This window comes from Bacillus sp. FSL W7-1354 (assembly GCF_038002405.1).
GTDB classification, from domain to species: Bacteria; Bacillota; Bacilli; order Bacillales; family Bacillaceae; genus Bacillus; species Bacillus paralicheniformis.
Genome location: NZ_JBBOCL010000001.1, coordinates 740,752 through 798,010 on the forward strand (window position 1 = coordinate 740,752; position 57,259 = coordinate 798,010).

Here is a 57,259-nt window from a genome sequence, read left to right on the forward strand (position 1 = left end):
TTTGTCCGCTCATTCATTGGACGTGGAAGGATATTTGGAGATATGTGACAAAGCACGATCTCCCGTATAATCCGCTTCATGATCAAGGCTACCCGAGCATCGGCTGCGCTCCGTGCACCTCTCCGGCCTTTACAATGGATGATCTTCGATCAGGCCGCTGGAACGGATCGGCTAAAACAGAATGCGGATTACACGAGTAAGGAGATGAGTCATGGAACTTGCCGCCATTTTATTTAGCATGTTTTTTGCGATGAATATCGGAGCGAGCGGTGCAGCTGCTTCAATGGGAATCGCCTATGGATCTGAAGCCGTCAAAAAGAAGTTTCACGCACTAATAATCTGTGCAGCAGGCGTTCTCTCGGGCGCCGTCATCGGCGGAGGAAACGTCGTGAAAACGATCAGCTCAGGCATCATTCCCGAACGGGTGATTTCGCTTGAAATCGTCTGCATTATTATCGGCTCGGCGGCACTGTCGCTCTTTATCGCAAATGTACTCGGCATCCCGCTTTCGACAAGTGAAGTGACGGTCGGATCTGTTGTCGGAGTAGGTGTTGCTTACCAAGTTTTATATGTGAAATCTTTGCTTGTCATCGTCTCATTTTGGGTCGTTGTACCAATCGTCGCTTTTACCTTTACATTTGCGATGGCAAACATCATGAAAAAAACGATCAAACGTCCAGCCTCGGGAAAGAAAGCAAAGGTTTTGGCGGTCATTCTGTTGATCACCGGGTTTTTTGAAGCCTTCTCAGCAGGCATGAACAATGTCGCAAATGCTGTCGGACCTCTGGTGGCGGCGCATGTTTTGACAGTCGGGGAAGGAACGCTCTACGGCGGACTGTTTGTCGCGCTGGGCGCCCTTTTACTGGGCAGGCGCGTTCTTGAAACAAACGGCAAAAAAATAACGAAATTTTCAAAAGGAGAGGGGATCATCCTTTCCGGAACAGGAGCCGGGCTTGTCATCATCAGTTCGATTTTCGGTTTGCCGGTTCCGCTTGCGCAAGTCACATCATCTTCTATTATAGGGATGGGAATGGCAAAAAACGGCGGCAATGTCTTTCATAAACAAGTGGTCAAAACGATGCTGAAAGTATGGGTCGTCTCGCCGTTCCTTTCATTAAGCTTGTCTTATATGCTGGTCAGCCTTTTATTAAAAGGAGACTATTATGCTCTCATCGTCGTCACAAGCGTCCTTCTGGCATCTGTCGGGACGATCAGCCTGATGAGAGCAGTCAAAAAAGAGCACAGCTCCGTCCATGAACAAGGCGGAGGAATTTAAACACAAAGTAGGGGGAAACAAGTTTATGAGTTTAGCACCACACGGCGGTGTATTGGTTAACCGCGTCAATGAAGCATACGATTTTCAACATATCGCACAGGAAATTGAACTGGATTTAATGGCTTTTTCAGATTTGGAGCTGATCGGAATCGGAGCGTACAGCCCGATCCAAGGCTTTATGACAGAGAAAGACTATCTGTCCGTTGTCGAAAATATGAGACTGTCAAGCGGCGAAGTATGGACGCTTCCGATCGCTCTGCCTGTTGACGAGCAAAAAGCTTCAAGCTTAAAAGCGGGGGACACCGTCCGCCTCACCTATAATGGGGAAACATACGGCGTCATCGAGATCGAAGACATCTATACGCCGGACAAGAAAACGGAAGCCGTCAATATCTATAAAACCGACGAACTCGAGCATCCGGGCGTCAAAAAATTGTTTGACCGCGGCAGCGTTTATGTGGGCGGGCCGATCACTCTCATTAAACGGAGTGTAAAGCAATTCCCGGCCCACACATTCGAACCTCTGGAAACAAGAAAAAAATTCGCAGAACTCGGCTGGAAAACGATCGTCGGATTCCAGACGAGAAATCCGGTTCACAGAGCGCACGAATACATTCAAAAAACGGCGCTCGAGACAGTAGACGGTCTTTTCCTCAATCCGCTCGTCGGGGAAACAAAATCAGACGATATTCCGGCTGATGTCCGCATGGAAAGCTATCAGGTGCTGCTTGACGGCTACTATCCGAAAGACCGCGTCTTTCTCGGCGTTTTTCCGGCGGCGATGCGCTATGCGGGGCCGAAGGAAGCAATCTTCCATGCGCTTGTCAGAAAGAACTACGGATGTACGCATTTTATCGTCGGAAGAGACCATGCCGGAGTCGGCGATTACTACGGCACATATGAAGCGCAGGAACTGTTCGATCAGTTCGCGCCGGAAGAGATCGGCATTACGCCGCTGAAATTCGAACACAGCTTCTACTGCAATGTCTGCGGTTCAATGGCTACGGCGAAAACGTGCCCTCACAGCAAAGAACATCATGTCATTTTGTCCGGTACAAAGGTGAGGGGCATGCTGAGAAACGGCGAGTTCCCGCCGAGCACATTCAGCCGTCCAGAAGTCATTCAAACATTAATCAAAGGCTTAACGGCCGGGGTTTCTTAAGGGGGAGCATCTCTTGGTAAATAAAGATATTGTCTGGCATGAAGCGTCCATTACAAAACGGGAATATCATGAGAAAAATAAACATAAAAGCTCGATCGTTTGGCTGACGGGCTTGAGCGGTTCAGGAAAATCAACAATTGCCAATGCCGCAGCGCGTGAGTTGTTTGAACAAGGCTACCAGGTCACGGTGCTCGACGGCGACAACGTCAGGCACGGACTGAACAAGGACCTCGGGTTTTCCGATGAAGACCGGAAGGAAAACATCCGCCGGATCGGCGAGGTCGCGAAGCTCTTTGTCGAACAGGGGACGATCGTCATTACGGCGTTCATTTCCCCTTTTAAAGAAGACCGCGGGCTTGTCAGACAGCTCGTCGAGGAAGATGAGTTTCATGAAGTCTATGTGAAATGCGATTTGGCGACGTGCGAGGAGCGCGACCCGAAAGGCTTGTATAAAAAAGCGAGAAACGGAGAAATTCCATTTTTCACGGGGATCGATTCGCCTTATGAAGAGCCTGAAACGCCTGAACTAGTCCTTGATACAGGCGCACATAACCGGGAAGAGTGCAAAAATCAGCTCGTCCAATACGTGAAAGATCAAACGAAATAAAATGCGGGTGAAATAGGAAAGTGCTGCACATGCACTTTCCTATTTCATAAAGAAAACGTTTGGTTTTTGTGATATTTTCAGGCACCAAACGCTTTCTTTATGATTTATAATGAATTGAAGAAGACGTTGATCAGATCGGGGGGAAATCTAAGATGGGGAAAGTATATATCGTTGGGGCAGGTCCTGGAGACCCCGATTTACTGACGATCAAAGCTTTAAAAGCCATCCAGACAGCCGATGTCATTTTGTATGACAGGCTTGTGAATAAACAGATTTTACAGCACGCCAAGGAGGGAGCGGATCTCATCTACTGCGGAAAGCTTCCGGACTACCACATGATGAAGCAGGAAACGATCAATCATTTTCTCGTCAAGTATGCGAAAAAAGGGAAAACCGTTGTCAGGCTGAAAGGCGGCGATCCTTTCGTATTCGGCAGAGGCGGCGAGGAAGCGCAAACCCTCGCTGAACACGGAGTTGCTTATGAAATCGTGCCGGGAATCACCTCGGGGATTGCCGCCGCTGCTTATGCGGGCATTCCGGTGACACACCGGGAAGCGAGTTCAAACGTCGCTTTCGTGACAGGACATTATCAAAAAGATGAACATTTTGAAGAGAAGTGGAAAGCGCTAGCCACAGGGATCGATACGCTTGTCATTTATATGGGGATTAAAAACGTGAAGCAAATTGAAAGGCTTCTGATCGAAAACGGCAGAGATCCGTCTACCCCTGCCGCTTTCATTCATTGGGGAACGACGGACAAACAAAAAACGGTGCTTTGCACGGTTGAAACGCTTGCAGGTACAGTCGAAAGCGAAAAAATTGAAAACCCGAGCCTGATTGTCATCGGGGATGTTGTTCAATTCAGCTCACAGTTAAGCTGGTTTGAACCCGAGCTGAAAGATCCGGCATTAAGCGAGGCGCTTTAATATGAAACAAGCGATTTTATATATCGGCCACGGGAGCCGTCTGAAAAGAGCTCAAACAGAGGCAGCCGCTTTTTTGGAGAGCTGCAAAGAAACCATGTCCGCCCCCATTCAGGAAATTTCTTTTTTGGAACTGGCGGCACCGGATATCGAAACCGGTTTTAAAGCGTGTGTGGAAAAGGGCGCGACGCATATCGCGGCTGTGCCGCTTCTCCTCTTGACAGCCGCGCATGCCAAAAGGGACATCCCTGAGGAGCTTGCCCGCGCTTCTTCGCAGTATCCTTCCGTCAGCGTCACTTACGGAAAGCCGATCGGCGTCGATCAGGAAGTCGTCAAAGCGGTTTTTACAAGGATCGAAGAAACGGGGACGCCATATGAACATGCAAGAGTCGTGGTGATCGGAAGGGGGAGCTCTGATCCGGATGTCAAACGGGATGTCAATGACATTTGCGAGCGGCTGAGAGACCTCGCGCCCGTTGACGAGGTCATTCCCTGCTTTATGACAGCCTGTGAACCGCACTATCTGGATGTGTTTAAACAGCTTAAAGAACGGGACGGAAAAACGACATTTATCGTACCGTATTTGCTGTTTACCGGTATGCTGATGAACGAGATTGAAAGGGAAACCGCCAAGCTGAAAGAAACCAATCCGGACGTCGTGCTGACGGATTACCTCGGCTTCCACCCTCATGTGAAAAATGCCTTTTTACACCGCGTTGAGGAAGCGGTTATCAACAAAGCCGGCCGCTTTGATTTTACAGGAGCATCAGATGCTGCCGCTTCACATTAACATCAAAGGCAAATCCGCAGTCATTGCAGGCGGAGGGGAGATCGCGGCGCGGCGTCTGAAAACGGTGCTGGCAGAAGGTGCGTCTGCAACCGTCATCAGCCCCGAAGCATCAGAAGAGATGCTCGGATTGATCAAAGAGCACGGCATCGAATGGAAGAAGAAAAAAGCGGAACCCGGCGATTTCAAGGATGCATTTCTGATCATTCTCGCGACCGATGATCACGAGGCGAACAAGCGGATCGCCGCATCAGCTGCTCCTGATCAGCTTGTCAATGTTGCGAGTGAAGCGGAGCTTGGAAATGTATATGTTCCGAAAATAATCAACAGAGGAAACATCACCATATCCGTCTCGACAAACGGAGCCAGCCCGCGTCACACGATCAAACTGGCCGGACAGATTGATGATTTGATCGATGATGAGCTTGTCCAAGAGATCGACGAGCTTCTCCGTAAAAGAAGAGGCCTGAACCAGTGAGGTTCAGGCCTTTTAGCATTATTTTTTCAGCTTGATGATCAGGTCTTCGTCAGGTGTTACAAAAACGGTTTGCTGGCTGTCGTAGGTGACAAAACCGGGCTTTGCGCCATTCGGCTTTTTGACATGGCGTATTTTTGTATAGTCGACAGGAACCGAAGCCGAGTTTTTCGCTTTGCTGTAATAGGCAGCGATCTGCGCTGCTTCAAGGATAGTTTGCTCGTCCGGATCGCTCGATTGGATGACGACGTGCGACCCCGGAATATCTTTCGTGTGAAGCCAGATGTGGTCGCGGGCGGCAAGTTTCATCGTCAAATATTCGTTCTGCTTGTTGTTTTTGCCGACGAGAATCGTTTCTCCTGCGCTGGATTCGTATGTTTCGAGCGTCGGCGCCTGTTTCTTCTGTTTTTTCTGGCCTCCTTGCTGTTTGGCCCGCAAATACTTTCCTTCGGCGAGCTCTTCGCGGATTTCGGTTATATCTTTCGGAGAAGCAGACGAAAGCTGCTGAATCAGCTGGTCGAAATAAGCGATTTCCTCTTCTGCTAATCTGATCTGCTCCTTCACGACTTCCACCGAATTTTTCGCTTTTTGATATTTTGTAAAATAGCTTTGCGCGTTTTCGGAAGGCGTTTTATTCGGATTGAGCGGAATCGTGATTTCTCCGCCGTTTTCATCATAGTAGTTGATGACTCTCGCCGCTTTGTCTCCTTTTTTCAGCTGGTACAGGTTCGCTGTCAACAGCTCCCCGTACAGCTGAAAATCCTTCGCGTGTTCGGACTGCTCAAGCGTTTTTTTCAGCTTTTTGATTTTGTTTTCGTTCTTTTTCTTTTCGTTTGCCGCGAAACGCTCTAAATCATGAGCCTGCTGTTTGACGCGGTCCCGCTCCGCTTTTCCGAAATAGTAGCGGTCAAGAAGTTCGCTCAGCGTATGAAAGGGTTTGTTATCGCCTTTTATATGGGTCAGCTCAAGAAGGTAAAAATATTCTTTTCCATCTTCTGTCGTGATAAGCTGGGGCTGAAAACGCCGGTTTTTGATTTCGCTGAACATCTTCGTCAAGACGTTTGGCAGTGTCGCCCTGTTGGCAAGGCCCGCGCGAAAGACGGCTTCTTTCGCAAACAGAGGCGAGACGCCGGAAAAGGTATCGACGATCTGCCTGTCCAGTTTGCCTTCCTGGAAATTCAAATGGCGGAGAATATCTTCAGTTTCCGCTTCTAGCGGTGACAATTTGTTCTGGGCGGGAGGAAGAATGTAATCGTATCCCGGAAGCACGGTGCGGTAGCTGTTCACCGAAGGTGACAGGTGCTTCAAACTGTCGATGATGACATCTTTTTCTCCGTCGGTTAACACGATGTTGCTGTGCCTTCCCATGATTTCAACCATCAGCTTTCTTGTCAGCGTGTCGCCGATTTCGTTCCGGCTCCTGATATGAAAGACCATCATTCTGTCCATGCCGACTTGCTCGACTCGGTCGATAAAGCCGCCTTCCAGATGCTTCCGGAGGAGCATGCAGAACATCGGAGGGGTGCTCGGGTTGTCATAGGTTTCGTTTGTCAGGTGAACCCGCGCATAACTCGGGTGGGCGGAGAGCAGCAATTTGCGGTTCTGCCCGTTCGCTCTGATATGAAACACCAGCTCGTGCTTAAACGGCTGGTGGATTTTTGCGATTCGTCCGCCTCGAATCGTTTCATTTAATTCTTCGATCATTCCGTATGTAAAAATGCCGTCAAAAGACATATGAAAAACTCCCTTTTCTCGTTAATCCTCTTCGTAAAGCGTCTATTCAATAATTATAGCATGATTTGGGACGAGTCTGAATAAATTGACTTATAGAGATGGATATATCAAGAGCAACCTTTAGGGCAGGAGGAGTGGACGATTCAATGAAATGGCACGAGATGGGACAAACCGAATTGTTAAACATAACAAAAACGTCCATCGGCAAAGGTTTAACAGAAAAAGAGGCCGAAAAGCGGCTGGAAAGACACGGAACAAACGAACTTCAGGAAGGGGAAAAAACATCGGCGATCGCACTGTTTTTTTCTCAATTCAAGGACTTCATGGTTCTTGTTTTGCTTGCGGCCACGTTGATCTCTGGTTTCCTCGGGGAGTATATTGACGCCATCGCGATCATTGCGATCATCTTTGTAAACGGCATTCTCGGCTTCTTTCAGGAGAGACGGGCGGAAAGATCGCTCGAGGCTTTGAAGGAACTGTCGGCTCCTCAAGTGGCTGTGCTCCGGGAGGGGGAATGGGTAAAGATCCCTTCCAAAGAGCTCGTTCCGGGAGATGTTGTCCGTTTTGCAAGCGGAGACAGAATCGGCGCCGATCTCAGGCTTGTCGAGACAAAGAGCCTTGAAATAGAAGAATCGGCTCTTACGGGTGAATCGCTTCCCGTGTCTAAACAGGCAGAAGCTTTTCAGGCGTCCGACGTATCGCTGGGCGATCTGAAGAATATGGCTTTCATGGGAACGTTGGTCACAAGGGGGAGCGGCACCGGCGTCGTTATCGGCACGGGAATGAACTCTGCGATGGGAAAAATCGCCGATATGCTCGAATCTGCCGGGAATACGGCGACCCCGCTGCAAAGAAGGCTTGAAGAGCTCGGCAAAATTTTGATTGTCGCCGCTTTGTTCCTGACGCTGCTTGTCGTTGCTGCCGGAGTCATCCAGGGGCATGACCTATACAGCATGTTTTTAGCGGGCGTTTCCCTTGCCGTCGCTGCCATACCTGAAGGGCTGCCGGCCATTGTCACGGTCGCTCTGTCTCTCGGCGTACAGCGGATGATCAGGCAAAAGTCGATCGTCAGAAAGCTCCCCGCGGTTGAGACGCTCGGCTGCGCGTCCATAATTTGCTCCGATAAAACCGGGACGATGACGCAGAACAAAATGACGGTCACCCATGTCTGGTCGGGCGGGAAAACGTGGAACGTGTCAGGGATCGGCTACGAACCCGAAGGCTCCTTCACCATGAACGGGCGCGACGTGCAAGCCAGGCATCATAAACCGCTCCAACAGGTCCTTCTGTTCGGCGCATTATGCAATTCATCTTCTATTATCGAAAAAGACGGGGAGTTTCGTCTTGACGGCGATCCCACCGAAGGCGCTTTGCTGACGGCAGCTCGAAAAGCGGGTTTTACGGACAGATATGTTGACGAACATTTTAAAATCATCGAGGAGTTTCCGTTTGATTCGACGCGGAAAATGATGTCTGTCATTGCGGAAGATAAGAGCGGCAAGCGCTTTGTCATCACAAAGGGCGCGCCTGATGTATTGATGAAGCGTTCGTCGCATACGCTGACAGACGAAAAGCGCGAAATCTTCACAAAGGCAAGGCTCGCCGAAACAAGCGCGGCGCTGGAAACACTTGCGTCCCAAGCGCTGAGGACGATTGCTGTCGCGTATAAACCAATCAAAGAAACAGAAAATCTCTCGCTCGAAAAAGCGGAGTCAGGCTTAACTTTCATCGGACTGTTAGGGATGATCGATCCGCCGCGGCCCGAAGTGAAAACAGCGATTAAAGAGTGCCGGGAAGCGGGGATCAAAACAGTGATGATCACCGGCGATCATGTAATAACGGCAACAGCCATCGCAAAAGATCTCGGGTTATTGCCGCCGCGCGGAAAGGTCATGGACGGCCAGATGCTGAACGAGCTCTCGCAGGAAGAATTGGCGGAAATTGTTGACGATGTTTACGTGTTTGCAAGGGTGTCGCCTGAACATAAGCTGAAGATCGTGACCGCCTACCAGGAAAACGGCCACATCGTCGCCATGACTGGAGACGGAGTCAACGATGCCCCTGCGATTAAACAGGCGGATATCGGCATTTCGATGGGAATTACGGGAACGGATGTCGCCAAGGAGGCATCATCGCTCATTCTTGTCGATGATAATTTTGCGACGATTAAATCGGCCATCAAGGAAGGACGCAATATCTATGAAAATATTAGAAAGTTCATCAGATATTTGCTCGCATCCAATGTCGGCGAAATTTTGGTCATGCTGTTTGCGATGCTGCTCGCTCTGCCGCTGCCGCTTGTTCCGATACAGATTCTATGGGTCAACCTTGTGACGGACGGCCTGCCTGCCATGGCGCTCGGCATGGATCAGCCTGAAGACGATGTGATGCAGAGGAAGCCGCGAAGTCCGAAAGAAGGCGTGTTTGCAAGGGGGCTCGGCTGGAAGGTCGTATCGCGCGGCTTTTTAATCGGAATTGCCACACTCGGGGCGTTTATGTTCATTTACAATCGCAACCCGGAAGCGCTTGAGTATGCTCAGACGGTCGCTTTTGCAACGCTCGTCCTTGCACAGCTGATCCATGTGTTCGACTGCCGGAGCGAGCGGTCTATCTTTGACCGCAATCCGTTTGAAAACATTTATTTGCTCGGCGCAGTATTGTCTTCGATTCTTTTAATGCTTGTCGTTATTTATTATCCGCCGCTGCAGCCGATTTTCCATACGGTTCCGATTTTAATGGCAGACTGGCTCCTGATTGTCGGAATGTCGGCGATTCCAACTTTTTTATTGGCCGGGTCACTTTTGACAAGAAAAAAATAGGCTTGTATGATATAATCTTAAAGGTAATAGAGGTTTCTATTGCCTTTTCATCTTGCGTAAATTTAAATCAAAGAAGTCTTTTTCACTTATACGGAATTGGGTGTGTTTTATGATACGGAGTATGACCGGTTTCGGCAGCGCGAGCAAAACGAAGGATGGGCTGACAGCAGCTGTTGAGCTGAAATCTGTCAACTATCGGTTTAAAGAAGTAAACGCACGCATGCCAAGACCTTTGCTCTATTTAGAAGACAAAATAAAGCAAACGATTTTTAAACATATACAAAGGGGGCGGCTGGAGCTGTTCGTGTCCGTTGACGACGAGGCTCTGGTCACCCGGAAAATCCAGGTTGACTGGCCGCTGCTTGAAGAGTACCAGAAAGCCGCGCGCGAAATGAAAGAGCGCTGCCGGCTTTCAGGAGAGATCACGCTTCAAGACGCCTTTCAGTTTGACCATGTCATCCAAGTTGAAGAAGAGACGATCCAAAACGACAAGCTTGAAGAAGTCCTTCTTGAAGCGGTCGAGGCTGCCGTTCTTGAATTATGCAGCATGCGCGAAGCAGAAGGGCTGAGGCTGAAGGATGACTGCCTTCAGCATATTGAAAGGCTTGAAAAGCTGACAGACGACATTGCAGAGCTTGCTCCCAAGGTCGTCGGCCACTATCGGGAACGCCTTGAGGCGCGCCTTGAAGAATGGTCAACAGACGGTCTCGATGAAAGCCGTCTGCTGACGGAAGTCGCACTGTTTGCAGACCGATCGGATATCACGGAAGAAGTGACGAGGCTGAAAAGCCATTTCAGCCAGTTCCGCGATATTTGCGAAGCGGGCGGGGCCGCGGGGAGAAAGCTCGACTTCCTCGTCCAGGAGCTGAACCGTGAAGCGAACACGATCGGTTCAAAAGCGAATGATCACCAGATCACAAAACATGTGGTCGAAATGAAAAGCTCTATTGAAAAAATAAAAGAACAAGTGCAAAATATAGAATAGCGATTGTGCGTATTGTTTACGGATGTTCTCTGCAGGTTAAACTAGAGACGTCCAAGTACAGGGGGAACGTATAGGATGACGATTAAACTGATTAATATCGGCTTTGGTAATATCATATCCGCGAATCGGCTGATCTCGATTGTGAGTCCGGAGTCCGCGCCTATTAAGCGGATGATCCAGGATGCCAGAGACCGCGGCATGCTTATAGATGCTACATATGGAAGAAGAACCCGTGCGGTTGTCATTATGGACAGTGACCATATCATCTTATCTGCCGTCCAGCCTGAGACAGTAGCACAAAGGCTTTCCGTTAAAGAAGAAATTATGGATGAAGGGCAGGGATAAGAGCTTTATGAAAGAAAGAGGTTTATTAATCGTTCTCTCCGGCCCTTCCGGCGTCGGAAAAGGAACAGTCAGGCAGGCGCTGTTTGCTCAGGAGGACACAAAATTTGAATATTCGATTTCGGTGACGACAAGAAAACCGCGGCAAGGCGAAAGAGACGGCGTCGACTACTTTTTTAAGACGCGCGAAGAGTTCGAAGAGATGATCAAGAACAACAAGCTGCTCGAATGGGCCGAATATGTCGGCAACTATTACGGAACACCCGTTGACTACGTCGAACAGACCCTTGAAAGCGGCAGGGACGTTTTTCTCGAAATTGAAGTCCAAGGTGCGCTGCAAGTCAGAAAGGCATTTCCTGAAGGCCTGTTTATCTTTTTGGCGCCTCCGAGTCTCGCCGAATTGAAAAACCGGATTGTCACAAGAGGGACAGAAACAGAAGCCCTGATCGAAAACCGGATGAAAGCGGCGAAGGAAGAAATCGAACTGATGGACGCCTACGATTATGTTGTCGAAAATGACAGCATTGAGCTTGCGTGCGAAAGAATCAAAGCAATCGTTCTCGCCGAACATTTACGGCGCGACCGCGTTGCTCCAAGATATAAGAAAATGCTGGAGGTTGAATAATTATGCTAGATCCGTCAATTGACTCTTTAATGAATAAACTGGATTCAAAATACACGCTCGTTACCGTATCGGCCCGACGCGCGCGCGAAATGCAGATCAACAAAGACGCGCAGATCGAAAATCCGAAGTCGCATAAATTTGTAGGCAAAGCGCTGGAAGAAATTGATGCCGGACTGCTTACATTCGAAAAGGAAAATCGCTAATAGCCTTAAAAATAGCAACCTATACACTAGGTTGTTATTTTTTTCAGGGCCGGCGAACAGAACATAAGGGGGAGAAAAAACGATGCTGAAAAATCGCAACATCCTGCTGGGAGTAAGCGGAGGAATCGCAGTATACAAAGCGGCCGCCTTGACGAGCAAGCTCGTACAGGCAGGAGCCAATGTGAAAGTCATCATGACAAAATCCGCCTGTGAATTTGTGTCTCCGCTCACCTTTCAAGCGCTTTCGCGCAATGAAGTATATACCAACACGTTTGAAGAACCGAATCCCCGTGTCATCGCCCATATCGATGCCGCGGATTGGGCTGATCTTGTGATCGTTGCTCCGGCAACGGCCAATGTGATCGGAAAACTCGCTTCAGGCATTGCCGATGACATGCTGACGACGACGCTTTTAGCGACGACTGCGCCGGTTTGGATCGCTCCGGCCATGAACGTCCATATGTACGACCACCCGGCCGTTCAGCGGAACATTAGCGTTCTTTACAAAGACGGCTGCCGGTTTATCGAGCCGAGTGAAGGCTACCTTGCGTGCGGCTATATCGGCAAAGGCAGACTTGAAGAGCCCGAACGGATCGTCCAGTTGGCCGAGTCGTATTTTTCAAACGAAAACAGCGGTTTGCTTGAAGGAAAGCGTGTCTTAATTACAGCGGGCCCGACAAGAGAACAAATCGATCCCGTCCGCTTTTTCTCCAACCGTTCGACAGGGAAAATGGGCTATGCTTTCGCTGAGGAAGCGGCGAAAATGGGAGCGCGCGTAACGCTGATTGCCGGCCCGACATCGCTTGATGATCCCGCAGGAGTTGACGTTATTCATGTTCAGTCTGCAGAAGATATGTATCAAGCGGCTTTATCTGTTTTCGATGAGAGCGACATCGTCATCAAAACGGCAGCTGTCGCTGATTACAGGCCAAAGCATATTTACGATCAAAAAATGAAGAAAAAGGACGGCGGTCTCGTCATTGAGCTTGAGCGGACGAAGGATATTTTAAAAGCGCTGGGAGAACGGAAAACAAAGCAAGTCTTGGTCGGCTTTGCAGCTGAAACGCAGCACGTCGAAGACTATGCCAAACAAAAGCTGGAGAAAAAAAATCTCGATCTGATTGTCGCCAACAATATCACGGCCGAAGGGGCCGGTTTTGGAACGGAAACCAACATCGTGACGGTGTTTCACCGAGACGGCAAAAAGACGGCGCACCCTCTGATGTCAAAACGGGAGGTTGCCGCCGAAGTCTTGAAGGAAGCCGCTGAGCTTGCCGGCCGGAGCGGAACGTCCTCATGAATTTCGCTGAAGTGATCGTCGATGTTACAACCAAAAATATCGACAGACCGTTTGACTACCGCATTCCCGACAAATTCAAAGGGATGATTAAAAAAGGGATGCGCGTGATTGTTCCGTTCGGCGCCCGCAAAATCCAGGGATTTGTCACCGGCGTGAAAGAATCGTCTGAGCTCGCCGGCCGTTCGGTTAAGGATATCGAGGATATCCTTGATCTGACGCCCGTTTTGACGGAGGAGCTGCTTGAGCTGTCAGATTGGCTGACAGAAAAAACACTTTCTTTTAAAATTACGGCTCTTCAGGCGATGCTCCCCGCGGCTATGAAAGCAAAATACGGCAAAGAAATCAAGGTGATCGGTGATAAGCCGCTTCCCGAACCGCTTAAAACCCTGTTCTTGCAAAAAGAAACACTTTCTTATTCCGATATAGATGACCATGGGACATTAAAGCTGATTCAGCGCCAGGTTCAAGAGGGCAACCTTGAAGTGGCCTATAAAGTAAAGCAGAAAACAAACAAAAAAACGCGGAGAATGATCGCTCCCCTTTGTGCGAAAGAACATTTAAAAGAAGCGCTTGACAGCCTCTCCCCGCAAGCTGTCAAACAAAAAGCGGTCCTTCAGTTTTTCATCGACCGCAAAGAATCCGGTGCTGTTCCGGCAAAAGAGCTGATCGGCAAAACGGGAGGCTCTTCCGCGTCCGTAAAAGCGCTGATCGACAAGGGGCTGTTAAAGGAAAGCGAAGAGGAGGTTTACAGGGATCCTTATCAGGACAGAATGTTCAAAAAAACCGAACCGCTTCCGCTGACTGAAGAGCAGGCGCAGGCCTATGAGGCGATAGCAGAGGCGATCGAAGACAAGCGGCACGATGTGTTTCTTCTTCACGGAGTGACTGGAAGCGGAAAAACGGAAGTCTATCTGCAATCGATCGAAAAGGTGCTGGAAGCCGGCAAAGAAGCGATCGTTCTCGTTCCGGAAATTTCGCTGACGCCGCAGATGGTCAACCGCTTTAAAGGCCGCTTTGGCTCACAGGTAGCCGTCCTGCACAGCGGGCTTTCAACAGGAGAAAAATATGATGAATGGCGGAAAATCCACCGCAAAGAAGTCCGGCTTGTCGTCGGGGCGCGCTCGGCGATTTTCGCGCCGTTTGAAAATCTCGGCATGATTATTATCGATGAAGAGCACGAAACATCGTACAAGCAGGAAGAGATGCCGAGATACCATGCGAAAGAAGCGGCGATTCAAAGGGCCGAATACCACCGCTGTCCTGTCGTCCTCGGCAGTGCGACGCCGACGCTCGAATCGTTCGCAAGGGCGAAAAAAGGCGTGTACAAGCTTCTTTCCCTCAAGCACCGCGTCAATCACCAAGTCATGCCTGACGTGTCTCTCGTCGATATGAGGGAGGAACTGCGCAGCGGAAACCGCTCGATGTTTTCCAAAGACTTAATGGCCGGACTTGAGGAAACCCTTGAAAAAGGAGAGCAGGCCGTTCTGTTTTTAAACAAAAGGGGATATTCCTCATTTGTCATGTGCAGGGACTGCGGATATGTCATCCAGTGCCCTCATTGCGAAATCTCGTTGACGTACCACAGGTATGGACAGCGTCTGAAGTGCCATTACTGCGGCTATGAAACCGGCATGCCGTCAAGCTGCCCCGAATGCGGAAGCGAGCATATCCGCTACTTTGGCACAGGCACACAGCGGGTCGAAGAAGAATTGACGAAGGTACTGCCGGCTGCAAGGGTGATCCGCATGGACGTCGATACAACCTCGAGAAAAGGAGCGCATGAAAAGCTGCTCACATCCTTTGGCAAAGGTGAAGCCGATATTCTGCTCGGAACACAGATGATCGCCAAAGGGCTCGATTTTGAAAACGTCACGCTCGTCGGTGTTTTGAGCGCGGATACGATGCTGCACATCCCCGATTTCAGAGCCGCTGAAAAAACGTTCCAGCTGATGACACAGGTGAGCGGAAGAGCGGGGCGCCACGAAAAGCCGGGCAAGGTGATCATTCAGACGTACACCCCGTCCCATTACAGCATTCAGCTCACGAAAACGCACGATTATGAAACGTTCTTCCGGCAGGAGATGCTGCACAGAAGGGAACAGGCCTATCCTCCCTATTATTATTTGGCGCTCGTCAGCGTATCGCACGAAGAAGTGACGAAGGCGGCGCTCGTGACTGAAAAAATCGCCAACTATTTAAAAAAGAACATTTCAAGCGAGGCGAAGATTCTCGGCCCAGTCGCATCGCCGATCGCCAGGATCAAAGATAGATATCGCTATCAATGCGTGATAAAATACAAACAGGAAAACCAGCTTACATCGTTGCTTAAAAACATTATGGATCATTACAAACGAGATATTGAACAAAAGCAATTGATGATTTCGATCGACATGAATCCATATATGATGATGTAAAAATAACAGTGTGATGGAGGGCTTCTAGATTGGCAGTAAAACCGATCGTAACGTATCCGGCGGAGGTTCTTGAAACCCCTGCCGAACCCGTTGCGTCTTTTGATAAATCATTAAAGAAACTGCTCGACAATATGTATGATACGATGCTTGAGCTGGACGGAGTCGGGCTTGCCGCCCCGCAAATCGGCGTTTTAAAAAGAGCGGCAGTCGTCGATATCGGCGATGACACGGGCAGAATTGAACTGGTCAACCCGGAGGTCATCGAAGAGAGCGGCGAACAGACGGGCCCTGAAGGCTGTTTGAGCTTTCCCGATCTATACGGTGAAGTGAAGCGTTCGGATTATGTAAAGGTCAAGGCGTTCGACCGCCGCGGAAAACCGTTCACGATTGAAGCTGAAGGCTTTTTGGCGCGGGCGCTGCTGCATGAAATCGACCATTTGGACGGTATTTTATTCACATCAAAAGTTACGCGCTATTATGATGCGGAAGAACTTGAGGAAATGGAAGGATGATTGGATGACAAGGATCGTTTTTATGGGAACGCCGGATTTTTCCGTCCCGGTGCTCAGCACATTGATTGATGACGGCTATGAGGTGGTGGGTGTCGTCACCCAGCCTGACCGCCCGAAAGGCAGAAAAAAAGTGATGACCCCTCCGCCTGTCAAGGAGGAAGCGCTGCGCCGCGGCATTCCCGTGCTCCAGCCTGAAAAAGTGAGGGAAGAAGCGGAGACGGACAGGATTTTGGCGCTTAAACCCGATCTAATTGTAACGGCGGCATTCGGGCAGATCCTGCCGAAAAAGCTCCTCGATTATCCGAAATACGGCTGTATCAATGTCCATGCCTCTCTTCTGCCCGAGCTGCGCGGAGGAGCCCCGATCCATTACGCCATTCTGGAAGGCAAAGAGAAAACGGGCGTGACGATCATGTACATGGTCGAAAAATTGGATGCAGGCGATATGCTTGCCAAAGTCGAAGTTGACATCGAAGAAACCGATAATGTCGGCACGCTCCACGACAAGCTGAGCAAGGCCGGGGCTGAGCTTCTTTCCGAAACGGTTCCGAAGGTCATTGACGGTTCGGCAACCCCTGAAAAACAGGATGAACGGGAAGCGACATATGCGCCGAACATTAAACGCGAACAGGAACTGATCGACTGGTCAAAGCCCGGCGAAGTCCTGTACAACCAAGTCAGGGGCTTGAATCCTTGGCCTGTCGCATACACGGTTTTAAGCGGCCAGACGCTGAAAGTATGGGCTGCGAAAAAATGCGAAGCCTTAAAACAGGCAGAGCCGGGAGAAATCGTCTCCGTTGAAAAAGACGGCATTGTCGTCGCTACCGGAAATGGCACCGCGTTAAAATTAACGGAAGTGCAGCCTGCGGGCAAAAAAAGAATGAAGGCCGAAGATTTTGTCAGGGGAGCGGGTCTTCAAGCCGGAATGAAATTGGGTCATAGCGATGAAAAATAATGTGAGGGAAGTCGCGCTTGATGCACTGATTAAGCTTGACCAGAATCAGGCATACAGCAATCTTTTGCTTCAGTCTGTCATGAAAGCGAACGATTTAAGCGACAAAGACAGAGGCCTTTTGACAGAACTCGTTTACGGCACCCTTCAAAACAAGCTGGCGCTCGATTATATGCTGAAGCCGTTTATTAAAAAGCCGGAAAAAGTGAAAGACTGGGTCATCCATCTGTTGAGAATGTCGCTGTACCAGATGGAATACCTGGAGAAAATCCCTGACCGGGCCGCCCTTTTTGAAGCTGTTGAAATCGCTAAAAAACGCGGGCATAAAGGAATTTCTTCATTTGTTAACGGCGTTCTGCGCTCTGTTCAGAGAGAAGGCGTGCCTTCTTTTGCTGATATTGCCGACCCGGTTGAACGCCTTGCGGTTGAGACAAGCCATCCGGAATGGCTTGTCAGGGAATGGACCGATGCCTACGGGTTCGAAGCGGCAGAACAAATCTGCCGGATTCACATGATCCCGCCGAAGCAGACGATCCGCGTCAACAGGCTGAAACACGACCGGGATACGCTTCTTTCCCGCCTGAATGAAGCGGGGATTGAGGCGGAAGAAGGCGACTTGTCCGAAGACGCTGTCAAACTGCAAAAAGGAACGATTGCGTCCACTCCTTTTTTCAAAGAAGGCGAAGTCACCATACAAGATGAAAGCTCAATGCTGGTAGCGCGAGCCCTCGGTCCTGAACGGGGAGAAACGGTGCTGGACGCCTGCGCAGCGCCGGGAGGAAAATCCACTCATATCGGCGAACTGCTCGAAGATACGGGAAAGATCATTTCCCTTGACCTTCATCAGCATAAAGTAAAGCTGATCAAAGAAGCGGCAGGCCGGATCGGGCTTTCCAACATTGAAGCAAGGGCGCTGGATGCCAGAAAAGCCGGCGAAGCCTTCGAACCGGAGCAGTTTGACCGGATTCTCGTCGACGCTCCGTGTTCGGGCTTCGGTGTCATCCGCAGAAAACCGGATCTCAAATACAGCAAAACGCCCGAAGACAGCGCGCGTCTCGCTGGGATTCAGCTGGCGATTTTAAACGAAATCGCACCTTTATTGAAAACAGGCGGGACATTGGTCTACAGCACATGCACAATGGACCCGACCGAAAATGAACAAGTCATGCATGCTTTTTTGAAAGAACACGACGAATTTGAAGCAGACCCCACCCTCGCCGAGCGGCTGCCCGAAAAAGCGGCGCCGTATGTCAAGGATGGAAGCATTCAAATCCTTCCCCACTTCTTCGGAACGGACGGCTTCTTTATTTGCAGCATGAGAAAGAAGGGATCACAATAATGGAATCGAAACAAAAAGTAAGAAAAGAATTGCGGGCAGAAAGACCGTCCATCTATTCTTTTGAAATAGAAGAACTGAAAAGCTGGCTTTCGGAAAACGGCGAAAAGCCTTTCCGCGCCGCGCAAATATTCGAATGGCTTTACGAAAAGAGAGTCACGTCATTTGAAAAGATGACAAACCTTTCAAAAGAGCTGCGGACAAAGCTGAACGAGCATTTCGTATTAACGACGCTGAAAACGGCCGTCAAGCAGACTTCACAAGATGGAACGATGAAGTTTTTATTTGAGCTTCATGACGGCTACACGATCGAAACCGTATTAATGCGGCACGAATATGGCAATTCTGTTTGTGTAACGACACAGGTGGGCTGCCGAATCGGCTGTACGTTTTGCGCGTCGACCCTCGGCGGCTTAAAGCGGAACCTGGAAGCCGGAGAGATCGTCGCCCAGGTTGTCAAAGTGCAGCAGGCGCTTGATGAAACAGATGAACGCGTCAGTTCCATCGTCATTATGGGAATCGGCGAGCCGTTCGATAATTTTCAGGAAATGCTTGCATTCCTGAAAATCGTCAACCATGATAAAGGGCTGAATATCGGGGCGCGCCATATCACCGTATCAACGAGCGGGATCATTCCGAAAATCTATGAGTTTGCAGACGAGAAGCTGCAGATCAACTTTGCGATTTCTCTGCACGCCCCGAACACTGAGATCAGAAGCCGGCTGATGCCGATCAACAGAGCCTACAAGCTGCCGGAGCTGATGAAAGCGGTCGATTACTACATTAAGAAAACCGGCAGAAGGGTTACGTTTGAATACGGGCTTTTCGGCGGTGTTAACGATCAGGTTGAACACGCGGAAGAGCTGGCTGAATTGCTAAAAGGAATCAAATGCCACGTCAACTTGATTCCGGTCAACTATGTACCTGAACGAGACTATGTCAGAACACCGAAAGAACAGATTTTCGCCTTTGAAAAAACATTAAAGTCTCATGGAGTAAATGTCACGATCAGAAGAGAGCAAGGCCATGATATTGACGCTGCCTGCGGACAGCTTCGTGCAAAGGAGCGCCAGGAAGAGACGAGGTGAATCAAGGTTGAAAACAGCCTTAAAAACGGACAGGGGAAAAATACGCCAGCACAATGAAGACGATGCCGGCATTTTCACAGAAAAAAACGGACTGGTTTTAGCTGTTGTCTGCGATGGAATGGGAGGTCATCTGGCCGGCGACGTCGCCAGCAGGATGGCCGTCTCAGCCCTTCGGGATATCTGGGAGGAAACCGAAGAAGTCCCGGCTTCGCCGGCTGAATGCGAAGCTTGGCTGAAAGAGCAGATTTCAGCCGTCAACCAAAAACTTTTCGACCATGCGAGGGCGCATGAAGAGTGCCAGGGAATGGGAACAACGGTCGTCTGCGCTTTATACACGGGAAAAACGCTGACAGTCGCCCATATCGGAGACAGCCGCTGCTATCTCCTGCAAGGCGGCCATTTCATACAGCTGACGGAAGATCACTCGCTTGTCAATGAACTCGTGCGGACAGGGGGGATTTCGAAGGAAGATGCCGAACACCATCCGCGGAAGAACGTGCTGACAAAAGCGCTTGGCACTGATCCGGAAGTGAAGGTTGAAGCCCATACTTTTGAAATCGAACCGGGCGATCAAGTTCTATTATGCTCTGACGGGCTGACGAATAAAGTAGACGATGAGTCACTGAAGGATATGCTTACAGCTCTTTCTTCTGCGGAGGAGAAAGCGGAACAGCTCGTTCAGCTGGCCAATGACAACGGCGGCGAGGACAATATCACCGTCGCGCTATTGGAACTTCCTTCTCAAATAGAAGAAGGTGAAGACAAGTGTTAATCGGCAGACGGATCAGCGGACGTTACGAAATCCTGCGCGCCATCGGCGGCGGGGGGATGGCGAACGTTTATTTAGCGCTGGACATCATCCTCGACCGTGAAGTCGCGATAAAAGTGCTGCGGTTTGACTTCGTTCACGATGCCGATTTTATCAGGCGGTTCAGAAGGGAAGCGCAGTCCGCTGCAAGCCTCGACCACCCGAATATCGTCAGCATTTATGATGTCGGAGAAGAAGATGACATCTATTATATCGTGATGGAGTATGTCGAGGGGATGACCCTGAAAGAATACATAAACCGAACAGGCCCGCTTCATCCAAAAGAAGCGGTCCAAATCATGGAGCAGATCGTATCCGCCATCGCACACGCCCATGATAACCAGATTGTTCACCGGGATATTAAGCCTCACAACATTTTGATCGACCATATGGGCCACATTAAAGTGACCGATTTCGGCATCGCCATGGCGCTCAGCTCGACGACCATTACGCACACCAACTCGGTTTTGGGCTCTGTCCATTATTTGTCGCCCGAACAGGCGAGAGGCGGATTGTCTACGAAAAAATCCGATATCTACTCGCTCGGCGTCGTGCTTTTCGAGCTGCTGACGGCGCGTATGCCGTTTGAAGGAGAATCGGCGGTCAGCATCGCGCTGAAGCATCTGCAATCAGAAACGCCGTCGGTGAAAAGGTGGAACCCGGCTGTGCCGCAAAGCATAGAAAACATCGTCCTGAAAGCGATGGCAAAAGATCCATTCCACCGCTATGAAGCGGCCGAAGAGATGGAATCCGATTTAAAAACGGCTTTCGACCCGAACAGGCTCAACGAAAAGCGATTCACGATTCCAGCTGATGATGAGATGACGAAAGCTGTTCCGATCATCAAAAACCTGCCGGAAGACGAGAGCGGCGACAAGTCCGGCGACGGAGAAGCGGAAGCGGCTCCGTTATCAAAGAAAGAAAAGAAGAAGCAGTCAAAAGCAAACAAGAAGAAAAAAAGAAAGAAATGGCCGCTTATATTGCTGACGGTGTTTTTCGTTCTCGTTGTGTCAGCCGTCTTGGCTTTGACGGTGTTTCCGTCGCTCTTTATTCCAAAAGATGTAGCCGTTCCCGATGTAGCAGGCCTTGAGTATGAAGAAGCCGTCATCAAGCTTGAAGACGAAGGGTTTGAAGTGGATCCGAATGCTGAAGACATTGCCGACGATAAAATTGAAGAAGGGCTGATCGTGAAAACGGACCCTGCAGCCGGCGATATCGTAAAGGAAGGCTCAACTGTCAAGCTTTATAAAAGCTCAGGGAAAGAGAAAACAGAAGTGGAAGATGTGGTCGGCCAGAAAGTCGATGCCGCCAAAAAGCTTCTCGAGCAAAAGGGCTTTAAAAACATCAAGACAGAAGAAGTGCACCATGAAGAAGAAGCGGGCACCATCATCGAACAGGACCCTGCAGCCGGCACCGAAATCGTTGCCGCCGACGACGAGATCAAATTAACGGTCAGCCTCGGTCCGGAAGCCATTACTTTAAGGGATTTAAAAACATACAGCAAACAGGCGGCTTCGGGCTATTTGGACGACCATCAGCTTGTCCTTGTCGAAAAGGAGGCGCATTCTGAAGATGTGCCGGAAGGTCAGGTCATCAAACAAAAGCCGGGGGCGGGGGCATCCGTCAAGCCGGGAGACAAAGTCGAGGTTACGTTTTCGCTCGGACCTGAGAAAAAACCCGTCAAAACGGTGACCGAGAAAATTGATATCCCTTATGAACCGGGAGCGGAGGGCGAGGAACAAAACGTCCAAATTTCGATCGATGATGAAGAACACAGCATTTCCGACGTCTATGAAAATTTTAAAATCACGGCGCCGGCAGAGCGGACGATCAAATTCAGGATTGCGCCCGGGCAAAAAGGGTATTATCAAGTAACGATCAACGATAAAGTAGTCAGGTCAAAAACGATTGAATATCCTGAGGATGAATAAGGGAGGTGCGATATGCCTGAGGGCAAAATCATTAAAGCATTAAGCGGATTTTACTATGTTTTGGATGGTGATCAGATCATTCAGTGCAGGGGAAGAGGGGTTTTCAGAAAAAATAAAATCACTCCTCTCGTCGGCGACGATGTCGTCTACCAGGCCGATAACGATAAAGAAGGCTACATTCTCGAGATTAAAGACAGATTCAATGAATTGGTCAGACCTCCGATCAGCAACGTGGATCAGGCGGTTCTCGTGTTTTCGGCAAAAGAGCCGACATTCAGCACGTCGCTATTGGATCGTTTTTTAGTGCTGGTTGAGGCAGGTGGCATCAGGCCGATCATATGCATTACGAAAATGGACCTCGTGGATGATGACGCGCTCAAAGAGCGGATTCACCAATATGCCGAAGACTACCGGAACATTGGGTACAGCGTCTATACGACATCGATGAAAAACGGAAGCGGCATCGAAGACATCGTCTCCCATTTTCAAGACAAAATCACCGTATTCGCCGGCCAGTCCGGCGTGGGCAAGTCTTCGCTTTTAAATGCGATCAGCCCCGAGCTTGAACTGAAAACCGCCGGGATTTCCGCCCACTTGGGAAGGGGAAAGCATACGACCCGCCATGTGGAGCTGATCGATATAAACGGCGGGCTCGTCGCCGACACCCCGGGCTTCAGCTCGCTTGAGTTTGCCGGTATTGAAGCTGAAGATTTAGGGTCTGCGTTTTTGGAAATCAGCGAAAAAAGCGCCGAATGCAAGTTCCGCGGGTGCCTGCATATGAAAGAGCCGAACTGCGCCGTCAAACGCGCCGTGGAAAATGGTGAAATCGCCCAGTATCGCTACGACCATTATGTTGAATTTTTAACAGAGATCAAAGACAGAAAGCCGAGGTATTAAGATATGGTATATGTTGCTCCTTCGATTCTTTCAGCCGATTTTGCCCGTCTAGGGGAAGAGATTCGGGATGTTGAACAAGGCGGCGCCGATTTCATCCACATCGATGTGATGGACGGCCATTTCGTTCCCAACCTGACCATCGGGCCGCTTGTAGTGGAAGCCGTCCGCCCGATCACAGAACTTCCGCTCGACGTTCATTTAATGATTGAAGCGCCTGACCGCTATATACCTGCTTTTGCAAAAGCGGGCGCCGATATTTTGTCCGTCCATGTTGAAGCGTGCCCGCACCTTCACAGGACGATCCAGCTCATCAAAGAGCAAGGAGTCAAAGCGGGTGTTGTCTTGAATCCGCATACCCCTGTGCAGCAGATCGAGCATGTGCTTGAAGACCTTGATCTCGTACTATTGATGACAGTGAATCCGGGCTTCGGCGGACAGTCGTTTATTTCCTCAGTCCTGCCGAAAATCAGGCAGGTCAAGGAGATGGCCGAGCAAAAAGGGCTCGCCGACCTGCTGATTGAAGTGGACGGCGGCGTCAACAAAATGACGGCAAGACAGTGTATCGAAGCAGGGGCAAATCTGCTTGTTGCGGGCTCTGCCGTTTATAACGAAAAAGACCGCAAAAAAGCCATTTCCGATATAAAAGGTGCGCTTGGGTAAGGTTTCCCGATGAAAAAGAGCCGGCTTTCTCAAGCTGAGCTCTTTTTTTACGGCGTTTACAGAAAGGACAATGCGATGAAAACGATCAATATTGTAGCGGGAGGTCCCGATCATCTCATTCCCGACTTGCTGCAGTATCAGGACGGCGATGCGCTTTGGGTCGGGGTTGACAGAGGTGCTGTAACCCTTTTGGCAGCGGGGATCGTGCCTGATGAAGCGTTCGGGGATTTTGACAGCATCACAGACGAGCAAAAAAAAGCGATTGAAAAGGCGGCTCCCCGCCTCCATATTTATCAGGCGGAAAAAGATCAGACGGACTTGGACCTTGCGTTGAGCTGGGCGGTCGGACAGCGGCCTTCATGCATTAGAATGTTCGGCATTTCGGGAGGCAGAGCAGACCATTTTCTCGGGAATCTGCATCTCCTTTACACCGCGATGAAGCAAAATGTCAAGACCGTCATGATCGACCGCCAAAATACGATCAGCATGCACCCCCAAGGCTCTTACACCGTCATGCGTGATCAAACAAAACCGTACATTTCATTCCTGCCGTTTACGGAGACGGTAAAAAACCTTTCCCTCGAAGGATTTAAGTATTCTTTAAATAAGTGTCATATTGCTCTAGGTTCGACACTATGTATTAGTAACGAACTCATCCATTCACAAGGTGCTTTTTCGTTTTCTGAAGGCATATTAATAATGATAAGAAGCACTGATTAAATATCCTGGCGCTTCCGCTCGCTTTGTGTTTGGGATCCGATGTTGAAGGTGGATGCGGTTGCGGACTCTTTGAGGAGGGAAGGGAATGAAATTTTACACCATTAAATTACCGAAGTTTTTAGGGGGAATCGTCCGGGCGATGCTTGGCTCGTTTCGCAAAGACTAAGAAGCGCCGGGTGCGCTTTTTTTGCGGAGCGGGTCAAAGGGCTCTCCCCGGATGGCAAGCAAAAGAACGAAAAAACGCCTGCCTAAAGCGTACAGTCGCTCTTGGCAGGCGTTTATTTTTTCTTATACACGCTCAACTTTTCCAGATTTCAAAGCTCGAGCAGATACATATACTTTTTTAGGCTTGCCGTTCACAAGGATGCGCACTTTTTGAACGTTAGCGCCCCATGTGCGTTTAGAAGCGTTCATCGCGTGAGAACGAGAGTTGCCAGAACGTGATTTTCTGCCTGTAATAACGCATTTACGTGCCATTTGTTTCCCTCCTAACTATCAAAAAAAACATCATCATTCATTATCAGTTGATCACCTGTGATGCTTCAGATACTTTAATAATTTACCACAGCTGAAAACCGTTTGCAACTATTGATTGCTCTGCTTTCAAGAAAAATCCCTTGACATCTTGAAAAAATGAACGCGCTGTAGTATAAGTAGGGTTAGGTTTGGAGAGAAGCCTGCCTGTTCTTTTAAAAAGAAGGTCCTTATAGTAGAATGATGTTAACCAGAGGTCAGAAGCGAGACTCGAAAAGGAGGAACCAACGTGTCCATTGAATTCCGAACAAAATACGGACAGATTGATATATCAAACGAAGTGGTCGCCATGGTTGCGGGAGGCGCAGCGATCGACTGCTACGGGATCGTAGGTATGGCATCCAAGAACCAAATTAAAGACGGACTGACTGAAATCCTCAGAAAAGAAAACTTTGCAAGAGGCGTCATCGTCCGCCAGGAAGAAGATCGTATTCATATTGACATGTACATCATTGTCAGCTACGGAACAAAAATTTCAGAAGTGGCACATAATGTTCAAACAAAAGTCAAATATACGCTCGACCATACAGTGGGTCTTGCAGTGGAGTCCGTAAATATTTACGTTCAAGGAGTACGAGTGACGAACCCGTAGTTAGGAGGAAAACAAGAGTGTCTATACGAAATCTGGATGGAAAAGCTTTTGCAGAAATGGTTCTGTACGGCGCACGCCATCTGTCTCAAAACGCAAATGTAGTTGATGCGTTAAATGTATTTCCGGTTCCGGACGGAGATACAGGAACGAACATGAATCTGTCGATGACATCCGGTGCAAAAGAAGTGGAGCAGATCGATGCCGCCAATATCGGCAAAGTGGCACAAAGCCTGTCAAGAGGGCTTCTGATGGGAGCGCGGGGAAACTCGGGCGTCATTTTATCCCAGCTGTTCAGAGGCTTTGGCAAATCGATTGAACAGAAATCGGAAATTAACGCCAAAGAATTTGCCGCCGCGTTCCAGGCCGGAGTGGACACTGCCTACAAGGCCGTCATGAAGCCTGTCGAAGGCACGATCTTGACGGTTGCCAAAGATGCGGCAAAAAAAGCAGTGCTCACCGCTCAAACTGAAACCGATATCATCAAGGTGATGGAAGCCGTCGTGAATGAAGCGGAGGCTTCATTGGAGCGGACGCCTGAGCTGCTTCCGGTTTTAAAGGAAGTCGGTGTCGTCGACAGCGGCGGAAAAGGGCTTCTTTACGTGTATGAAGGGTTTCTCGCTTCTTTAAAGGGAGAAAAGCTTTCTGAAAAAGCGGCCGCTCTTCCGTCATTGGATGATCTTGTCAGCGCGGAGCACCATAAAAACGCTCAAAGCCACATGAATACAGAAGACATCGAATTCGGCTATTGCACGGAATTTATGGTAAAGCTCGACAGCGGTAAAAGAAACTTTAATGAAGATGCGTTCCGCCAGGATTTAAGCGGCTTCGGTGATTCACTGCTCGTCGTCTCAGACGAAAATATCGCCAAGGTGCACATCCACGCCGAATATCCGGGGGAAGTCATGACTTATGCGCAAAAATACGGCAGCTTAATCAACATGAAAATCGAAAACATGAGAGAGCAGCACAGCGCGATTCTCAATCAGAACAAACAGGAGGCAGCTGCCCCGGCAGAAAAAGCGCCGGCTGAAAAGCAGCCGTACGGCGTCGTCACAGTGGCCATGGGAGAAGGAATCGCCGAACTTTTCGAAAGCATCGGCGCCACAAAGGTCATCGAAGGCGGTCAGACGATGAATCCGAGCACGGAAGACATCGTTCAGGCGATAAAAGACGCCAACGCGGACACGGTCGTGATTCTGCCGAATAATTCAAACATTGTCATGGCGGCGAACCAGGCCGCGGATGTTGCCGGACAACATGTGATTGTCATCCCGACGAAGACCGTTCCTCAAGGAATGGCCGCGCTCCTCGCATTCAACCCGGCCCTTGGAGCGGACGAGAATGAAGCCGCTATGCTCGGTGCGATCGGCGAGGTGAAAAGCGGACAAATCACCTATGCGGTCAGAGACACTAACATTGACGGCATCGATATTAAAAAAGGCGATTTTATGGGCATCTTAAACGGTAAAATCGTTGAGACGGCATCTGACCAGTTAGCAGCAGCGAAAAAGCTGCTCGCAGGCATGATCGATGAAGACAGTGAAATCGTCACTGTGATCAAAGGGGAAGACGCGCCGGAAGAAGAGGCCGAAGAACTCGCAGCCTTTATCAGCGAGACATACGAAGACGTTGAAGTGGAAGTGCACGACGGAAAACAGCCGCTGTATTCCTACATTCTGGCTGTTGAATAATCGATCAAAGGCAGAAGGGCATGATGATAAAAGCCCTTCTCTTCTTTTGGCTTTTTTTAAAGCATCAGCCCGCTCGGACGTTGTCTGCTTGCCAATTGGGGAATGATCGATTAGTCTAAAAAAAACGGCTTTTTTTCCTCCGTACAGCGGGGGAATCTGTGTGTAAAAGGGGGATAAGGATGAAGTACAGAAGTGTGTTTGATATTATCGGGCCCGTCATGATCGGTCCGTCAAGTTCTCATACGGCCGGCGCGGCCAGAATCGGCAGAGTCGCCAGAAGCGTGTTTGGGAGGGAGCCGAAACAAATCGTTGTGTCATTGTACGGTTCTTTTGCCGAGACGTATAAAGGACATGGAACAGATGTTGCGATCATCGGCGGCCTTTTGGATTTTGATACATTTGATGAAAGAATCAAAGATTCGATCCGCCTAGCTGAAGAAAAGGGAATCGCCATCGAGTTCCGGGAAGAAGAAGCGGTTCCAACGCATCCCAATACAGCCCGCATCCTCATCTCTGATGATGAAGGCTCTCTTGAACTCGCAGGCATCTCAATCGGCGGGGGGAAAATCGAAATCATTGAGCTGAACGGCTTTGAGCTCAGATTGTCGGGAAATCACCCTGCTATTTTAGTCGTCCATAACGACCGCTACGGAACGATTGCAGGCGTAGCCAATGTGCTTGCAAAGTTCGCAATCAACATCGGCCATATGGAAGTGGCCCGCAAAGACGTCGGCCAGGAAGCGCTCATGACGATTGAGGTCGATCAAACGATCGATCCGGCTGTTTTTGAAGAATTGAGAGCGCTGCCGAACATCATTGAGGTGACCCAGATCGCTGACTAAAAGGAGGGTGAGACGATATGTTTCGAAATGTAAAAGAATTAATTCAGCTGACAAAAGAAAAGAACGTGTCCATCTCTGAAATCATGATCGCACAGGAGATCGAGGTGTCAGGCCGGACGCGGGAAGAAATATTCGAGCAGATGGAAGCCAACTTGACCGTGATGGAAGATGCTGTGCAAAAAGGTGTTGAAGGCGTCGTGTCGCACTCCGGATTGACGGGGGGAGACGCCGTTAAGCTTCAAGCCTATCTCAAATCGGGCAAAGGGCTGTCAGGGGATGTCATCCTTGACGCTGTCAGCAAAGCGGTTGCGACAAATGAAGTCAACGCTGCGATGGGAACGATTTGCGCAACGCCGACGGCCGGTTCGGCCGGCGTTGTCCCGGGGACGCTTTTTGCGGTAAAAGAGAAACTTCAGCCGACGAAAGAGCAGATGGTTCGCTTTTTATTTACATCGGGAGCGTTCGGATTCGTCGTTGCCAACAATGCGAGCATTTCGGGAGCCGCGGGAGGCTGTCAGGCTGAAGTCGGCTCGGCCTCGGGCATGGCGGCTGCCGCCACCGTCGAAATGGCGGGCGGAACCCCTGAACAGTGCGCCGAAGCGATGGCCATCGCTTTAAAAAACGTACTCGGTCTAGTCTGCGATCCTGTCGCAGGGCTTGTTGAGGTGCCGTGTGTGAAGCGGAACGCAATGGGCGCAGCCAACGCGATGGTCGCGGCTGATATGGCGCTTGCCGGCATTACAAGCCGCATTCCATGCGATGAAGTGATCGATGCGATGTATAAAATCGGGCAGACGATGCCGACGGCACTGAGGGAAACAGGCCGGGGCGGTCTTGCTGCAACACCGACGGGCAAAGAATTGGAGAAAAAAATATTCGGAGGAGCGTCAGCTGCACGTGGAACACAATCTGCAACTTAGTATATCTGTTATAAAAGGCGTCGGGACGGAAACGGAAAAAACGTTAAATGAGCTCGGAATCTATACGGTTCTTGATCTTTTAAACTACTTCCCGTACCGATATGACGATTATGAATTGCGCGATTTGGAAGAAGTGGCACACGACGAACGAGTGACGGTAGAAGGGAAGGTTCACAGCGAGCCTTCTCTTGCCTATTACGGGAAAAAGCGGAGCCGCCTCACGTTCCGGCTATTGGTCGGAAACTATTTGATCACAGCAGTTTGTTTTAACAGGCCTTATTTGAAAAAAAAGCTTGCGATCGGTTCGATCGTTACCGTAACCGGAAAATGGGACAAGCACAGACAATCCGTGATGGTACAGGAGCTGAAAAACGGGCCGCACCAAGGTGACCAGTCGATTGAGCCCGTTTACTCCGTCAAAGAAAATATCACCGTAAAGACAATGAGGAAATTGATTCAGGAAGCCGTCCGCAGCCATTTGCCGTCTGCCGAAGACCCCCTTCCGGAAAAGCTTAGGACCGCCTATAAACTTCTGTCTTACCAGGAGGCGGTGAAGGCGATGCACAAGCCCGAGTCGAGGGAAGCTTTAAAACATGCGCGGCGCCGCTTTGTATATGAAGAATTTTTACTGTTTCAGCTGAAAATGCAGGCTTTACGGAAGTTCGAGCGGGAAGCGTCCGACGGAATCAGCCACACCTTTAAAACGGAAGACGTCAATTCGTTTGTCAAAAGCCTCCCGTTTCCTTTGACAAACGCGCAGGCGAAAGCGCTCGACGACATATTAAGGGACATGGCTTCAGGGTATAAAATGAATCGGCTTTTACAAGGAGACGTCGGATCAGGCAAAACGGCCGTCGCCGCGATTGCGTTATACGCCTCGCTGCTTTCGGGATTCCAGGGAGCGATGATGGTGCCGACCGAAATACTGGCGGAACAGCACGCCGATTCATTGGTATCCCTCTTTGAGCAGTACGATGTCAATGTTGCGCTTTTAACAAGCTCTGTGAAAGGGAAAAGGAGAAGAGAGCTTTTAGAAAGATTAAAAGAAGGAGAAATTGATATTTTGGTGGGGACGCACGCCCTTATTCAGGACGATGTCCATTTTAAACAGCTCGGTCTCGTGATCACCGATGAACAGCACCGCTTCGGTGTCGAGCAAAGAAAAAAACTGAGAAGCAAAGGGAAAGATCCCGATGTCTTGTTTATGACGGCGACGCCGATTCCAAGGACACTGGCGATTACGGTTTTCGGGGAAATGGATGTGTCCGTCATCGATGAAATGCCGGCTGGGCGAAAGCGGATCGAGACTTATTGGGTGAAGCACGACATGCTCGAACGAATTCTCGCGTTTATCGAAAAAGAACTGAAAAAAGGCAGACAGGCATATGTGATTTGTCCCTTGATCGAAGAATCGGACAAGCTCGACGTTCAAAACGCCATCGATGTGCACAGCATGCTGACCCATGCTTTCAGAGGAAGGTGGCAGATCGGTCTCATGCACGGAAAGCTCTCAAATGACGAGAAAGAACAGGTGATGAGGCAGTTCAGCAAAAACGAATGCCAGATTCTCGTTTCCACAACCGTCGTTGAAGTCGGCGTAAACGTTCCGAATGCGACGGTCATGCTGATCTATGATGCCGACCGGTTCGGTCTTTCCCAGCTGCACCAGCTTCGCGGCCGGGTCGGGCGGGGCGACCACCAGTCGTATTGCATCCTGATGGCAGACCCGAAATCTGAAACGGGCAAAGAGCGCATGAGCATCATGTCTGAGACGACCGACGGCTTTGAGCTTTCTGAAAAGGACCTTGAACTCAGAGGACCCGGGGACTTCTTCGGCAAAAAACAGAGCGGGATGCCGGAGTTTAAAGTCGCTGACATGGTTCACGACTACCGCGCGCTGGAAACGGCAAGAAGAGACGCTGCAGAACTTGTCTCTTCAAAGGCGTTCTGGACGGATGCCGAATATGAAAGCCTGCGGGAACACTTGCAAAACAGCGGGGTGATGGAAGGAGAAAAGCTGAGCTGACCTGGAAGTCCTGTGAAAATTTATTGTCGGCGGGTAAAGAAAGATTGCATTCCAATCTATGAAATTATATACTACTATTAGTACCTAGTCATAATTGCGCGGATGGTGTTTAAAAACATGAGAAAAAGTAAGAGAGAACGCCAAGAATTGCTGCAGCAGACGATTCGTACGACCCCGTTTATTACGGACGAGGAGTTAGCGGAGAAATTTAACGTCAGCATTCAGACGATTCGCTTGGACCGTTTGGAACTTTCCATACCTGAACTGAGAGAAAGAATCAAAAGTGTTGCCGAGAAATCTCTTGAAGATGAAGTCAAGTCTCTCCCGCTCGACGAGGTCATCGGCGAGATCATTGATTTGGAGCTGGATGAGCACGCGATTTCCATTCTGGAGATCAGAACGGAGCACGTTTTCAGCCGAAATCAAATCGCCAGGGGACACCATTTGTTTGCCCAGGCCAACTCGCTCGCCGTCGCCCTCATCGACGATGAGCTCGCATTGACGGCCAAAGCGGACATCCGCTTTACCAGGCAGGTCAAGCAAGGCGAACGGGTCGTTGCAAAAGCGAAAGTCGTAAAGCTTGATAAAGATAAAGGCAGAACGGTTGTTGAAGTGAACAGCTATGTTGCCGAAGAGCCTGTGTTTTCAGGCGAATTTGTCATGTATCGTTCAAAACAATCATAGAAGGTGGCGCGTAAGTCATGAAAATTGCTGTAGATGCCATGGGAGGAGACAATGCTCCCAAAGCGGTTATTGAAGGCGTGATGAAAGCGGTCGAAGATTTTGAAGACCTCGAGATTACGCTGATCGGCGACCGGGAAAAAATTGCTGCCCATTTAACGGAGCACGGGCGGATCACTGTCAAGCACGCGGAAGAAGTCATCGAGGCGACAGACGAACCTGTCAGAGCCGTCAGAAGAAAGAAGAATTCATCGATGGTTCTGATGGCCGGAGAAGTCGCCGAAGGCAGGGCGGATGCCTGCATTTCCGCCGGAAACACCGGAGCGCTTATGACGGCCGGGCTCTTTATCGTCGGCCGGATTGAAGGGATTGAAAGGCCTGCGTTGGCGCCGACATTGCCGACTGTCTCCGGAGACGGCTTTCTCCTTCTTGATGTCGGAGCGAATGTGGACGCCAAGCCCGAACATCTCGTTCAATACGCCATTATGGGATCTGTTTACGGAGAACAGGTGCTGGGCGTCAAAAATCCGCGCATCGGACTTTTAAACGTCGGAACCGAAGACAAAAAAGGAAATGAGCTTGCCAAGCAGACCTTTCAAAAATTAAAGGAAACCGATTTGAATTTCATCGGCAATGTGGAAGCGCGCGACATGCTGGACGGAGTCGCTGATGTCATCGTGACAGACGGCTTTACCGGTAACGTTGCCTTGAAAACGGTCGAGGGCGCGGCGCTGTCCATTTTTAAAATGCTGAGAACGACGCTGACTTCGAGCTTCACGGCGAAGCTCGCCGCCTCTGCGCTGAAGCCGAAGCTGAAAGAAATGAAAACGAAGATGGATTACTCTGAATACGGCGGAGCCGGATTGTTCGGCTTAAAGGCGCCCGTCATCAAAGCGCACGGATCATCTGACGGACGGGCCGTTTATCACGCGATCCGCCAGGCCAGAGAGATGGTCAGCCAAAATGTCGCTGAATTTATCGAAGAAAAAATTCAACAAAAAGCAGATGAATAGTCTGGAGGTTTTAACATATGGGCAAGATTGCTTTTCTATTCCCGGGCCAAGGTTCGCAGCATATCGGCATGGGACACGAATTGTATGAAAAAGAACCGAATGCAAAGAAGATTTTTGAAGAAGCGGATCAAACGCTTGAAACAAAACTGAGCACCCTCATGTTTGAAGGGGATGCAAAAGAACTGACACTTACATACAACGCGCAGCCAAGCCTTTTAACAGCGAGTACCGCAGCGCTTCAAAAACTGAAGGAATACGGCATTAAAGCCGACTATGCGGCAGGGCACAGCCTCGGCGAGTACAGCGCATTGGTAGCTGCCGGCGCCTTGTCGTTTAAAGACGCGGTTTATGCCGTCAGAAAGCGCGGCGAATTCATGAATGAAGCCGTGCCCGCAGGTGAAGGCGCGATGGCGGCCATTCTCGGCATGGATAGCCAGGCGCTGAAAGAAGTGACGGACAAAGTTTCCGAAGAAGGAAACCTTGTTCAGCTCGCCAATTTGAACTGCCCCGGGCAGATCGTCATCTCGGGAACAGCTAAAGGCGTCGAGCTCGCTTCAGCGCTTGCCAAAGAAAAGGGCGCAAAACGCGCGATTCCTCTCGAAGTCAGCGGGCCGTTCCATTCCGACCTGATGAAGCCGGCAGCTGATAAGCTTCGTGAAGTTCTTGATGCGTGCAAGATCAGCGATGCAGCCATTCCGGTCGTCTCCAACGTAACAGCCGACTTTGTAACAGATAAAGACGACATTAAGAATAAACTGATTGAACAGCTGTATTCTCCTGTGCGATTTGAAGAAACAATCAGCCGCCTGATTGACGAAGGCGTGACGACGTTCATCGAAATCGGCCCCGGAAAGGTTTTGTCAGGGCTTGTGAAGAAAGTGAACCGCAGAGTCAAAACGATTGCTGTGTCAGACCCGAACACAATTGAACTTGCCGTTCAAACGTTGAAGGAGGAAAACGAAAATGCTGGATAATAAAACAGCCGTTGTTACAGGAGCCTCAAGAGGGATCGGCCGCGCGATCGCCCTGGACCTGGCGAAAAACGGAGCAAATGTCGTCGTCAACTACGCGGGCAATGAAGCGAAAGCGAACGAAGTTGTAGACGAAATCAAAGCGCTCGGCCGCGATGCGTTTGCTTTTAAAGCAGACGTTTCCAATGCGGATGAGGTTCAGGCGATGATGAAGGAAGCGGTCGGCCGCTTCGGCACGCTTGACATCCTTGTCAACAATGCGGGTATTACAAAAGATAATCTGTTCATGAGAATGAAAGAAGATGAATGGGACGACGTCATTAACATAAACTTAAAAGGTGTGTTCAATTGTTCAAAAGCCGTAACAAGACAGATGATGAAACAAAGAAGCGGCCGGATCATCAACATCACCTCGGTTGTAGGCGTCGTCGGTAACGCCGGACAGGCCAACTATGTCGCGGCTAAATCAGGCGTGATCGGCTTGACGAAAACGCTGGCGAAAGAGCTTGCGTCAAGAAATATCACCGTTAATGCAATCGCTCCGGGGTTTATTTCGACGGAAATGACGGACAAGCTGACAAAAGATATTCAAGACGAAATGCTGAAGCAGATTCCGCTTGCACGGTTCGGCGATCCGTCTGACATCAGCAGCGCCGTTGTTTTCCTCGCATCTGACCATGCGAGCTACATGACCGGCCAGACGCTGAACATCAACGGCGGAATGGCTATGGTTTAAACGAAATCAAAAATTGAATTATCTCTGGTTTTTTAAAAACGAATCAACTATAATACTTGAGGGGAGGTGAATAGCTATGGCAGACGCATTAGAGCGTGTAACAAAAATCATCGTAGACCGCCTCGGCGTGGATGAAGCCGACGTCACTCTTGAAGCTTCTTTTAAAGAGGATTTAGGCGCTGATTCCCTTGATGTAGTTGAGCTTGTCATGGAACTTGAAGACGAGTTTGATATGGAGATTTCTGACGAAGATGCTGAAAAGATTGCAACAGTCGGTGACGCTGTGAACTACATAAATAGTAAGCAGTAAGCTCATTTAAAGTCCCGTTTAAAGACGGGGCTTTATCCCTTTATAAATGCGGCTTTAATTTTAATGTTTTGCTGCCCAATGATACACGAACCTGCCTTTTCATAGGAGGTGAGGTGAACTTGATGTGCCCATATGGAGGTTGCTATGTCAAAACATTCACATTTCAGAGACAAAAAAATGTTTCAAAAGAAAGCGGAGCAGTTTAAAAAGTTTCAGGAACGGATTTCGGTTCAATTTCAAAACGAGAAGCTTTTATATCAAGCATTTACACATTCATCTTATGTGAATGAGCATCGAAAGAAGCCATATGAAGATAATGAGAGGCTTGAATTTTTAGGAGACGCCGTTTTGGAACTGACGATTTCTCAATTTTTATACGCCAAATACCCGGCGATGAGCGAGGGTGATTTGACGAAATTGAGAGCGGCGATCGTATGTGAGCCTTCTTTGGTTTCCCTGGCCCATGAGCTTTCTTTCGGAGAGCTTGTTCTATTGGGAAAAGGAGAGGAAATGACTGGAGGAAGAAAGCGTCCGGCGCTTTTAGCCGATGTGTTTGAAGCTTTTATCGGTGCGCTCTATCTGGATCAGGGGCTCGAAGCTGTCGTGGCCTTTCTGAAAGCGTACGTTTTCCCTAAAATCGACGATGGTGCTTTTTCTCATGTGATGGATTTTAAAAGCCAGCTGCAGGAATTTGTACAGCGCGACGGACGAGGTATTCTGGAGTATAAAATCCTTCAGGAAAAAGGACCGGCGCACAACCGCGAATTTGAAGCAAACGTATCGCTAAAAGGAGAAGTACTTGGGGTGGGAAGCGGCCGTTCCAAAAAAGAAGCAGAACAGCATGCCGCTCAAGAAGCGCTCGCGAGGCTGCAAAAACACCATATGAAACAATAAATCCCCCTTGCAAAACTCAGGGGGATTTCAATGTATTTTAAGCCTTTTCGATGGGGTTATGATAGAATTGTAATACTTTAATACATAAGGAGGATCACCATGTTCCTCAAACGTTTAGACGTGATAGGATTTAAATCGTTTGCAGAACGAATTTCTGTAGATTTTGTAAAAGGCGTGACAGCTGTCGTCGGTCCGAACGGCAGCGGAAAAAGCAACATTACCGACGCGATCCGCTGGGTGCTCGGTGAACAGTCCGCCAAATCGCTCAGAGGCGGCAAAATGGAAGACATCATTTTTGCAGGCAGCGATTCGCGGAAAAAGCTGAATCTTGCCGAAGTGACGCTGACGCTTGACAATGACGACCGCTTTTTGCCGATCGATTTTCACGAAGTCAGTGTGACGAGAAGAGTCTACAGATCTGGGGAAAGCGAATTTCTCATCAACAACCAGCCGTGCCGTCTGAAAGATATCATTGATCTTTTTATGGATTCGGGGCTTGGAAAAGAAGCGTTTTCCATCATCAGCCAAGGCAAAGTCGAAGAGATTTTAAGCAGCAAGGCTGAAGAGCGGAGAAGCATCTTTGAAGAAGCGGCCGGCGTATTAAAATACAAAACGAGAAAGAAAAAAGCCGAAAACAAGCTGTTTGAGACACAGGACAATTTGAACCGTGTCGAAGACATCCTCCACGAGCTCGCAGGGCAGGTGGAGCCGCTGAAAGTGCAGGCTTCGATCGCCAAAGACTACCTTGAAAAAAAGGATGAGCTTGAAAAAATCGAAATCGCGTTAACGGCGTATGATATCGAAGAGCTTCACGGAAAATGGGAAGCCCTTCAGCAGAAAGTCGAAAAGGCGAAAGACGAAGAGATGTCTTCGTCTGCGGCCATCCAGGCAAAGGAAGCCAAAATCGAAGAGGCAAGAGACAAAATTCAAGCGCTCGACGAATCGGTCGATGAGCTTCAGCAAGTGCTGCTTTTGACAAGCGAGGAACTGGAGAAGCTTGAAGGCCGGAAAGAAGTGCTGAAGGAACGCAAAAAAAACGCGACGCAAAACAGAGCTCAGCTTGAAGAAGCGCTCGTCCAGCGCAGTGAAAAAGAGCGAAGCCTGAAAGAAAAAATCGCCGCGCAGAAGCTTGTGTTTGAAAAGCTCGAGGCCGAAGCAAAAGAGCTTGCCCGAAAGGTGAAAGAAAAGAATCAGGCTCTATCCGGATACAGCGAAAATGTAGAAGAAGAAATCGAACAGCTGAAAAGCGATTATTTCGAGCTCTTGAACGAACAGGCATCCGTCCGAAACGAGCTTCAATTTCTTGAAGACCAAATGTCCCAATCCGCGGCGCAGCAAAAACGACTCGCGCAAAACAATGAAAAATATTTAAGCGAGCGGAAGGAAATCGCCGACCGAAAGATGAAAACCGAACACGAATTCAGCCTCGTCGACGAGCGCCTTCACAGCCAGATTCAAGCATTCAGGGACGCGCAAAAAAGCTATGAACAGAAAAAAAGCCAGTACGAGAAAAAGGAATCCGCCCTTTACCAAGCTTATCAATACGTTCAGCAGGCGCGCTCCAAAAAGGAAATGCTTGAAGCGATGCAGGAGGACTTCTCAGGGTTTTATCAAGGCGTCAAAGAAGTATTAAAGGCCAAGAGCGAGCTTCCGGGCATTCGCGGTGCGATTGCAGAGCTGTTAAAGACGGACGAGCGGTATGAAACAGCGATTGAAATCGCGCTCGGCGCAACGGCCCAACATGTTGTCACTGACGATGAAGACGCCGCCAGACGGGCGATTCAATATTTGAAAAAGCATTCGTTCGGAAGGGCGACCTTTCTCCCGCTTTCCGTCATCAAAGAGCGCCGCATTCAGTCGCGAGATATCGAAGCGGCGAAAGAAAATCCGTCGTTCATCGGCATCGCCAGCGAGCTTGTTTCGTTTGATCCGGCCTACCGGACCGTCGTGCAAAACCTGCTTGGCACCGTGCTGATCACCGAGCATTTAAAAGGCGCCAACGATCTTGCCAAACGGCTCGGCCACAGATACCGGATCGTCACCCTTGAAGGGGATGTCGTCAATCCGGGCGGTTCAATGACGGGAGGAGCCGTTAAGAAAAAAAGCAGCTCGCTTCTGGGACGCAACAGGGAGCTGGAAGCCCAGACAAAACGTCTCGCCGAGATGGAAGAGAAAACCGAATTGCTCGAAAAAGAAGTGAAAGCCCTGAAGCAGACGATGCAAGAGCTTGATGCCAAACTTCAGTCACTCCGCGAGGACGGGGAAGGCTTAAGAACCGAACAGCAGGAAATCAAAGGGCGTCTGTACGAACTCGAAATCGCCGAGAAAAACGTCAACAGCCATTTGGAGCTCTACGACCAGGAAAAATCGGCTCTGCTCGAAGGGGACGAAGACAAGAAACGGCGTAAAAAAGAGCTTGAAGAAAAGCTCACATCGATCGCCGGCGGGCTGAAGCGCCTCGATTCCGAAATCGAAGCCATGACGGAGCGGAAACAGACACAGACCTCGACGAAAGAAGCGCTGCAAAGCGAGCTGACCGATTTGAAAGTGGTGCTGGCGAAAACCGAACAGTCGTGTGCGAATGAACGGGAAAAGCTCACAAGGCTTGAAGAAGAGTATGCCGAGAATGCGGAAGCGCTCAAAATTGCCGAAGAGGATCTCTCTTTCTTGACGACAGAAATGTCCTCCAATACTTCCGGGGAGGAAAAACTTGAAGAAGCTGCGAAAAAGAAGCTGAACGACAAAAATAAAACCGCAGAGCTTATCGCATCAAGAAGAGAGCAGCGGATGAAACTGCAAAAAGGCCTTGAAACCGAAGAGCTGGAACTGAAAGAAATGAAGCGCCAGTATAAGCAGATGGCAGGCCTCTTAAAAGACGAAGAAGTCAAGCTCGGCCGCATGGAAGTCGAACTCGACAACCTGCTCTCTTTCCTGCGGGAAGAGTATGGACTTTCATTTGAAGGGGCGAGGGAAAAATATCCTTTGGAGCTTTCCCCTGAAGAGGCGAGGAAGCGCGTCAAGCTGATCAAGCTTGCAATCGAAGAGCTGGGAACGGTGAACCTCGGCAGCATTGAGGAATTCGAAAGGGTCAATGAACGCTACCTCTTCCTCTCGGAGCAGAAAGACGACCTGCTCGAAGCGAAAAATACGCTCTTTAAGGTTATCGAGGAAATGGATGAGGAAATGACGAAGCGTTTTGCGGAAACATTTGCACAGATCAGTTCTCATTTCGAAGACGTCTTCCGGGCGCTGTTCGGCGGCGGAAGAGCCGAACTCAAGCTGACAGATCCGAATGACCTGCTCCAATCGGGCGTCGATATTATCGCTCAGCCTCCGGGCAAAAAGCTGCAGAACCTGAGCCTGCTTTCCGGCGGGGAACGGGCCTTGACGGCGATCGCGCTCCTGTTTTCGATCCTCAAAGTCAGACCGGTTCCGTTCTGCGTGCTGGATGAAGTCGAGGCGGCGCTTGACGAAGCGAACGTGTTCCGCTTTGCCCAATACTTGAAAAAATACAGCCATGAAACCCAGTTTATCGTCATCACCCACCGAAAAGGAACGATGGAAGAAGCCGATGTTCTTTACGGCGTGACGATGCAGGAATCAGGCGTTTCCAAGCTGGTCTCAGTCAAGCTTGAAGAAACAAAAGAACTAGTTCAATAAAGCGAGGTTACAGGACATGAGCTTTTTTAAAAAACTGAAAGAAAAAATCACACAGCAGACCGATTCGGTTTCAGGCAAATTTAAAGAAGGCCTGGCGAAAACGAGAAATACGTTTCAGGAGCGGGTCAATGAGCTTGTCTCCCGCTACCGGAAAGTGGACGAGGATTTTTTTGAAGAGCTTGAAGAGGTTCTGATCAGCGCTGATGTCGGCGTTTCAACGGTGATGGAGCTGATTGACGAACTGAAAAGCGAGGTCAAACGAAGAAATATTCAGGACCCGAAAGAGGTTCAGTCCGTCATTTCTGAAAAGCTCGTCGAAATCTATGAAGGCGGGGAGCAGGAAGCAGCAGAGCTCCGCGTCGAAGACGGCCGCTTAAACATCATTTTATTCGTCGGCGTAAACGGCGTCGGCAAAACGACGACGATCGGCAAGCTTGCCCATCAATTCATCAAAGAAGGCAAAAATGTCGTCCTTGCTGCCGGAGATACATTCAGAGCCGGCGCGATCGATCAGCTTGAAGTGTGGGGAGAGCGCGTCGGCGCGCATGTCGTCAAACAGGCTGAAGGCTCGGACCCTGCGGCCGTTATCTATGACGCCGTTCAAGCCGCGAAAGCGCGCGGCGCCGATGTTCTGCTTTGCGACACGGCAGGACGTCTCCAAAATAAAGTGAACTTAATGAAAGAACTCGAAAAGGTAAAGCGCGTGATTCAGCGCGAAGTGCCTGATGCACCTCATGAAGTGCTGCTCGTACTGGATGCGACGACAGGACAGAACGCGATGACACAGGCGCGCGAATTTTCCAAAGCGACTGATGTCTCCGGCATCGTGCTGACGAAGCTCGACGGAACGGCAAAAGGCGGCATCGTCCTCGCCATCCGCCACGAGCTCCAGATTCCGGTCAAGTTTGTCGGACTGGGAGAAAAAATGGATGACCTGCAGCCGTTTGAAGCAGAGTCATATGTATACGGCCTGTTTTCCGATCTGATCGAGAAAGAAGAGTAGGCGCGGAAAACCCCTTCGCCGGGGTTTTCTTTTTCGCCGTCATGTATGACAAGATAAAAACTTGACAGATCAAATATTTCAGCGTAAACTAATGTATCGTAAAGGGATTTGACTTAACAAAGGGGAGAGTCTCATGACGCTTGAAAAAACAACGAGAATGAATTACCTATTCGATTTCTATCAGTCGTTGTTGACATCAAAACAAAAAAGCTACATGTCGCTTTACTACTTAGACGATTTCTCCCTTGGCGAAATAGCTGAAGAATATCATGTCTCAAGGCAAGCGGTCTATGACAATATCAAGCGGACCGAAGCCATGCTTGAGCAATATGAAGAAAAGCTACTTTTGTTTAAAAAATTTCAAGAGCGCAATAAGATTTTTGAAGAGCTGAGAAAGCTGACTGACGGTCAGCCCGAAGCGGAATCCCTAATCGACGCGCTTGAGAAATTAGATTAGGAGGCGGCACTTAATATGGCATTCGAAGGATTAGCCGACCGACTGCAGCAAACGATCTCAAAAATCCGCGGAAAAGGAAAAGTAACGGAGCAAGACGTCAAAGACATGATGCGCGAAGTCCGTTTAGCGCTCCTTGAAGCGGACGTCAATTTTAAAGTCGTGAAAGATTTTGTGAAAAAGGTAAGCGAACGAGCTGTCGGACAAGACGTCATGAAAAGCCTGACGCCCGGACAGCAGGTCATTAAAGTGGTAAAAGAAGAACTGACGGAGCTGATGGGCGGCGAGGAAAGCAAGATTGCCGCTGCAAAGCGTCCGCCGACCGTCATCATGATGGTCGGTCTGCAAGGGGCCGGTAAAACGACGTCGACCGGAAAGCTCGCCAACCTGCTTCGCAAAAAACATAACCGCAATCCGCTGCTCGTGGCAGCAGACATCTACCGCCCGGCGGCTATCAAACAGCTGGAAACGCTCGGCAAACAGCTCGATATGCCGGTATTTTCACTGGGTGACAAGGTCAGTCCGGTTGAGATTGCCAAGCAGGCCATCGAAAAGGCGAAAGAAGATCATCATGACTACGTTCTCATCGATACGGCAGGACGCCTTCACATTGATGAAGACCTGATGGATGAGCTTGAGCAGGTAAAAGAAACAGCTCAGCCGGAAGAGATTTTCCTTGTCGTTGATTCCATGACGGGTCAAGATGCGGTAAATGTTGCCAAAAGCTTCAACGAACAGCTCGGTGTGACGGGTGTCATTCTGACGAAGCTTGACGGTGATACAAGAGGCGGGGCGGCCTTGTCGATCCGCGCCGTGACCAACACGCCGATCAAATTTGCCGGAATGGGCGAAAAGCTTGATGCGCTGGAGCCGTTTCATCCCGAACGGATGGCCTCGCGAATTCTCGGAATGGGCGATGTGCTCACCCTTATCGAGAAAGCCCAGGCCAACGTAGACGAAGAAAAGGCGAAAGAACTCGAGCAAAAAATGAAAAATATGAGCTTTACGCTCGACGACTTTTTGGAACAGCTCGGACAGGTCCGCAATATGGGGCCGCTTGAAGATCTGATTCAAATGATGCCCGGCGCAGGCAAAATGAAAGGCTTAAAAAACGTTAAGGTTGATGAAAAACAGCTCAGCCATATCGAAGCCATCATCAAGTCGATGACCGGGAAGGAAAAAGAGCAGCCTGAGATCATCAATGCAAGCAGGCGCAAACGGATTGCGAAAGGAAGCGGGACATCCGTACAGGAAGTCAACCGTCTTTTAAAGCAATTTGAAGAAATGAAAAAAATGATGAAACAGATGACAAACATGACAAAAGGCAAGAAAAAAGGGTTTAAACTGCCCTTCATGTAAACCTGTTTTCAGATGATAAAAACGTTGTTAAGAAAAAACACTTTACAAACACTTTTATCATTGTTAATATACTATCTTGTTGAAATATTTTCGGAGGTGCTAGTAAAATGGCAGTAAAAATTCGTTTAAAACGTATGGGAGCAAAAAAATCTCCTTTCTATCGTATTGTTGTAGCAGATTCTCGTTCACCGCGTGACGGTCGTTTCATCGAAACAGTCGGAACTTACAACCCGGTTGCAAAACCAGCGGAAGTCAAAATTGACGAAGAGCTTGCGCTTAAATGGCTTCAAACAGGAGCTAAACCATCTGACACGGTTCGCAACCTGTTCTCTAAAGAAGGCATTATGGAAAAATTCCACAACGCTAAACAAAGCAAATAATGAGTGATCTGCACTTGGAAGAGCTGATTGTATCACTGGTCAAACCGCTTGTGGATCATCCGGATGACGTTCAGGTTTTCAGAGAGGAAAATCCAGAGCGGACGATGTTCCGCTTGTCTGTCAACAGAGAGGATACCGGCAAGATCATCGGCAAAAAAGGGCGCACTGCAAGGGCGATACGCTCTGTCGTATTTGCGGCAGGCGCACAGTCTTCTAAGAAAGTTCAACTTGAGATCGCAGACTAAGGGGAGAGGGTGAAAACCTCCCCCTTTTTTAACATGTAAGAAAAATAGAAACAGATGAACGATTCCGATTGTCAGCTTATGCCAGGCTGCCGGATTTCAGGGAAAGGAAAAATCACGGGACAGTAGGTGATGATGCCATGCAAATTATCCAACGTGTTACCGTTATGCAGGTTTTGACTGAAAACAGCAAAAAAAAGCTGCTGGCTTCTTTTGAAGAACGAAAGGAAATCCTTGAGCGCGAATGCAACCAGCTCTATTTTCAGCTCAGGAAGCACGAAAAGGAACACCACAATCCGGCAGCGACTGAATCATTTAAAAAAGAAATTGAAAAACGTCAGGACAAGATTAAAATGATCGTTTTTCAAATCAATCAAATCCATACACTGCCGCTTGGCAGCGAAGTAAAGGAAAAAGAAATCGACGCTTTAATGGACATTGAAGTCGGGGATAATTGGCATGATATGACGACGGGAAAAACAATCGTGATTAAAGACGGGATCGTCATTGAAATTCGTCCGAGGTGAAGAAATGCTGAAACAATGGTTTAATGTAGGGAAAATTGTTAATACTCATGGGGTAAAAGGCGAAGTCCGCGTCATTTCAAGAACCGATTTTCCTGAGGAACGGTACAAGCCCGGAAACGCTCTCTACTTGTTCCGTGAAGGAACAGACGAGCCTGTCAAGGTGACCGTCAGCGCCCACAGGCTTCATAAACAGTTCCACCTTTTGCAGTTTAAAGAGGTTGAAACGCTCACCGAAGCCGAAAACTTAAAGAATGCCTTGATTAAAGTTCCCGAAGACCAATTAAGCCAGTTGGCGGAAGACGAGTACTACTTTCACGAAATCATCGGCTGCGATGTTTTTTCGGAAGACGGGGATTTAATCGGCAAGGTCAAAGAAATTTTAACGCCGGGCGCCAACGATGTCTGGGTCGTGGCCAGACCGGGAAAGAAAGACGCGCTTATCCCTTATATCGACGCCGTTGTCAAAGAGATTAATGTGGCGGATCAAACGATCAAGATTCATATCATGGAAGGGTTACTTGACGAATGAAAATCGATTTTTTAACGCTTTTTCCGGAAATGTTTGAAGGTGTGCTCGGCTCGTCGATCCTGCAAAAAGCTCAGGATAAGGACGCTGTCCACTTTCGCGTGGTGAACTTTCGGGCCTTTTCCGACAACAAGCATCAAACCGTTGATGATTATCCATACGGCGGGGGAGCAGGAATGGTGCTGAAACCGCAGCCTGTCTTTGATGCGGTCGAAAAGCTGACAGCTGAAGCCGAAGGGTCTCCGAGAATCATCCTCGTCTGCCCCCAAGGGGAACGCTATACCCAACAGAAGGCTGAAGAACTGGCGCAGGAAGAGCATTTAATGTTCATTTGCGGGCATTATGAAGGGTATGATGAGCGGATCAGAGAGCACCTGTCTACAGACGAAATTTCGATCGGAGATTTCGTTTTGACAGGGGGAGAGCTGCCGGCGATGATGATCGCAGACAGTGTTGTGCGGCTTTTGCCGGGCGTGCTCGGCAAGGAAGAATCGCACCTTGAAGACTCTTTCAGCACGGGGCTTCTTGAACACCCTCATTATACGCGGCCGGCAGATTATAAAGGCCTGAAGGTGCCGGACGTTCTGACATCCGGGAACCATGCGAAAATCAAAGAATGGCGGCGGAAGGAGTCTCTCAGGCGCACTTTTTTAAGGCGGCCCGACCTTCTGGAAAACTATCCTTTATCTGAAGAAGAGCGAAAATGGATTTCTGAATGGAAAAACCGGTAGATTCTATTGCACCCGGAAAAAAGGTGTGGTATGATACTACTTGTGACTTGAACGGGAACGCTCGTTTAAGTTTGAAAACGATGTTCCGCTGTGCCGGTTAACTCGCGCAAGAGCATCTGTTGGAAGGAGTTGAAGACGATGCAAAAATTGATTGAAGATATCACAAAAGAACAATTGCGCACTGATTTGCCTGCGTTCCGTCCTGGTGATACTTTACGTGTACACGTTAAAGTTGTCGAGGGTAACCGTGAGCGTATCCAGGTTTTTGAAGGTGTCGTGATTAAGCGTCGTGGTGGCGGAATCAGCGAAACTTTCACAGTTCGTAAGATTTCTTACGGTGTCGGAGTTGAGCGTACATTCCCATTGCACACACCGAAAATCGCGAAAATCGAAGTTGTCCGTCATGGTAAAGTACGCCGTGCGAAACTTTATTACCTGCGCGAACTTCGTGGAAAAGCGGCTCGTATTAAAGAAATCAGACGATAAAGATAACGAACGAAAAGAGCTTGTTAACCATAACAAGCTCTTTTTTTGTCAAACAAGTATAAATGCACCACACCATTAAAAGAATAGCAATAACAGAAAGTAGGTGTCAGACAAATGGTGATCCAATGGTTCCCAGGGCATATGGCCAAAGCGAGGCGGGAAGTAACGGAGAAACTCAAGCTGATCGACATTGTATACGAACTGGTCGACGCCAGAATTCCGATGTCTTCAAGAAACCCGATGATTGAAGAGATTTTAAAAAACAAACCGAGGATCATGCTGCTCAACAAGGCGGATAAAGCGGACTCCTCCGTGACGAAGGCTTGGAAGCAGCACTTTGAAAAAGACGGGATTCCTTCTCTCGCCATCAACTCGGTCAACGGACAGGGGCTCAATCAAATTCTTCCCGCTTCAAAAGAGCTGCTGAAAGAAAAGTTTGATAAAATGAAAGCAAAAGGTGTAAAGCCGCGCGCGATCAGAGCGTTGATCGTCGGCATTCCGAACGTCGGCAAATCGACTTTAATCAACCGGCTGGCGAAAAAAAACATCGCCAAAACGGGCGACAGACCCGGGATCACAACGGCGCAGCAGTGGGTGAAGGTGGGAAAAGAGCTCGAGCTTCTCGATACCCCGGGGATTTTATGGCCGAAGTTTGAGGACGAGCTTGTCGGGCTGAGGCTTGCGGCAACAGGTGCAATTAAAGATTCGATTATCAACTTGCAGGATGTCGCCGTCTACGGTTTGCGCTTTTTGGAAGAGAATTACCCTGAGCGCTTAAAAAAGCGCTATGATCTGGAAGAGATTCCAGAAGAGATTGCAGCGCTTTTTGATGAGATCGGAAAAAAACGCGGCTGTCTCATGGCCGGAGGCGAGATCAATTACGACAAGACGACAGAAGTCATCATCCGCGATATCCGCACCGAAAAGTTCGGTCCGCTTTCTTTTGAAAAGCCGGAGGATATGTAAAAAGGCGCGCTTTTAAAAGAGCGGGCCTTTATTTTTGCAGGAGATGCGCCGATAAGAACATTAGGGGAGAAGAGAAAGTGAAAACATTAACCGTCAAAGAAATTAAAGAACATCTTCAATCGGTGAGTGATGAAAAAGACCCTTTTATAGAGCAGTGCAAAAATGATGGGCGAAAAAGCGTCCAAGCGCTTGTCGACGCCTGGCTGAAGAAAAATGAAAGGCTTTCGGCCATGCAGGAAGAGTGGCAGGTGATGACGTCTTTCGAACGGTCGCTGAGAGCGCGGGGCTATCAATATATCGCCGGAATCGACGAGGCGGGCAGAGGGCCTCTCGCAGGGCCTGTTGTTGCCGCCGCTGTCATCCTCAAAGAAGACTGTGAAATATTAGGGCTGACAGATTCGAAAAAACTGTCAAAGCAAAAAAGAGAAGACTATTATTCATACATTATGGAAGAAGCCGCAGCAGTCGGCGTCGGGATCGCTGACGCTGATGAGATCGATGAGCTGAATATTTATGAAGCCTCGAAAGCGGCGATGCTGAAAGCGGTCCAAGCGCTGGACGTCGCTCCGGATTATCTTCTAATCGACGCCATGTCGCTTGCAGTCGATACAGAGCAGTCATCGATCATTAAAGGGGATGCAAAAAGCGCATCGATAGCGGCAGGCGCATGCATCGCAAAAGTGACGAGAGACAGGCTGATGGATGAATACGCCGCAAAGTATCCTCTCTACGGCTTTGAAAAGCATAAAGGCTACGGAACAAAAGAGCATCTGCATGCCCTTGCCAAATACGGCCCGTCGCCGATACACCGAAGATCGTTCGCCCCTGTTAAAGCACATGAATAACGTTCTGGAGGAAGAATGACTTTGATGATGCTGAACGATGTACATAACAGCTTAAGAAAACAATTTGAACAAGCTGATCCTCTCCAGCGGATCAGCGGAACGGAGACGGATCAGAAAAGGCTGATGCTCGGCAAAGTGCTCCGCTTTATCAGCGAGCAGTTCGCCGAAATACAAATCGGCAATACGAAATGGCAGGGGAAGCTTGAGGCACCCCTGAAAGCGGGCGCTCATTACTGGTTTTCGTATGAAAAGAAGCCTGATGAAGCGACAGGCCGCCTTCAGGTCGTTGAAGCGTTTGACAAAAACCCGAAGACAGTGCAGGATGCCGCTTTTAAGCTGTTGAACGGGCTTTCTCTGAAGCGGACGAAGGAAGCTGTCTTTCTGGTCGGAGCGTTGCTGAAGGAGCAGCAGCCGATCAGGGAAAACGATTTAAGAGCCGCCATCAAGTGGCTTGAAAATCTGCCGAAGTCTGACGCCCAAAAAGGCGCCGATGCCGTCATGTTCGCTCTTAAACGCGAACTTCCCGTCCATCCCGGCGTGCTCGATTCGATTTTGGCCGTCAAAAACCCCGTACCGCTGAACGAGCAGATTGCCAAAACATTTGATATGATCACGAACGCCACTCAGCAATCCGCAGGCATGGAAAAGCTGAAGCAGGCGCTTTTGCCTGTTTTACAAGCGGAGACCGAGGTGCATGCCGAAAGGCTGATTCAAAAGCTTGCAGAACACGTCAGGTCGCTAGAAAAAGGAGAACTGCAGGGCGTTCAGCCATTAAAGCCGCAGGTTCAGTCAGAAATCGGGAATCCTTTGCAAAAAGCTGACGCCGGCGGCACCCAAGGACAAGAAGCAAAAGCTGTTCAGCAGCAGCCGCAAAACGCAGAAATCGCGGCAGCTAAAGACCTGCTCAATAAATTGGCGGCACAAGCCGAAACGAACGGGACGCATATTGTAAAAGAAGCGGCAGGCGTCATCAGAGCGCTTGAATCGAGCGGATCTCTAGGACAAGCTCCGGCCGTTCCGGGCGGATTCACGCCAAAAGAGACGGAATTATTGCAGCATATCATGAAAGAAACAGCGCCTGCATTAACGAATAAAGCCGATGTATTTTCCGTTCTCCTCAAGATCAAGGACCTTTTAGGCGTCAGAGATGAACTCTCATTGTTGAGAGCGATGGAAAACGGCGCTGTTCTCAAAGATCAGGGCCTTCAATCTTTAAAGCTCGTGCTGAATGAAATGAGGCATGCTTCCGATCTTCCCGCTCCTGTAAAACAGGAAGCTGATCAAATCTTTCATCGTTTAAACGGACAGCTGTTTTTGCAAAATGATCAGCCTGCCCAGAGCCAGCTTTTTCTGTCGTACCCTTTGTTTTCAAAGAACGGCGTTCAGGATTTGACCGTTTTCTTAAAAGGGCAGAAAAAGGACGACGGAAAGATCGACCCTTCCCAGTGCCGCCTTATGTTTTACCTTCAGTTGGAGGCCTTGGAAGAGACGGTGATCGATTGTTTAATCCAGCAAAACGTCATGACGGTTACAATTGAAACAGGATTCGACTTGGAGCCTTTGCTTGAACCGCTGGTCCCCGCTTTAAAGGAAAATCTGAAAGAACTGGGCTACAGCTTGTCAGGCGTCACAGCAAAAAAACGGGAAAACATGAAGCTTGCTCCTTTTCTGGACGCCCGCTTTGAACAAATTACAGAGAGCGCAGTGGATGTGAAAATATGAAGGAAGAATCTGTTCCATTAAGAAGAGCTGTTGCGCTTCACTACGATGAAATGAAGGATAAGGCGCCGAAGGTGGTTGCCAAAGGATCGGGATACACGGCGGAGAAGATCATTGAAGAGGCGCAGAAAGCCGGCGTTCCGATTCAGGAAGATGCGACGCTTGTCGAATTAATGCGCCACTTGGAGCTTGACGATCACATTCCTGAAGCGCTTTACGAAATCGTCGCCGAGATCTTTTCATTCGTCTATACGCTTGATGAAAAAATGAAAAAGAGGGAATGACTTTTGGAAAAAAGCCGTTTCCTCTATTAATTTTATATTTTTAATAAAATAAAAGTGTGAATGTTTAGAAGGATTTTACGATTTCTCATCGAAACCTAGACAATCGATCTATGATTATATAAAATGAAAGCGCAGTCTATTTTTATTTTTGCTACATAAGTTAGGAGGATGGGAAATGAATATCCATGAGTACCAAGGGAAAGAAGTACTCAGACAATACGGAGTGGCTGTTCCGGAAGGTAAAGTGGCATTTACAGCAGATGAAGCGGTCAAAGCAGCGGAAGCGCTGTCCAGCTCGGTTTATGTCGTGAAAGCTCAAATTCACGCCGGCGGACGCGGTAAAGCTGGCGGGGTTAAAATTGCAAAATCAAAAGAAGAAGTCAAAGCCTATGCGGATGAATTGTTGGGGAAGACGCTTGTCACTCACCAGACGGGTCCTGACGGCCAGCAAATAAAACGCTTACTTATTGAAGAAGGCTGCGATATCAAAAAAGAATACTATGTCGGTCTGGTTCTTGACAGGGCGACTTCACGCATCGTGCTGATGGCATCCGAAGAAGGCGGCACGGAAATTGAAGAAGTCGCTGAAAAAACGCCGGAAAAAATCGTCAAAGAAGTGATCGATCCGGCTGTCGGACTGCAGGGTTACCAGGCGAGAAAAATCGCCTTTGCCATCAATATCCCGAAAGAGCTTGTCGGCCAGGCTGTTAAGTTTATGATGGGATTGTACAAGGCGTTTACTGAAAAAGACTGTTCCATTGCTGAAATCAATCCGCTCGTCGTCACAGGTGACGGAAAAGTCATGGCCCTTGACGCCAAGCTGAACTTTGACAGCAATGCGCTATACAGACAAAAAGACATCTTGGAGTACAGAGATCTCGATGAAGAAGATCCGAAGGAAATCGAAGCATCCAAGTATGATTTAAGCTATATTTCGCTCGATGGAAACATCGGCTGCATGGTCAACGGAGCGGGGCTTGCGATGTCGACCATGGACATTATCAAGCACTACGGAGGGGAACCGGCCAACTTCCTTGACGTTGGAGGCGGCGCGACAGCTGAAAAGGTAACGGAAGCGTTCAAGATCATTTTGTCTGATCAAAACGTCAAAGGGATCTTTGTCAATATTTTCGGCGGTATCATGAAATGCGACGTCATTGCAGAAGGTGTTGTTGAAGCGACGAAACAAGTCGGTCTGACATTGCCGCTTGTCGTTCGCCTTGAAGGCACCAATGTCGATCTCGGCAAGAAGATCCTCGATGATTCAGGACTCAATATTACGTCTGCGGAATCAATGGCTGACGGCGCGCAGAAAATCGTATCCTTAGTGAAGTAAGAAAGGCAGGGGACCAAAATGAGTGTATTTATTAATAAAGACACAAAAGTCATTGTTCAGGGGATAACGGGTTCAACCGCTTTGTTTCACACAAAGCAGATGCTTGAATACGGAACGAAAATTGTCGGCGGAGTCACACCAGGCAAAGGCGGAACAGAGGTTGAAGGGGTGCCTGTGTTCAACACGGTCGAAGAGGCTGTAAAGCAGACCGGGGCAAATGCGTCTGTCATTTACGTTCCTGCGGCTTTTGCAGCCGATGCGATTATGGAAGCGACAGATGCTGAGCTTGATCTTGTCATCTGTATTACTGAGCACATTCCGGTGCTGGATATGGTAAAAGTTAAAAGGTATATGGAAGACAAGAAAACAAGGCTCATCGGTCCGAACTGTCCAGGAGTCATTACGCCTGAGGAGTGTAAAATCGGGATCATGCCCGGATATATCCATAAAAAAGGCCATGTCGGCGTTGTGTCGCGTTCAGGAACCCTTACATATGAAGCGGTTCATCAGCTTTCAGAAGCAGGAGTCGGCCAGTCAACGGCAGTGGGCATCGGCGGAGACCCTGTCAACGGGACAAACTTCATCGATGTGCTGAAGGCGTTTAATGAAGATCCTGATACACATGCGGTAATCATGATCGGCGAAATCGGCGGAACAGCTGAAGAGGAAGCGGCCGAATGGGTGAAAGCCAACATGACCAAACCTGTCGTCGGTTTCATCGGAGGAAAAACAGCGCCTCCTGGCAAACGTATGGGGCATGCCGGCGCCATCATTTCCGGAGGAAAAGGAACAGCGGACGAAAAGGTCAAAACAATGAACGCCTGCGGAATCGAAGTGGCTGAAACGCCTTCTGTTATGGGAGAAACATTGATTAAAGTGCTGAAGGAAAAAGGTCTTTACGAAACGTGTAAAACACACTGATCTTAACATGAGCAGGAATAGTCCGATTGGTCTATTCCTGCTTTTTCATAACTGGTTAAAGCGTTTAGTACTTTCAGATTGTTTTGTTTTAAAAATGTTTGGAGGTTTTTGAATGAACGACAGCAGCGAGCTTTTGATATTGCTCCGCCTTCGCGGCACACTCTCCCCTTCTCTGCTGACCAAGTGGTGGAAGCAGGATCCTTCCTTGTCTCTTACGGGCGAAAAAAACCATCTTTTAACGAAGCTTTCATTAAAAAGATCAGACTTGTGCTCCATACGAAAACTGGCGGAACAAGAACTGTCTAATGTTAAACGGCTCATCCGTTCTTACGAAGCGGCTGGAGTCCGCATGGCCGCCATATGTTCCCCCGATTATCCAGCCAGCCTGAAAACCATTCATGACCCGCCTCCCGTCCTTTTTTTAAAAGGAGATGTTAAACTTCTCAATGAACAAAGACTGATCGGAATCGTCGGAACCCGCAGCCCGTCATTATACGGAAAAAGAGCAGCGGTTCACCTTGTCAGGGAGCTTTGCAAAAAAAGCTGGACGATCGTCAGCGGCCTTGCAAAAGGAATTGACGGTCTTGCCCATCAGGAGAGCATCTGTTCAAAGGGAAGGACAATCGGCGTCATCGCGGGCGGATTCAATAGCATATATCCCCGTGAACACCGCCAGCTCGCCGGTCAAATGGCCGAAAACCACCTGCTGGTATCAGAGCACCCTCCCCACGTTAAACCTCAAAAATGGCACTTTCCGATGCGAAATCGGCTGATCAGCGGATTAACGGAAGGAATCGTTGTCGTCCAGGGAAAGGAAAAGAGCGGGTCGCTCATCACAGCATATCAAGCCCTTGAGCAGGGGCGGGAGGTGTTCGCCGTGCCTGGTCCGATCTTTGACGCCAACTCTTGCGGTCCTTCAAGGCTGATCCAAGAAGGGGCGAAACTCGTATTGAATATTGAAGATATTTTGAGCGAACTGCCGCCTTCACGCACTCAATATCCGGAACCTGTTTAGAATTATCGTTTGACAAACTGTATTGTAATATTTAATAATAGTGAGGATTTCAAGTTTAAACGCTTTAATCGGCGTTCAACATATAGAAGGATTAAATCAGACACTTTTCGTAAAAATAATGATTATATAAACGACGATTATGCTGAATACAATAAAAAGGCTAAATTGAAAAGAGAGAGAACACCTCTTGAGGGGGATAATGTTATGTCCGAATACTTAGTCATCGTGGAATCGCCTGCAAAGGCAAAAACGATTGAGCGATACTTAGGAAAAAAATATAAAGTGAAAGCTTCGATGGGACACGTCAGAGACTTGCCGAAAAGCCAGATGGGCGTTGACATCGAGCAGAACTTTGAACCAAAATACATCACGATCCGCGGGAAAGGCCCCGTGTTAAAAGAATTAAAAACGGCCGCCAAAAAGGCAAAAAAAGTCTATCTCGCAGCCGACCCCGACAGGGAAGGGGAAGCGATCGCGTGGCATTTGGCACACAGCCTTGATCTGGATCTGAATTCCGACTGCCGCGTCGTATTTAATGAGATTACAAAAGATGCGATCAAAGATTCATTTAAGCATCCGCGCATGATCAATATGGATCTTGTCGACGCCCAGCAGGCGAGAAGAATTCTGGACCGCCTTGTAGGGTACAAAATCAGCCCGATTTTATGGAAAAAAGTAAAAAAAGGCTTGAGTGCGGGACGTGTCCAATCTGTTGCACTCCGCCTTATCATTGACAGAGAAAAAGAAATCAACGATTTTAAACCTGAAGAATATTGGACCATTGAAGGGTCTTTTCTCAAAGGCAAAGAAACATTTGAAGCGAGTTTCTTCGGAATAAACGGCGAAAAGCACCAGCTGAAAAGCGAAGAAGATGTAAAACAAATCCTCTCCCAGATCAAAGGGAACAAATTTGAGGTTAAAAAGGTTACGAAAAAAGAACGGAAGCGGAACCCTGCGCTCCCGTTTACAACATCGACGCTTCAGCAGGAAGCGGCGCGTAAATTAAATTTCCGGGCAAAGAAAACGATGATGATCGCCCAGCAGCTTTATGAAGGAATCGATCTCGGCAAAGAAGGAACTGTCGGGTTAATCACTTATATGAGAACGGATTCAACACGCATCTCGAATACAGCTCAAGAAGAAGCGGCATCATTCATCGGCGAACAGTACGGAAAAGAATTTTTGGGGAGCAAGCGAAAACCTGCCAAAAAGAATGAAAACGCCCAGGATGCCCACGAAGCGATCAGGCCGACCTCGGTGCTCAGAAAGCCTTCCGATCTGAAGGCGGTATTGGGAAGAGACCAGCTTCGACTATACAAGCTGATCTGGGAGCGCTTTGTCGCAAGCCAGATGGCTCCGGCGACACTCGATACGATGAGCGTCGATCTTGAAAACAACGGGTTGACATTTCGGGCGAACGGCAGTAAAGTCAAGTTTTCAGGTTTCATGAAGGTGTACGTTGAAGGAAAAGACGATCAGATGGAAGAGAAGAATAAGATGCTTCCGGATCTCGCTGAAGGCGACACCGTTCTTTCAAAAGATATCGAACCCGAACAGCACTTCACACAGCCGCCTCCGCGCTATACGGAAGCAAGGCTGGTCAAAACGCTTGAAGAGCTGGGAATCGGCCGTCCGTCGACTTACGCGCCGACGCTTGACACAATTCAAAAGCGCGGGTATGTCGCCCTTGATAACAAACGCTTTATCCCGACTGAACTCGGTCAAATCGTGCTTGACTTGATCATGGAGTTTTTCCCTGAGATCATTAATGTTGAGTTCACCGCCAAAATGGAAAAAGAGCTTGATGACGTTGAAGACGGAAACATTCAATGGGTGCAGATCATCGATTCCTTTTACAAGGACTTTGAAAAACGCGTTGAAAAGGCGGAAGCCGAGATGCAGGAAGTGGAAATCGAACCGGAGTATGCGGGTGTGGACTGTGAAGAGTGCGGCCACCCGATGGTCTATAAAATGGGCCGCTACGGCAAATTTATGGCCTGCTCCAATTTTCCGGACTGCCGCAACACCAAGCCGATTGTAAAAGAGATCGGGGTCAAATGCCCTTCATGCAAAACCGGCAACATCGTCGAGCGCAAATCGAAAAAACGCCGTATTTTTTACGGCTGTGACCGCTATCCTGAATGCGAATTCGTATCATGGGATAAACCGCTTGAACGGAAATGTCCGAAATGTGAGGACATGCTTGTCGAGAAAAAGCTCAAAAAAGGCGTTCAAGTGCAGTGCGTGAATTGCGATTATAAGGAAGAACAACAAAAGTAGCGGTGAGCAGGGCTTTGCTCACCTTCTTTGTTGTGTTAAAAGATGAAGTCAACTCATAAATTAGGAGATGTGAATATGAATCAAACAGTAAATGTCATCGGTGCAGGACTTGCCGGAAGCGAAGCTGCATGGCAGCTTGCCAAGCGAGGTATCAATGTCCGTTTATACGAAATGAGGCCTGTTAAACAAACGCCGGCACACCATACAGATAAATTCGCAGAACTTGTCTGCAGCAACTCGCTTCGGGCGAATTCATTAACGAACGCTGTCGGTGTATTAAAGGAAGAAATGCGGGTTCTTGACTCGGCCATCATCGCTGCTGCTGACGAATGTTCTGTTCCTGCCGGCGGTGCGCTTGCCGTAGACAGGCATGAATTTGCCGAAAACGTTACCGAAAAAGTAAAGAATCATCCGAATGTGACTGTGCTCAATGAAGAAGTCACGGAAATACCGGAAGGACCGACTATTATTGCAACAGGACCGCTGACGTCAGAATCGCTTTCCGCGAAGCTCCGGGAGCTGACAGGAGAGGACTATCTGTACTTTTATGACGCCGCTGCGCCGATAGTTGAGAAAGACAGCCTTGACATGGATAAAGTCTATTTGAAATCCCGCTATGACAAAGGGGAGGCAGCGTATTTGAACTGTCCGATGACTGAAGAAGAGTTTGACAGATTTTATGACGCCCTTGTGTCTGCGGAAACTGTTCCATTGAAAGAATTTGAAAAGGAAATCTTCTTTGAAGGCTGCATGCCGATTGAAGTCATGGCGAAGCGCGGCAAAAAAACGATGCTGTTCGGCCCGATGAAGCCTGTCGGCCTTGAAGATCCCAAAACAGGAAAGCGTCCATACGCCGTTGTGCAGCTGCGCCAAGATGATGCAGCCGGCACGCTTTACAATATCGTCGGTTTTCAGACCCACCTCAAATGGGGCGACCAAAAGGAAGTGCTCCGCCTCATTCCGGGATTGGAACAAGCTGAAATCGTCCGCTACGGCGTAATGCACAGAAATACGTTCATCAACTCGCCGAGTCTTTTAAAAGCGACCTACCAGTTTAAAAAACGGGACGATCTGTTTTTCGCCGGCCAAATGACAGGTGTTGAAGGGTATGTTGAATCAGCGGCTTCAGGCCTTGTTGCCGGAATAAATGCGGCTCGGCTCATTCAGGGAAAAGAACCGGTCACTTTTTCAAATGAAACAGCGATCGGCAGCATGGCCCATTACATCACGGAAACAAACAAGAAAAACTTCCAGCCGATGAATGCGAACTTCGGTCTGTTCAAGGAATTGGGGGTTAAAATTAAAAACAAGCAGGAACGAAATGAACAGTATGCTTCGCGGGCATTGGAGACAATTCAAAATATTTCGAAAACGCTATAGTTATTCATTGCCAGATGAACTTGTTATGTGATAACATTTAAAAGCCCTTTTCGAAGAGGTGTAATGATGGCAAATGTTAAGAATTTTTTAACTTTATTCATTGAATATTTACAAATAGAAAAGAATTATTCAAAATATACAATTGTGGGTTACATTTCTTCTATTGAAGACTTTGAACGCTTTTTACAAGTTCAGGGCATAAAAGGTTTTGAAGACGTGACTTATCCGGATGTGAGAATTTTCTTGACGGAAGCGCATGAAAAAGGGCTTACTCGCAGGACGATCAGCAAGAAAATTTCGGCTCTGCGAAGCTTCTATAAATTTTTATTAAGGGAAAAGATGGTAAAAGAAAACCCGTTTCTGCTTGTCAGTCTTCCGAAACAGGATAAACGGATTCCAAAATTTTTATATGAAAAAGAACTTGAAGAACTGTTTGAGGTTTCGGACTTGAGTACACCGCTCGGCCAAAGGAATCAGGCGCTCTTGGAACTTCTTTACGCAACAGGCATGCGGGTAAGCGAACTTTGCAGCCTGAAGGAATCCGATTTGGATCTGTTTTTAGATACGGTTTTGGTTCACGGGAAAGGCAGGAAGCAAAGGTATATTCCATTTGGTTCATTCGCCCGGGAGGCTTTGGATCTGTATTTGCAAAATGGAAGACGCATCCTGCTGTTAAAAGGGAAAGAGCCCTGCCCTTTTATTTTTTTGAATCAAAGGGGCGGGCCCTTAACCCCGAGGGGGGTTCGTTACATTTTGGGAGAACTGGTCAAGAAGACTTCGGGTACATTACATATACATCCGCATATGCTCCGCCATACTTTTGCCACCCATTTGTTAAATGAGGGTGCGGATCTCAGGAGCGTTCAGGAACTGCTTGGGCATTCAAACCTTTCTTCAACCCAGGTGTATACGCATGTATCTAAAGATATGCTCAGAAAGACATATATGTCTCATCACCCTCGGGCACATAAAGGGAAATAAAGGAGGTTCTTTTATGTCATCTTTTCACGCAACGACGATATTCGCCGTCCAGCACAACGGAAAAAGCGCGATGGCGGGAGACGGCCAGGTTACGTTCGGTCAGGCTGTCGTCATGAAGCATACCGCTAGAAAGGTAAGAAAGCTCTTCAACGGGAAAGTCATTGCCGGCTTTGCCGGTTCTGTTGCGGACGCTTTCACTCTCTTTGAAATGTTTGAAGCGAAGCTTGAAGAGTACAACGGCAATTTACAGCGTGCGGCAGTCGAGCTTGCAAAAGAGTGGCGAAGCGATAAAGTCCTCAGAAAGCTTGAGGCGATGCTGATCGTCATGAACGCTGACAGCATGCTGCTCGTTTCCGGAACAGGCGAGGTGATTGAACCTGACGACGGCATTTTGGCGA

The 57,259-nt window shown here is 48.8% G+C and carries 58 protein-coding genes (2 of these 58 running past the window's edge); 56 read left to right on the plus strand and 2 right to left on the minus strand.

Going from position 1 to position 57,259, the window contains the following annotated elements; genetic code table 11:
* The 7 genes from MKZ04_RS03910 to MKZ04_RS03940 form a co-directional block, all read left to right on the plus strand.
* Positions 1-200 carry the 3' portion of a phosphoadenylyl-sulfate reductase gene (locus tag MKZ04_RS03910; protein ID WP_023857233.1) on the plus strand. 502 nt of this gene lie to the left of the window's left edge, so only the last 200 of its 702 coding nucleotides appear in the window; its start codon lies off the left edge, out of view; the stop codon is at positions 198-200.
* Between the two features lie 11 nt (positions 201-211).
* Positions 212-1,276, plus strand: a complete 1,065-nt coding sequence (locus tag MKZ04_RS03915) for an inorganic phosphate transporter (RefSeq protein WP_020451335.1) — start codon at positions 212-214, stop codon at positions 1,274-1,276.
* 25 nt (positions 1,277-1,301) lie between these two features.
* Positions 1,302-2,438: a sulfate adenylyltransferase gene (gene sat / locus MKZ04_RS03920; protein WP_020451336.1), complete on the plus strand. Its 1,137-nt coding sequence runs from the start codon at positions 1,302-1,304 to the stop codon at positions 2,436-2,438.
* 13 nt (positions 2,439-2,451) lie between these two features.
* Positions 2,452-3,045 carry an adenylyl-sulfate kinase gene (cysC, locus tag MKZ04_RS03925; protein ID WP_020451337.1) on the plus strand — a complete coding sequence of 198 codons (594 nt, stop codon included), beginning with the start codon at positions 2,452-2,454 and terminating at the stop codon, positions 3,043-3,045.
* 152 nt (positions 3,046-3,197) lie between these two features.
* Positions 3,198-3,971: a uroporphyrinogen-III C-methyltransferase gene (cobA, locus tag MKZ04_RS03930; RefSeq protein ID WP_095290449.1), complete on the plus strand. Its 774-nt coding sequence runs from the start codon at positions 3,198-3,200 to the stop codon at positions 3,969-3,971.
* A gap of 1 nt (position 3,972) precedes the next feature.
* Complete coding sequence (locus tag MKZ04_RS03935; RefSeq protein WP_026579745.1) at positions 3,973-4,758, plus strand: sirohydrochlorin chelatase; 786 nt, start codon at positions 3,973-3,975, stop codon at positions 4,756-4,758.
* Entirely contained in the window at positions 4,739-5,233 is a 495-nt protein-coding gene (locus tag MKZ04_RS03940) for a precorrin-2 dehydrogenase/sirohydrochlorin ferrochelatase family protein (RefSeq protein WP_145654235.1), read from the plus strand. Before MKZ04_RS03935 ends, MKZ04_RS03940 begins: the two co-directional genes overlap by 20 nt.
* Positions 5,234-5,251: 18 nt before the next feature.
* Here MKZ04_RS03940 and MKZ04_RS03945 read toward each other — a convergent pair whose 3' ends face one another.
* Positions 5,252-6,964 carry an Rqc2 family fibronectin-binding protein gene (locus tag MKZ04_RS03945; RefSeq protein WP_105980929.1) on the minus strand — a complete coding sequence of 571 codons (1,713 nt, stop codon included), beginning with the start codon at positions 6,962-6,964 and terminating at the stop codon, positions 5,252-5,254.
* Positions 6,965-7,110: 146 nt separating this feature from the next.
* Here MKZ04_RS03945 and MKZ04_RS03950 point away from each other — a divergent pair, with 146 nt between their 5' ends.
* From MKZ04_RS03950 to spoVM, 17 genes are all read left to right on the plus strand, one after another.
* Entirely contained in the window at positions 7,111-9,783 is a 2,673-nt protein-coding gene (locus tag MKZ04_RS03950) for a calcium-translocating P-type ATPase, SERCA-type (RefSeq protein ID WP_035338801.1), read from the plus strand.
* A 109-nt stretch (positions 9,784-9,892) separates the two neighbouring features.
* Positions 9,893-10,768, plus strand: a complete 876-nt coding sequence (locus MKZ04_RS03955; RefSeq protein WP_035338800.1) for a YicC/YloC family endoribonuclease — start codon at positions 9,893-9,895, stop codon at positions 10,766-10,768.
* Between the two features lie 75 nt (positions 10,769-10,843).
* Positions 10,844-11,113, plus strand: coding sequence for an extracellular matrix/biofilm regulator RemA (gene remA / locus MKZ04_RS03960; RefSeq protein ID WP_003181657.1), 270 nt, complete (start codon positions 10,844-10,846; stop codon positions 11,111-11,113).
* Positions 11,114-11,120: 7 nt separating this feature from the next.
* Positions 11,121-11,735 (plus strand): guanylate kinase, encoded by a 615-nt coding sequence (gmk, locus tag MKZ04_RS03965; RefSeq protein WP_023857228.1) that lies wholly within the window; start codon positions 11,121-11,123, stop codon positions 11,733-11,735.
* 2 nt (positions 11,736-11,737) lie between these two features.
* Complete coding sequence (gene rpoZ / locus MKZ04_RS03970; protein ID WP_020451344.1) at positions 11,738-11,938, plus strand: DNA-directed RNA polymerase subunit omega; 201 nt, start codon at positions 11,738-11,740, stop codon at positions 11,936-11,938.
* Between the two features lie 82 nt (positions 11,939-12,020).
* Positions 12,021-13,238 carry a bifunctional phosphopantothenoylcysteine decarboxylase/phosphopantothenate--cysteine ligase CoaBC gene (coaBC, locus tag MKZ04_RS03975; RefSeq protein ID WP_023857227.1) on the plus strand — a complete coding sequence of 406 codons (1,218 nt, stop codon included), beginning with the start codon at positions 12,021-12,023 and terminating at the stop codon, positions 13,236-13,238.
* Positions 13,235-15,652: a primosomal protein N' gene (priA, locus tag MKZ04_RS03980; RefSeq protein ID WP_020451346.1), complete on the plus strand. Its 2,418-nt coding sequence runs from the start codon at positions 13,235-13,237 to the stop codon at positions 15,650-15,652. The genes coaBC and priA overlap by 4 nt, the downstream gene beginning before the upstream one ends.
* A 29-nt stretch (positions 15,653-15,681) precedes the next feature.
* Complete coding sequence (gene def, locus MKZ04_RS03985; RefSeq protein ID WP_020451347.1) at positions 15,682-16,164, plus strand: peptide deformylase; 483 nt, start codon at positions 15,682-15,684, stop codon at positions 16,162-16,164.
* A gap of 4 nt (positions 16,165-16,168) precedes the next feature.
* Positions 16,169-17,119, plus strand: a complete 951-nt coding sequence (gene fmt, locus MKZ04_RS03990) for a methionyl-tRNA formyltransferase (protein WP_075213234.1) — start codon at positions 16,169-16,171, stop codon at positions 17,117-17,119.
* Positions 17,109-18,455 (plus strand): 16S rRNA (cytosine(967)-C(5))-methyltransferase RsmB, encoded by a 1,347-nt coding sequence (rsmB, locus tag MKZ04_RS03995; protein WP_035338795.1) that lies wholly within the window; start codon positions 17,109-17,111, stop codon positions 18,453-18,455. Before fmt ends, rsmB begins: the two co-directional genes overlap by 11 nt.
* On the plus strand, positions 18,455-19,540 hold the full coding sequence (rlmN, locus tag MKZ04_RS04000) for a 23S rRNA (adenine(2503)-C(2))-methyltransferase RlmN (RefSeq protein ID WP_023857226.1): 1,086 nt from the start codon (positions 18,455-18,457) through the stop codon (positions 19,538-19,540). The genes rsmB and rlmN overlap by 1 nt, the downstream gene beginning before the upstream one ends.
* 7 nt (positions 19,541-19,547) lie before the next feature.
* A complete protein-coding gene (locus MKZ04_RS04005; RefSeq protein WP_026579742.1) occupies positions 19,548-20,312 on the plus strand; it encodes a Stp1/IreP family PP2C-type Ser/Thr phosphatase in 765 nt (254 codons plus the stop codon).
* Positions 20,306-22,279, plus strand: a complete 1,974-nt coding sequence (gene pknB, locus MKZ04_RS04010; RefSeq protein ID WP_341045347.1) for a Stk1 family PASTA domain-containing Ser/Thr kinase — start codon at positions 20,306-20,308, stop codon at positions 22,277-22,279. The genes MKZ04_RS04005 and pknB overlap by 7 nt, the downstream gene beginning before the upstream one ends.
* A 12-nt stretch (positions 22,280-22,291) precedes the next feature.
* Positions 22,292-23,176 (plus strand): ribosome small subunit-dependent GTPase A, encoded by an 885-nt coding sequence (gene rsgA, locus MKZ04_RS04015; RefSeq protein ID WP_035338792.1) that lies wholly within the window; start codon positions 22,292-22,294, stop codon positions 23,174-23,176.
* Positions 23,177-23,179: 3 nt separating this feature from the next.
* Positions 23,180-23,836, plus strand: coding sequence for a ribulose-phosphate 3-epimerase (gene rpe, locus MKZ04_RS04020; RefSeq protein ID WP_039072720.1), 657 nt, complete (start codon positions 23,180-23,182; stop codon positions 23,834-23,836).
* Positions 23,837-23,911: 75 nt separating this feature from the next.
* A complete protein-coding gene (locus tag MKZ04_RS04025) occupies positions 23,912-24,556 on the plus strand; it encodes a thiamine diphosphokinase (RefSeq protein WP_025811376.1) in 645 nt (214 codons plus the stop codon).
* Positions 24,557-24,641: 85 nt separating this feature from the next.
* On the plus strand, positions 24,642-24,722 hold the full coding sequence (gene spoVM / locus MKZ04_RS04030; protein ID WP_003221545.1) for a stage V sporulation protein SpoVM: 81 nt from the start codon (positions 24,642-24,644) through the stop codon (positions 24,720-24,722).
* A 122-nt stretch (positions 24,723-24,844) separates the two neighbouring features.
* Here the strand turns inward: spoVM and rpmB are convergent, their stop codons facing one another.
* A complete protein-coding gene (gene rpmB / locus MKZ04_RS04035; protein ID WP_003181685.1) occupies positions 24,845-25,033 on the minus strand; it encodes a 50S ribosomal protein L28 in 189 nt (62 codons plus the stop codon).
* 286 nt (positions 25,034-25,319) lie between these two features.
* On the opposite strand from rpmB, the gene MKZ04_RS04040 reads away from it, so the two are divergent.
* The 32 genes from MKZ04_RS04040 to hslV all read left to right on the plus strand — a co-directional run.
* Positions 25,320-25,682: an Asp23/Gls24 family envelope stress response protein gene (locus MKZ04_RS04040; RefSeq protein ID WP_341045348.1), complete on the plus strand. Its 363-nt coding sequence runs from the start codon at positions 25,320-25,322 to the stop codon at positions 25,680-25,682.
* 17 nt (positions 25,683-25,699) lie between these two features.
* Entirely contained in the window at positions 25,700-27,373 is a 1,674-nt protein-coding gene (locus tag MKZ04_RS04045) for a DAK2 domain-containing protein (RefSeq protein WP_023857220.1), read from the plus strand.
* Between the two features lie 179 nt (positions 27,374-27,552).
* Positions 27,553-28,215: an L-serine ammonia-lyase, iron-sulfur-dependent subunit beta gene (sdaAB, locus tag MKZ04_RS04050; protein ID WP_020451357.1), complete on the plus strand. Its 663-nt coding sequence runs from the start codon at positions 27,553-27,555 to the stop codon at positions 28,213-28,215.
* Between the two features lie 17 nt (positions 28,216-28,232).
* On the plus strand, positions 28,233-29,135 hold the full coding sequence (gene sdaAA / locus MKZ04_RS04055; RefSeq protein WP_341045349.1) for an L-serine ammonia-lyase, iron-sulfur-dependent, subunit alpha: 903 nt from the start codon (positions 28,233-28,235) through the stop codon (positions 29,133-29,135).
* Entirely contained in the window at positions 29,113-31,161 is a 2,049-nt protein-coding gene (gene recG, locus MKZ04_RS04060; RefSeq protein WP_020451359.1) for an ATP-dependent DNA helicase RecG, read from the plus strand. Before sdaAA ends, recG begins: the two co-directional genes overlap by 23 nt.
* Before the next feature lie 117 nt (positions 31,162-31,278).
* Positions 31,279-31,845, plus strand: a complete 567-nt coding sequence (gene fapR / locus MKZ04_RS04065) for a transcription factor FapR (protein ID WP_020451360.1) — start codon at positions 31,279-31,281, stop codon at positions 31,843-31,845.
* A 17-nt stretch (positions 31,846-31,862) separates the two neighbouring features.
* Positions 31,863-32,855 carry a phosphate acyltransferase PlsX gene (gene plsX / locus MKZ04_RS04070; protein WP_020451361.1) on the plus strand — a complete coding sequence of 331 codons (993 nt, stop codon included), beginning with the start codon at positions 31,863-31,865 and terminating at the stop codon, positions 32,853-32,855.
* A 17-nt stretch (positions 32,856-32,872) separates the two neighbouring features.
* On the plus strand, positions 32,873-33,829 hold the full coding sequence (gene fabD, locus MKZ04_RS04075) for an ACP S-malonyltransferase (RefSeq protein ID WP_035338785.1): 957 nt from the start codon (positions 32,873-32,875) through the stop codon (positions 33,827-33,829).
* Positions 33,819-34,562, plus strand: coding sequence for a 3-oxoacyl-[acyl-carrier-protein] reductase (fabG, locus tag MKZ04_RS04080; RefSeq protein ID WP_103749013.1), 744 nt, complete (start codon positions 33,819-33,821; stop codon positions 34,560-34,562). The genes fabD and fabG overlap by 11 nt, the downstream gene beginning before the upstream one ends.
* Before the next feature lie 76 nt (positions 34,563-34,638).
* Complete coding sequence (gene acpP, locus MKZ04_RS04085) at positions 34,639-34,872, plus strand: acyl carrier protein (protein WP_003181706.1); 234 nt, start codon at positions 34,639-34,641, stop codon at positions 34,870-34,872.
* Between the two features lie 144 nt (positions 34,873-35,016).
* Positions 35,017-35,766, plus strand: coding sequence for a ribonuclease III (gene rnc, locus MKZ04_RS04090; RefSeq protein WP_023857216.1), 750 nt, complete (start codon positions 35,017-35,019; stop codon positions 35,764-35,766).
* A 99-nt stretch (positions 35,767-35,865) separates the two neighbouring features.
* Positions 35,866-39,426: a chromosome segregation protein SMC gene (gene smc, locus MKZ04_RS04095; RefSeq protein ID WP_035338780.1), complete on the plus strand. Its 3,561-nt coding sequence runs from the start codon at positions 35,866-35,868 to the stop codon at positions 39,424-39,426.
* Positions 39,427-39,442: 16 nt separating this feature from the next.
* The gene (gene ftsY, locus MKZ04_RS04100; protein ID WP_020451366.1) at positions 39,443-40,429 is read left to right on the plus strand and encodes a signal recognition particle-docking protein FtsY; all 987 of its coding nucleotides are present in this window, start codon (positions 39,443-39,445) and stop codon (positions 40,427-40,429) included.
* Positions 40,430-40,562: 133 nt separating this feature from the next.
* A complete protein-coding gene (locus tag MKZ04_RS04105; protein WP_020451367.1) occupies positions 40,563-40,886 on the plus strand; it encodes a putative DNA-binding protein in 324 nt (107 codons plus the stop codon).
* A gap of 15 nt (positions 40,887-40,901) precedes the next feature.
* The gene (gene ffh / locus MKZ04_RS04110) at positions 40,902-42,242 is read left to right on the plus strand and encodes a signal recognition particle protein (RefSeq protein ID WP_020451368.1); all 1,341 of its coding nucleotides are present in this window, start codon (positions 40,902-40,904) and stop codon (positions 42,240-42,242) included.
* A 107-nt stretch (positions 42,243-42,349) separates the two neighbouring features.
* Positions 42,350-42,622 carry a 30S ribosomal protein S16 gene (rpsP, locus tag MKZ04_RS04115; protein WP_006638197.1) on the plus strand — a complete coding sequence of 91 codons (273 nt, stop codon included), beginning with the start codon at positions 42,350-42,352 and terminating at the stop codon, positions 42,620-42,622.
* Positions 42,622-42,867, plus strand: coding sequence for a KH domain-containing protein (locus MKZ04_RS04120; RefSeq protein ID WP_023857213.1), 246 nt, complete (start codon positions 42,622-42,624; stop codon positions 42,865-42,867). The genes rpsP and MKZ04_RS04120 overlap by 1 nt, the downstream gene beginning before the upstream one ends.
* A 137-nt stretch (positions 42,868-43,004) precedes the next feature.
* Positions 43,005-43,391 (plus strand): YlqD family protein, encoded by a 387-nt coding sequence (locus tag MKZ04_RS04125; RefSeq protein ID WP_020451370.1) that lies wholly within the window; start codon positions 43,005-43,007, stop codon positions 43,389-43,391.
* A 4-nt stretch (positions 43,392-43,395) separates the two neighbouring features.
* Positions 43,396-43,920 (plus strand): ribosome maturation factor RimM, encoded by a 525-nt coding sequence (rimM, locus tag MKZ04_RS04130; RefSeq protein WP_035338777.1) that lies wholly within the window; start codon positions 43,396-43,398, stop codon positions 43,918-43,920.
* Positions 43,917-44,648 carry a tRNA (guanosine(37)-N1)-methyltransferase TrmD gene (gene trmD, locus MKZ04_RS04135; protein ID WP_020451372.1) on the plus strand — a complete coding sequence of 244 codons (732 nt, stop codon included), beginning with the start codon at positions 43,917-43,919 and terminating at the stop codon, positions 44,646-44,648. Before rimM ends, trmD begins: the two co-directional genes overlap by 4 nt.
* Positions 44,649-44,786: 138 nt before the next feature.
* Complete coding sequence (gene rplS / locus MKZ04_RS04140; RefSeq protein WP_020451373.1) at positions 44,787-45,134, plus strand: 50S ribosomal protein L19; 348 nt, start codon at positions 44,787-44,789, stop codon at positions 45,132-45,134.
* Between the two features lie 114 nt (positions 45,135-45,248).
* On the plus strand, positions 45,249-46,100 hold the full coding sequence (ylqF, locus tag MKZ04_RS04145; protein ID WP_020451374.1) for a ribosome biogenesis GTPase YlqF: 852 nt from the start codon (positions 45,249-45,251) through the stop codon (positions 46,098-46,100).
* 77 nt (positions 46,101-46,177) lie between these two features.
* Entirely contained in the window at positions 46,178-46,945 is a 768-nt protein-coding gene (locus MKZ04_RS04150) for a ribonuclease HII (RefSeq protein WP_146875248.1), read from the plus strand.
* Between the two features lie 24 nt (positions 46,946-46,969).
* Positions 46,970-48,667: a hypothetical protein gene (locus MKZ04_RS04155; RefSeq protein ID WP_035400131.1), complete on the plus strand. Its 1,698-nt coding sequence runs from the start codon at positions 46,970-46,972 to the stop codon at positions 48,665-48,667.
* The gene (locus MKZ04_RS04160; RefSeq protein ID WP_025811381.1) at positions 48,664-48,948 is read left to right on the plus strand and encodes a FlhB-like flagellar biosynthesis protein; all 285 of its coding nucleotides are present in this window, start codon (positions 48,664-48,666) and stop codon (positions 48,946-48,948) included. The genes MKZ04_RS04155 and MKZ04_RS04160 overlap by 4 nt, the downstream gene beginning before the upstream one ends.
* 175 nt (positions 48,949-49,123) lie before the next feature.
* Positions 49,124-50,284 (plus strand): ADP-forming succinate--CoA ligase subunit beta, encoded by a 1,161-nt coding sequence (sucC, locus tag MKZ04_RS04165; protein WP_026579739.1) that lies wholly within the window; start codon positions 49,124-49,126, stop codon positions 50,282-50,284.
* 18 nt (positions 50,285-50,302) lie between these two features.
* A complete protein-coding gene (gene sucD / locus MKZ04_RS04170) occupies positions 50,303-51,205 on the plus strand; it encodes a succinate--CoA ligase subunit alpha (RefSeq protein WP_020451379.1) in 903 nt (300 codons plus the stop codon).
* A 112-nt stretch (positions 51,206-51,317) separates the two neighbouring features.
* Positions 51,318-52,220 carry a DNA-processing protein DprA gene (gene dprA, locus MKZ04_RS04175; RefSeq protein WP_145645633.1) on the plus strand — a complete coding sequence of 301 codons (903 nt, stop codon included), beginning with the start codon at positions 51,318-51,320 and terminating at the stop codon, positions 52,218-52,220.
* 204 nt (positions 52,221-52,424) lie between these two features.
* On the plus strand, positions 52,425-54,500 hold the full coding sequence (topA, locus tag MKZ04_RS04180; RefSeq protein WP_020451381.1) for a type I DNA topoisomerase: 2,076 nt from the start codon (positions 52,425-52,427) through the stop codon (positions 54,498-54,500).
* Between the two features lie 75 nt (positions 54,501-54,575).
* Positions 54,576-55,880, plus strand: coding sequence for an FADH(2)-oxidizing methylenetetrahydrofolate--tRNA-(uracil(54)-C(5))-methyltransferase TrmFO (gene trmFO, locus MKZ04_RS04185; protein WP_025811382.1), 1,305 nt, complete (start codon positions 54,576-54,578; stop codon positions 55,878-55,880).
* Between the two features lie 66 nt (positions 55,881-55,946).
* Entirely contained in the window at positions 55,947-56,861 is a 915-nt protein-coding gene (gene xerC / locus MKZ04_RS04190; RefSeq protein WP_025811383.1) for a tyrosine recombinase XerC, read from the plus strand.
* A gap of 13 nt (positions 56,862-56,874) precedes the next feature.
* A protein-coding gene (hslV, locus tag MKZ04_RS04195; protein WP_020451384.1) for an ATP-dependent protease subunit HslV crosses the window boundary here: on the plus strand, positions 56,875-57,259 show its 5' portion. The gene runs 161 nt beyond the window's last position; the window shows 385 of its 546 coding nt (coding positions 1-385); the start codon lies at positions 56,875-56,877; its stop codon lies beyond the right edge, outside the window.

What these genes read in the sequence shown, in the direction of transcription:
- gmk (WP_023857228.1), top strand. Translation starts at nt 11,121, where the DNA reads ATGAAAGAAAGAGGTTTATTAATCGTTCTCTCCGGCCCTTCCGGCGTC.
- coaBC (WP_023857227.1), top strand. Translation starts at nt 12,021, where the DNA reads ATGCTGAAAAATCGCAACATCCTGCTGGGAGTAAGCGGAGGAATCGCA.
- MKZ04_RS03935 (WP_026579745.1), top strand. Translation starts at nt 3,973, where the DNA reads ATGAAACAAGCGATTTTATATATCGGCCACGGGAGCCGTCTGAAAAGA.
- rsmB (WP_035338795.1), top strand. Translation starts at nt 17,109, where the DNA reads ATGAAAAATAATGTGAGGGAAGTCGCGCTTGATGCACTGATTAAGCTT.
- acpP (WP_003181706.1), top strand. Translation starts at nt 34,639, where the DNA reads ATGGCAGACGCATTAGAGCGTGTAACAAAAATCATCGTAGACCGCCTC.
- rpoZ (WP_020451344.1), top strand. Translation starts at nt 11,738, where the DNA reads ATGCTAGATCCGTCAATTGACTCTTTAATGAATAAACTGGATTCAAAA.
- MKZ04_RS04120 (WP_023857213.1), top strand. Translation starts at nt 42,622, where the DNA reads ATGAGTGATCTGCACTTGGAAGAGCTGATTGTATCACTGGTCAAACCG.
- MKZ04_RS04160 (WP_025811381.1), top strand. Translation starts at nt 48,664, where the DNA reads ATGAAGGAAGAATCTGTTCCATTAAGAAGAGCTGTTGCGCTTCACTAC.
- rimM (WP_035338777.1), top strand. Translation starts at nt 43,396, where the DNA reads ATGCTGAAACAATGGTTTAATGTAGGGAAAATTGTTAATACTCATGGG.
- MKZ04_RS04155 (WP_035400131.1), top strand. Translation starts at nt 46,970, where the DNA reads ATGATGCTGAACGATGTACATAACAGCTTAAGAAAACAATTTGAACAA.
- MKZ04_RS03955 (WP_035338800.1), top strand. Translation starts at nt 9,893, where the DNA reads ATGATACGGAGTATGACCGGTTTCGGCAGCGCGAGCAAAACGAAGGAT.
- sat (WP_020451336.1), top strand. Translation starts at nt 1,302, where the DNA reads ATGAGTTTAGCACCACACGGCGGTGTATTGGTTAACCGCGTCAATGAA.
- rpmB (WP_003181685.1), bottom strand. Translation starts at nt 25,033, where the DNA reads ATGGCACGTAAATGCGTTATTACAGGCAGAAAATCACGTTCTGGCAAC.
- sucC (WP_026579739.1), top strand. Translation starts at nt 49,124, where the DNA reads ATGAATATCCATGAGTACCAAGGGAAAGAAGTACTCAGACAATACGGA.
- rplS (WP_020451373.1), top strand. Translation starts at nt 44,787, where the DNA reads ATGCAAAAATTGATTGAAGATATCACAAAAGAACAATTGCGCACTGAT.
- sdaAB (WP_020451357.1), top strand. Translation starts at nt 27,553, where the DNA reads ATGAAGTACAGAAGTGTGTTTGATATTATCGGGCCCGTCATGATCGGT.
- trmD (WP_020451372.1), top strand. Translation starts at nt 43,917, where the DNA reads ATGAAAATCGATTTTTTAACGCTTTTTCCGGAAATGTTTGAAGGTGTG.
- MKZ04_RS03945 (WP_105980929.1), bottom strand. Translation starts at nt 6,964, where the DNA reads ATGTCTTTTGACGGCATTTTTACATACGGAATGATCGAAGAATTAAAT.
- remA (WP_003181657.1), top strand. Translation starts at nt 10,844, where the DNA reads ATGACGATTAAACTGATTAATATCGGCTTTGGTAATATCATATCCGCG.
- rsgA (WP_035338792.1), top strand. Translation starts at nt 22,292, where the DNA reads ATGCCTGAGGGCAAAATCATTAAAGCATTAAGCGGATTTTACTATGTT.
- fapR (WP_020451360.1), top strand. Translation starts at nt 31,279, where the DNA reads ATGAGAAAAAGTAAGAGAGAACGCCAAGAATTGCTGCAGCAGACGATT.
- spoVM (WP_003221545.1), top strand. Translation starts at nt 24,642, where the DNA reads ATGAAATTTTACACCATTAAATTACCGAAGTTTTTAGGGGGAATCGTC.
- MKZ04_RS03915 (WP_020451335.1), top strand. Translation starts at nt 212, where the DNA reads ATGGAACTTGCCGCCATTTTATTTAGCATGTTTTTTGCGATGAATATC.
- fabG (WP_103749013.1), top strand. Translation starts at nt 33,819, where the DNA reads ATGCTGGATAATAAAACAGCCGTTGTTACAGGAGCCTCAAGAGGGATC.
- rpe (WP_039072720.1), top strand. Translation starts at nt 23,180, where the DNA reads ATGGTATATGTTGCTCCTTCGATTCTTTCAGCCGATTTTGCCCGTCTA.
- sucD (WP_020451379.1), top strand. Translation starts at nt 50,303, where the DNA reads ATGAGTGTATTTATTAATAAAGACACAAAAGTCATTGTTCAGGGGATA.
- ylqF (WP_020451374.1), top strand. Translation starts at nt 45,249, where the DNA reads ATGGTGATCCAATGGTTCCCAGGGCATATGGCCAAAGCGAGGCGGGAA.
- sdaAA (WP_341045349.1), top strand. Translation starts at nt 28,233, where the DNA reads ATGTTTCGAAATGTAAAAGAATTAATTCAGCTGACAAAAGAAAAGAAC.
- MKZ04_RS03950 (WP_035338801.1), top strand. Translation starts at nt 7,111, where the DNA reads ATGAAATGGCACGAGATGGGACAAACCGAATTGTTAAACATAACAAAA.
- topA (WP_020451381.1), top strand. Translation starts at nt 52,425, where the DNA reads ATGTCCGAATACTTAGTCATCGTGGAATCGCCTGCAAAGGCAAAAACG.
- rlmN (WP_023857226.1), top strand. Translation starts at nt 18,455, where the DNA reads ATGGAATCGAAACAAAAAGTAAGAAAAGAATTGCGGGCAGAAAGACCG.
- MKZ04_RS03940 (WP_145654235.1), top strand. Translation starts at nt 4,739, where the DNA reads ATGCTGCCGCTTCACATTAACATCAAAGGCAAATCCGCAGTCATTGCA.
- trmFO (WP_025811382.1), top strand. Translation starts at nt 54,576, where the DNA reads ATGAATCAAACAGTAAATGTCATCGGTGCAGGACTTGCCGGAAGCGAA.
- priA (WP_020451346.1), top strand. Translation starts at nt 13,235, where the DNA reads ATGAATTTCGCTGAAGTGATCGTCGATGTTACAACCAAAAATATCGAC.
- xerC (WP_025811383.1), top strand. Translation starts at nt 55,947, where the DNA reads ATGGCAAATGTTAAGAATTTTTTAACTTTATTCATTGAATATTTACAA.
- MKZ04_RS04105 (WP_020451367.1), top strand. Translation starts at nt 40,563, where the DNA reads ATGACGCTTGAAAAAACAACGAGAATGAATTACCTATTCGATTTCTAT.
- smc (WP_035338780.1), top strand. Translation starts at nt 35,866, where the DNA reads ATGTTCCTCAAACGTTTAGACGTGATAGGATTTAAATCGTTTGCAGAA.
- cobA (WP_095290449.1), top strand. Translation starts at nt 3,198, where the DNA reads ATGGGGAAAGTATATATCGTTGGGGCAGGTCCTGGAGACCCCGATTTA.
- MKZ04_RS04025 (WP_025811376.1), top strand. Translation starts at nt 23,912, where the DNA reads ATGAAAACGATCAATATTGTAGCGGGAGGTCCCGATCATCTCATTCCC.
- rpsP (WP_006638197.1), top strand. Translation starts at nt 42,350, where the DNA reads ATGGCAGTAAAAATTCGTTTAAAACGTATGGGAGCAAAAAAATCTCCT.
- fmt (WP_075213234.1), top strand. Translation starts at nt 16,169, where the DNA reads ATGACAAGGATCGTTTTTATGGGAACGCCGGATTTTTCCGTCCCGGTG.
- fabD (WP_035338785.1), top strand. Translation starts at nt 32,873, where the DNA reads ATGGGCAAGATTGCTTTTCTATTCCCGGGCCAAGGTTCGCAGCATATC.
- ftsY (WP_020451366.1), top strand. Translation starts at nt 39,443, where the DNA reads ATGAGCTTTTTTAAAAAACTGAAAGAAAAAATCACACAGCAGACCGAT.
- plsX (WP_020451361.1), top strand. Translation starts at nt 31,863, where the DNA reads ATGAAAATTGCTGTAGATGCCATGGGAGGAGACAATGCTCCCAAAGCG.
- ffh (WP_020451368.1), top strand. Translation starts at nt 40,902, where the DNA reads ATGGCATTCGAAGGATTAGCCGACCGACTGCAGCAAACGATCTCAAAA.
- dprA (WP_145645633.1), top strand. Translation starts at nt 51,318, where the DNA reads ATGAACGACAGCAGCGAGCTTTTGATATTGCTCCGCCTTCGCGGCACA.
- MKZ04_RS04125 (WP_020451370.1), top strand. Translation starts at nt 43,005, where the DNA reads ATGCAAATTATCCAACGTGTTACCGTTATGCAGGTTTTGACTGAAAAC.
- rnc (WP_023857216.1), top strand. Translation starts at nt 35,017, where the DNA reads ATGTCAAAACATTCACATTTCAGAGACAAAAAAATGTTTCAAAAGAAA.